This is a genomic window from Pseudomonas sp. S3_C06, from assembly GCF_054667675.1.
The window spans coordinates 2,659,218-2,714,907 of the sequence record NZ_CP162747.1; the positions used below are offsets into that span (position 1 = coordinate 2,659,218).

The window sequence follows — 55,690 nt, forward strand, 5'->3', positions numbered from 1 at the left end:
CGGTGCGGCCACAGGTGCTCAGCTCTTCTTTGATGATGTTCTTGCGCACCAGCCAGCGCAGAATCGCCCGTGCCCGGGGTTCGTGGACCGGCAGGGTGGAGATTTTCGGGACGATGATGCTTTGCGAATTCATGGAAAGTCCTGCGGTGTGGCTTCTGACGCCTTCGCGAGCAGGCTCGCTCCCACATTGGTATGCGCTACCTGTGGGAGCGAGCTTGCTCGCGAAGAGGCCCTTAAAGCCGGCAGCTTAATCCCTGACGAAATCCGGTCAAGTGCTGAGGTAACGCCCGATCAGCGCAAGCCCGCTCGCCAGTACCAGCCACGTCACCAGCCGCACGAACGCCTCGCGTGACAAACGCATGGTCAACCGCCGCCCGATCCACAACCCCAACGCCATGGCCGGCAACAGACACAGGGCCAGCATCAACAAGGGTAGCTCGGCATACACACCGGCGATGGCAAACAGGCTCAAACGCACCACCGTGCTGCAACTGATCAGCGCACTTTGCGTGGCCCTGGCGGCCTCTTTCGGCAAACGGCTGTTGAGATAAATCGCATATAAAAAGCCGCCACTGCCAAACAGCGCCCCGAACAATCCACCCACAGTCCCCATCGGCACTGCCCACGCCGCCGACAACTGCGCTGGCCGCGCTTTCACCCACAGGCTGTAAATCGCATAAGCGCTGATAAACAGCCCCATCAACAGCAGCAACACATCGGATTTGAGGTTGAGCAGAAAAATCACCCCCAATGTGCAGCCGACTGCCATGCACGGCAGCAGCCGTAACAACTCCGGTTTCGCCACATCGCGCCGCGACGGCAGTAGATTGCCGAACGCCGCGACAAAATCCAGCAGCACCAGCAACGGCACAATCTTCGACAGTGGCATGAACAGAATCAGAATCGGCCCCGCCACCAGCGCCGTGCCAAAACCGGCAATGCCGAACACGATGTAAGCCAGCGCGATACCCAAGGCAATTACCGCCCAACCACTGGCGCCCCACGACCACTCACTCAACAACCCCGCCACGCTCATCGATGCGCTTCCTTAATAAGCCTGAGATGACTTTAGCCAGCACGGAGTATTGCGACTAATATCTTCAAAGCCACCGACTCATCTCAAAAAGGCATTGCTTGTGCTTTCGACTCGTCAATTGCGCTATTTCGTGGAAATCGCTGAATGCGGCAGCTTCAGTGCGGCGGCCGAGCGTCTGTTTATCGCGCAATCGGCGCTGAGCCGGCAAATCAAGGACATGGAAACGCGTCTGCAAACGCCGTTGTTCGAACGCACCGCGCGCCAGCCCAGACTGACCGCGGCGGGCGAAGCGTTTCTGCCGCGGGCACGCAATCTGCTCAATGAACTTAGCAAAGCCAGCGCCATGGCCACTGAGGTCGGCAATGGTCAGCTCGGCACCTTGCGCCTCAGCCATTCCAGCACCGTGTCGATCAGCGGCCGTTTGCTCAGTGACATCGGCGCGTATCTGCAGCGACAACCCGGTGTATCGCTGGACATCGGCAAGTTGTCTTCCGAGGCGCAACTGGAAGAATTGGCCGAGGGCCGACTCGATATCGGCCTGCTGCGCCTGCCAGTGTTGCGTCAGCGTGAAGGGATTCAGATTGTGCCGCTGTTCACTGAGCGATTGCTGCTGGCGGTTCCGATGGATCATCGGTTGGCCGCCGCTGAGCGTGTCGACCTGGCACAGTTGAAGGACGAAGCGTTCATCTCGATCCCGCATCCACAACGTGGCGGCCTGAGTTATCTGTGTGCCGATCTGTGCATGCGTCAGGGTTTCTTCCCCAAAGCTGCGCGGGTGATGTCGCGCAAAACCACGCAGTTACAGTTGATTCAGGCCGGGTTCGGCATCGCCCTGCTGCCGGAATCGATGCAGGACATTGCGCCGAGCGGCGTGCGCTTTCTGCCGCTGACCGATCCCGATTGCCAAAGCACCGTCGCCCTCGCCTATCGCCAGAATCCCACACCCCTGATTCACCACTTCATCGAAACCTTCACCCCCCTTGTAGGAGTGAGCCTGCTCGCGATAGCGGTTGAACATTCAACCTATCCTGCGACTGACACACCGCTATCGCGAGCAGGCTCACTCCTACAGGGGACTTGTGGTGATTCAACGGCAAATGCCTTTAAACTGCGCCCCATGATTAAAGATCCCTTTGCAAGACTTGGCCTGGACCGTGAAGTCCTGACCGTCAGCCAGCTCAACGGCCGCGCGCGGGTGTTGCTTGAAGACGTGTTCAGCAACATCTGGGTCGAAGGCGAAATCTCCAACCTCGCCCGCCCGGCGTCCGGCCACATTTATTTCACTCTCAAGGACAGCGGCGCGCAGGTGCGTTGCGCGTTGTTTCGGCAGAACGCCGCGCGGGTTCGTCAGGCATTGAAGGATGGCCTGGCCGTCAAAGTGCGCGGCAAGGTTTCGTTGTTCGAGGGTCGTGGCGATTATCAGTTGATTCTCGACACCGTCGAGCCTGCCGGTGACGGTGCGCTGCGCCTGGCGTTCGATGCGCTGAAAGAAAAACTCAGCGCTGAAGGTCTGTTCAGCGCCGAACGCAAAGTGCCGCTGCCGGCACATCCGCAACGCATCGGCATCATCAGTTCGCCGACCGGCGCGGTGATTCGCGACATCATCAGCGTGTTCCGCCGCCGTGCGCCGCAAGTGCAACTGACGTTGATTCCGACCGCCGTGCAGGGCCGTGAAGCCACCGCGCAAATCGTCCGTGCCCTGAAAATGGCCGATGCGCGTGGTTTCGATGCGCTGATCCTCGCCCGTGGCGGCGGCTCGCTGGAGGACCTCTGGTGCTTCAACGAAGAAGCCGTGGCCCGTGCCGTTGATGCCTGCGTGACGCCAATCGTCAGCGCCGTCGGCCATGAAACCGATGTATCGATCAGCGACTTTGTTGCCGACGTCCGTGCGCCAACGCCGTCCGCTGCCGCCGAACTACTCGCACCCGATTCCAGCCATCTGATCCGCCAGGTCGAAAGCCTGCATCGGCGTTTGGTGATGCGCATGCGTGACCGCTTGATGCGTGATCGCCTGCGTCTGGAAGGCATGGCCCGTCGCCTGCGCCATCCCGGCGAACGGCTGCGCCAGCAGGCTCAGCGTCTGGACGATCTGGACATGCGCATGCGCCGGGCGTTCGAACGTCACCTCAATACTCGCCGCGAACGCTTGATCCGCCTGGAGACGCGCCTCGCCGGCCAGCATCCGGGACGGCAATTGGCGATGTTGCGCCAGCGTCTCGACAGCCTTGCCGAACGCCTGCCCCGCGCCATGCGTGAAGGCCTGAAAAACCGTCGTCTGCAACTGCACAGCCAGATGCAGACGCTGCACGTGGTCAGCCCGTTGGCAACGCTCGGTCGTGGCTACAGCATTCTGCTCGATGAGCGTGGCCACGCAATCCGCAACGCCGCCCAGACCCACACCGGCCAGCGTCTGAAAGCCAAACTCGGCGAAGGCGAACTGCAAGTGCGCGTCGAGGACAATCACCTGACGCCTGTCACCCTCTCTTTACTGGACTGATCCATGCCGCGTTTTCTGGCTCCACTGTTTCTGCTGTGCCTGACCTTCAACGCCCACGCCGACAGTTACATCACCCGGCTGCTGAACAAACCGGTGCCGGGCGGCGTGGCGGTGGTTGATCTGGGCGCGGCCGCGCAGGCGCCGAAAGCCACGTATCAGGGCAAACCAGTGCTGGTGGTAAAAGAACAGAACAACTGGCTGGCGATTGTCGGTGTGCCGCTGACCGTGAAGCCAGGCGCGCAACAGATCAGCAGTGGCGGGCGCAACTTGCCGTTCACCGTGGGCAACAAGAAGTACCCGGAACAGCGCATTACTCTGAAGAACAAGCAGCAGGTCAATCCGGATCAGTCGAACCTCAAGCGCATCGAGGGTGAACTGGCTGAGCAGATCAAGGCCTACCGCAGCTTCAGCCCGAACACGCCGAGCAATCTGCTGCTGGACAAACCGGTAAACGGGCCGCTGTCGAGCAAGTTTGGCGTGCGTCGATTCTTTAATGGTGAGGAACGCAATCCCCACGCGGGCCTCGACTTTGCAGTGCCGGCGGGTACGCCGATCAAGACCCCGGCGGCGGGCAAGGTGATCCTCACCGGCAACTACTTCTTCAACGGCAACACGGTGTTTGTCGACCATGGACAGGGCTTTATCAGCATGTTCTGCCATATGTCGAAGATTGATGTGAAAGTCGGCGATCAACTGGCGCGGGGCGCGGTGGTCGGCAAGGTTGGCATGACCGGCCGCGCGACCGGACCGCATATGCACTGGAATGTCAGCCTGAATGATGCGCGGGTGGATCCGGCGATTTTCATTGGCGCATTTCAGCCTTGAATATGTATTGAGGCGATCGGCCTCTTCGCGAGCAGGCTCGCTCCCACACTGGATCTTATTCACAACACAGATCCCCTGTGGGAGCGAGCCTGCTCGCGAAGGCGGCCTGTCCAACCCACAAATACCACTGACACTTAACCAACATCAATTGCGCCCCAATCTAACCTCACGCAAACTTCAGAAAGATCCGCTGACTTACTCGCAATAAAATCCCGCAAAAACCCGCTTTCCGAGTATTCCTCTCAATTTTTTCCGACTGCTTGCCATCCTCTCCCCTCGCGGTTAGGGTTGAAGGCATGAAAACCTCTCACACCCTCATTCAGCTTCGCCAGCACCGCAGCCTGTGCCTCGTCAGCGCACGACTGCCAGGCTGAATCGCGGCACCTCGTCCCACGCTTTTCCCAGAACATTCGTAACACCGGCAGGCCGCCTCTTTTCGGCCCAGACAATAAGGAATTTCCCGATGAGCATGCTCAAAGATCCGTCTTCGAAATACCGCGCGTTTCCCGTCATCAACCTGCCGGATCGCACCTGGCCGTCGAAAACCATCGACACCGCGCCGATCTGGTGCAGCTCCGACCTGCGTGACGGCAACCAGTCGCTGATCGAACCGATGGACGCGGTAAAGAAGCTGCGCTTCTGGAAAACCCTCGTGCAGGTCGGTGTGAAAGAAATCGAAGCGTCGTTCCCGGCGGCTTCGCAAACCGACTTCGACTTCGTGCGTACCCTCATCGAAGAAGGCCACATTCCGGATGACACCACCATTCAGGTGCTGACCCAGGGCCGTGAAGACCTGATCGAGCGCACCTTCGAATCCCTCCGTGGCGCGAAGAAAGCCATCGTTCACTTGTACAACGCTACCTCGCCTTCTTTCCGTCGCATCGTCTTCAACCAGGACAAGGACGGCATCAAGGCCATCGCTGTGAACGCGGCCAAGCTGTTCGTCAAATACGCCGCAATGCAGCCGGACACCGAGTGGACTTTCGAATACTCGCCGGAAACCTTCAGCGCCACCGAGCTGGAGTTCGCCAAGGAAGTCTGTGATGCGGTGATTGAGGTCTGGAACCCGACGCCTGAGCACAAGATGATCCTCAACCTGCCGGCTACCGTTGAGTGCGCGACTCCGAACATCTACGCCGACCAGATCGAGTGGTTCGGCCGCAATATCAACCGTCGTGACAGCGTGATCATCAGCCTGCACACCCACAACGACCGTGGCACTGGCGTTGCGGCTACCGAACTGGGCCTGATGGCAGGTGCGGACCGCGTCGAAGGCTGCCTGTTCGGCAACGGCGAGCGTACCGGTAACGTCGACCTCGTCACCGTCGCACTGAACATGTACACCCAGGGTCTCGACCCGCAACTGGACTTCTCCGACATCGACGGCGTGCGCAAAGTGGTTGAGGAGTGCAACCAGATTCAGGTTCACCCACGTCACCCGTACGTTGGCGACCTGGTGCACACCGCGTTCTCCGGCTCGCACCAGGATGCAATCCGCAAGGGCTTCTCCCAGCAGAAACCCGATGCACTGTGGGAAGTGCCGTACTTGCCGATCGACCCGGCCGACATTGGCCGCAGCTACGAGGCGGTGATTCGCGTCAACAGCCAGTCGGGCAAGGGCGGCATCGCTTACTTGCTGGAGCAGGAATACGGCATCAGCCTGCCACGTCGCATGCAGATCGAATTCAGCCAGGTGGTGCAGCGTGAAACCGACCGTCTCGGCCTGGAAATGACTGCCAAGCAAATCCACTCGTTGTTGATCAGCGAATACCTGCAAGCCAACACCCCGTACGCGCTGGTCAGCCATCGCCTGCAGGAAGAAAACGGCAACAGCAACGTCGAAGTGGAAGTGGCGAGCAAAGGTCAGGGCGAAACCAACCTGCACTGGCGCGGCAAGGGCAACGGTGCGCTGGAAGCACTGGTCGCCGGCCTGCCAGTTCCGGTGGAGATCATGGACTACAACGAACACGCGATCGGCGCGGGCACCAACGCCAAAGCGGCGGCGTACATCGAGCTGCGTGTGAATGGCGAGCGTGCCGTGCACGGCGTGGGTATCGATGAAAACATCACCACGGCCAGCTTCAAGGCCCTGTTCAGCGCGCTGAACCGCTCGCTGAGCCAGCCTGAGGCGAAAGCGGCGTAAGCCATCGCTGAAATGCAAAAGGCCCCGGCGTTTGAACTCCGGGGCCTTTTTTGCCTGCGATCGTTCCCACGCTCTGCGTGGGAATGCCTCAAGGGACGCTCTGCGTCCAGTGACGCGGAGCGTCACGGGCTGCATTCCCACGCAGAGCGTGGGAACGATCAGTTACCTCAGGTGAACTCGAATGTGTCGGCATCCAGATTCGCCGGGAAACGCTCGCGATACGCCGCCAGTGGCGCCGCCTCAAGCACGACCTTGAACACCCCGTCGGCCTCCCCCGCCGCCAGCAACGTTTCACCCTGGAAATCCAGCACCTGACTGTCTCCGGTATACGCGAAACCCTTGCCGTCGGTACCAACGCGATTCACCGCCGCCACATAGCAAAGGTTCTCGATCGCCCGAGCAGGCAACAGTCGGTTCCAGTGCAACCGTCGCGCACCCGGCCAATTCGCCGTGTACAGCAGCAGATCCGTATCTTGCGCATCGCGGCTCCACACCGGAAAACGCAGGTCGTAACAAATCAGCGGGCGGATCCGCCAGCCCTTGAGTTCGAACTGCACCTGGCGTTCGCCGGGAGTGTAGTGGTTGTGCTCACCGGCCATGCGGAACAGGTGGCGCTTGTCGTAGTGCAGCACTTCGCCGTCCGGCCGTGCCCATAGCAAGCGATTGCGATGGCTGCCGTCAGCCGCCTGAATGATCACACTGCCGGTGATCACTGCATCGAGCTTCGCCGCCTGAACCCGTAGCCATTTGTGCGTCGGACCGTTCTCGGCTTCGGCGAGGGTTTCCGATTCCATGGAAAAACCGGTGGTGAACATCTCCGGCAGGATGATCAGATCAGCGCCCTGCGCCTGCTCCAGCAACTGCTCGAAATGCTCGAAATTGGCCTGACGGTCATGCCAGGCCAGGCTGGTCTGGATCAGCGCCAGGTTCAGATCGGGTAACGCACTCAGATCACGCATAGTTTTGCCGCCGCTTCGCGCAGCGTCTCCTCGCGTTTGGCAAAGCACAGGCGCACCAGGCGCTGGCCTTCGGGTGGGCTTTGATAGAAGACCGACACTGGAATACTCGCCACGCCGTGTTCGCGGGTCATCCACATGGCCATCTCGACGTCATTCAGGTCGGGGCGGATCTGCGAGTAATCCACCAACTGAAAATAAGTGCCGGCGACACGGCTGAAAGTGAAGCGCGACGGCGCCAGCAGATCGCAGAACAGATCGCGTTTGGCCTGATAGAAAGCAGGCAGCTCTTCGACGTGTTCGGGATGCTCGGCCATGTAATCGGCCAGCGCGTATTGCAGCGGTGTGACGCCGCAGAAACTGACGTACTGGTGCACCTTGCGCAACTCGGCCGTCAGCGCTGGCGGCGCGACGACGTAGCCGGTTTTCCAACCAGTGACGTGATAGGTCTTGCCGAACGAGCTGACCACGAACGCGCGCTGATACAGTTCTTCATGGGCGAGCACGCTGACGTGCGGCACGCCGTCAAACACCAGGTGTTCATAGACTTCGTCGCTGATCAGGTAGATGTCGCGATCACGGATCAGCGCCGCCAGTTGATCCAGCTCCGCACGGCTGATCAGTGCACCGCTCGGGTTATGCGGGGTATTGATGACGATCATTTTCGTGCGCGGGCTCAGGGCCGCAGCGAGCTGGTCGAAATCGATGGAGAAGTCGTCCGGGTTCAACTGCACATGCACGCAACAACCGCCCGCCAACTCCGTGGCCGGCTCGTAGCTGTCGTAGCACGGATCGAACACGATGACTTCGTCGCCGCTGTGGATAACCGCTTGAATCGCACAGAAGATCGCCTGGGTCGCGCCCGGCGTCACGGTCACTTCGTTGTCGGCATTGACCTGCACGCCATAGCTGCGAGCGATTTTCGCCGCAATCTGCTCGCGCAGCGCCGGCAGCCCGGTCATCGGCGAATACTGGTTGTGGCCACTGGCAATGTGCCGACCGACCGCATCGCGCAACGACTGCGGGCCGTCAAAATCAGGAAAACCCTGGGACAGGTTGATCGCGCCGGTTTGCGCGGCGAGCTGAGACATCTGCGTGAAAATAGTGATGCCGACATTCGGCAGCTTACTGGTGATCATCGGGGGTTCCCTGCTCAACACCCGGCTCTGACGACGGCGCGGGAGAGCCCGAGGATAGCCCATCCGCCGCCCATAAAAAAAGGGCGCCGGATGGCACCCTTCTCTCATGTTGATCGTTCCCACGCTCTGCGTGGGCATGCAGCCTTGGACGCTCTGCGTCCACCGCTTATGTGACGCAGAGCGTCACGGGATACATTCCCACGCGGAGCATGGGAACGATCAGCGAGCCGCGACCTTATTTCTTGTCGCGGCGCTTCTTGTCGGCTTTCTTGTGGTGCGACATCAAGCGACGCTTCTTGTTGACCTGGCGGTCGGTCAGCGTGGTCTTGTTGCCTTCGTACGGGTTCTCGCCGCCCTTGAACTCGATGCGGATCGGCGTACCGACCAGCTTCAGCACACGACGGTAAGTGTTCTCCAGATAGCGCACATACGACTTCGGCACTTTCTCGATCTGGTTACCGTGGATCACGATGATCGGCGGGTTCGCACCACCCAAGTGGGCATAACGCAGCTTGATCCGGCGGTTGTTGACCATCGGTGGCGCGTGCTCGCCAACGGCGTCTTCGAGAATCTGGGTCAGACGGTTGGTCGGCCAGCGGGTGACCGCCGACTTGAACGAGTTCTGCACGGAAGCGTAGAGGTTGCCCACGCCAGTGCCGTGCAGTGCCGAGATGAAGTGGATGTCGGCGTAATCAACGAAGAACAGACGACGTTGCAGCTCGACTTTGACGTAGTCGCGCTCGCTCGGCGTCATGCCATCCCACTTGTTGATCGCGATGACCAGCGCACGACCCGACTCGATGGCAAAACCGAGCAGGTTGAGGTCGTGATCGACCACGCCTTCGCGCGCATCCATCACGAAGATCACTACGTTGGCGTCTTTGATCGCCTGCAGGGTTTTGACCACGGAGAATTTTTCAACTTCTTCGTGGATCTTGCCGCGCTTGCGCACACCAGCGGTGTCGATCAGCGTGTACTTCTCTTCATTGCGTTCGAACGGAATGTAGATACTGTCGCGCGTGGTGCCGGGTTGGTCATAGACGATAACCCGGTCTTCACCAAGCATGCGGTTGACCAGCGTCGATTTGCCGACGTTCGGACGGCCGATGATGGCGATCTTGATCCCGTCTTTTTCGCTTGGGCCAGGAATGCGCTTGGCTTCCTCGCCTTCGGCAACGATCTCTTCTTCGCCTTCTTCCGGCTCTTCTGCGTCTTTGGGGAAATCACCCAAGGCGATTTCCAGCATCTGCGTGATGCCACGGCCGTGAGCACCGGCGATCGGGATCGCGTGGCCCATGCCCAACGGAGCGAACTCAGCGCGGGCCATTTCCGGGTCGATGTTGTCGACCTTGTTGGCGACCACGTAGGAACGCTTGTTACGTTTGCGCAGGTGTTCGGCGATCATCTGGTCGGCGGCGGTGAAACCGGCCTTGGCATCTACCAGGAACAGCACAACATCCGCTTCTTCAATGGCCAGCAGCGACTGCTCGGCCATTTTTTCGTCCATACCGTGCTCGTCACCGGAGATACCACCGGTGTCGACCAGAATGTAGGAACGCCCTTGCCACTTGGCCTCACCGTACTGGCGATCACGGGTCAGACCGGACAAGTCGCCGACGATGGCGTCACGAGTCCTGGTCAGGCGGTTGAACAAGGTGGACTTGCCGACGTTCGGTCGGCCCACCAGGGCGATTACGGGAACCATGCGGCTCTCCACTTCGTTATTTCAGAAAATACAAAAGCCGCTGCGAGGCAGCGGCTGGTGCTCGGGGCAACACTGTGGGTGTTCTCTGTGGGAGCGAGTCTGCTCGCGAAAAACGCCAAGGCACCGCGTTTATTCAGGCCGTCTGCGTAATCGTTGACGCCCATCGCGAGCAGGCTCGCTCCCACATTCATACTCACAAGTGAAGCTGCCTGGGGGTGTTAACCCCAAGCATAGTTGTTACTTGATGGTCAGGGCTTCCAGTTTGCCGCTGTTGCCATATACATAAATCGTGTCACCCACCACCAGCGGACGGGCACGCAGGCCGTCGCTGTCGATGCGCTCACGGCCGACGAAACGACCGTCAACCTGACTCAGCAGGTGCAGATAACCTTCCAGGTCACCCACTGCAACATAGCTGGAGAACACTTCCGGAGCCGACAGTTGACGGCGAGCCAGCGAATCGTTGCTCCACAATGCTGTGGTGGAACGCTCGTCGACGCCTTCAACGGTGCCCGAAGACAGGCTCACGTAAACGCTGCCGAAACCCTGAGCGATACCGGCGTAGCTCGACGCATCGCGCTGCCAGAGTTGACGACCGCTTTCCAGGTCCAGTGCCGCAACGCGACCCTGGTAGCTGGCAACGTACAGGGTGCCGCCGGACAGCAGCAGACCGCCGTCGATGTCGACCACGCGCTCCAGTTCCGAACGACCTTGTGGAATCGCAATGCGTTGTTCCCACACCGGCACGCCGTTGGAAATGTCCAGAGCAACCACTTTACCGGTCGACAGACCAGCCACCGCGAGGCGGTTGGTCACCAACGGGGCACTGGTGCCACGCAGGGTCAGTACGGCCGGGGTGCTGTCATACACCCAGCGCTGGGTACCGGTGGAGGCATCCAGGCCGATCAGACGATCGTCCTGAGTCTGCACCACTACGACGTCACCGTTGTTAGCCGGCGGCGCGAGGACTTCGCTGTTTACGCGAGCACGCCACTTCTCTTCACCGTTGCTGGTGTCCAGAGCGACGACTTCGCCACGCAGGGTGCCGATCAGAACCAGACCGTAACCCACGCCAACGGCGCCGGAGACAGGCAGGTCAAGATCCTGCTTCCATTTCACGTCGCCATTGCCGCGATCCATGGCCATCACCACGCCGGTCACATCAGCGGCGTAGATGGTGTCACCGTCGATCGCCGGCACCAGCATGTTGTAGGTTTCGCCCTGACCGTCACCGATCGAACGACTCCACTGCTTGTGCAGAACCACTTCTTCTTTGAAGTCGGTCAGTTCAGCCGGTGGCAATTCTTTCTTGCTGTTGCTGCTGCAACCCGCGGCCAGAAGGGCCAGAGCCAGCAATGCTGCATGCTTCCAACGGATCACGTCACGCATCCCCTTTGGCCAGGTCGTCGAGCTTGATTTGAAGGCCACCGACCGCCGCTTCATCCGACAGTGCCGCCTTGGCTTTTTGATACGCCTTGTTCGCGTCATCGGTACGGCCCAGCTGCACCAGCAGGTCGCCCTTGAGTTCTTCGCGAGTGGCAAGGAACGCTTTGTCGGCATCGCCGTCGAGCAGTTTCAGGCCGTCTTCAGCCTTGTTCTGCGCGCCAAGCACCTGCGCCAGACGCTGACGGGCGATTTCGCCCAGCGCCGGGTTGGCCGGTTTGTCGACGATGGCTTTCAGCTCGGTCGCGGCGTCATCCAGCTTGCCGCTGTCGACCGCCACTTTGGCCACGAACAGGCTGCCGTACTGCGCGTATGCAGAACCGCCGAATTCGCTGTTGAGCTTGCCGGCCAGGTCCGCAACGCGGGCCGCATCAGGCTTGCCGTCAGGCGTCAGCGTGGTTTCCAGCAATTGCTGATAGAGCACCGAGGCGCCTTGCGACTGGTTGCTCTGATACTTGTGATAAGCCTGCCAGCCGAACACGATGACCAGCGCCAACAGGCCGCCGGTGACCAGAGGTTTGCCGTTGCGTGTCCACCAGTCCTTCAAATCCGCCAACTGTTCGTCTTCGGTACTCGACACCCCAATACTCCTTAATCGCTAAATCGGCTGTTTGGACAGCTTCAACCCTGCACGACGCAGGTGGCCAGGTGAGCGGCGAGCGCATCCCAGGCAATGCTTTGTTGTTCGCCCTGGCCACGCAGGGGTTTGAAACCTACCACTTGCTCGGCCATTTCGTCGTCACCGAGGATCAGTGCGTACAGCGCACCGCTCTTGTCGGCCTTCTTGAACTGGCTTTTGAAGCTGCCGGCGCCGGCATTGACTTGCAGACGCAGGTTTGGAAGTTGATCGCGAACCCGTTCAGCCAGAGCCAGACCGGCCAGCTCGGCTTCTTCACCGAAGGCGCAGAGGTAGACATCGACCTGACGGGAGATTTCTTCCGGAATCTGCTCAAGGGTTTCCAGCATCAAAACCAGACGCTCGATGCCCATGGCGAAACCAACGCCAGTGGTCGGCTTGCCGCCCATCTGCTCGACCAGACCGTCGTAACGGCCACCGGCGCAGACAGTGCCTTGGGCGCCGAGCTTGTCGGTGACCCATTCGAAAACGGTTTTGCTGTAGTAATCGAGGCCGCGAACCAGTTTCGGGTTGAGCACGTACGGAATGCCGACGGCATCCAGACGCGCTTTCAAACCTTCGAAGTGCGCACGCGACTCGTCATCGAGGTAGTCGGCCATTTTCGGCGCATCAACCAGCACCGCTTGAGTGTCGGCATTTTTCGTGTCGAGCACGCGCAGCGGGTTGGTTTTCAGGCGACGCTGGCTGTCTTCGTCGAGCTTGTCGTGGTGCGCCGAGAGGTACTCGACCAGCGCTTCACGATAACGCCCACGGGACTCGCTGGTACCCAGACTGTTGAGCTCGAGCTTGACCGCATCACGGATACCCAACTCGCCCCACAGGCGCCAGGTCATGGTTATCAGCTCGGCGTCGATGTCCGGACCGTCGAGGTTGAACACTTCCAGACCGATCTGGTGGAACTGGCGATAACGGCCTTTCTGCGGACGCTCGTGGCGGAACATCGGGCCGATGTACCAGAGTTTCTGTACCTGGCCACCGCCGGTGATGCCGTGCTCAAGCACAGCACGCACGCACGCCGCGGTGCCTTCCGGACGCAAGGTCAGGGAGTCGCCGTTGCGGTCTTCAAAGGTGTACATCTCTTTTTCGACGATGTCGGTCACTTCACCGATCGAGCGTTTGAACAGCTCGGTGAACTCGACGATCGGCATACGGATCTGCTTGTAACCGTAGTTATCCAGCAGACGCGCAACGGTGCCCTCGAAATAACGCCACAGCGGGGTCTGTTCGGGCAGGATGTCGTTCATGCCACGAATGGCTTGCAGAGACTTGCTCACTTTAAATCCTTAAATTCGTTCGGCGCTTCAGTCAGGCTCAGCCGCGCGCAATAACCGCAGCGTCAGCTTCGACCTTTTCGGCCGCTTTCTGGCGGATCAGCTTTTCCAGCTCGTCCACCAGATTGTCATTCGTCAGTTTCTGCGACGGCTTGCCGTCGATGTAAATCAGGTTTGGCGTGCCGCCGGTCAAGCCGATATGGGCTTCCTTGGCTTCGCCGGGGCCGTTGACCACACAACCGATTACCGCGACATCCAGCGGCACCAGCAGGTCTTCAAGGCGCCCTTCCAGCTCGTTCATGGTTTTCACCACATCGAAGTTCTGCCGCGAGCAGCTCGGGCAGGCGATGAAGTTGATGCCACGGGAACGCAGATGCAAAGACTTGAGAATGTCGTAACCGACCTTCACTTCCTCGACCGGATCGGCCGCCAGCGAGATGCGGATAGTATCGCCAATCCCCTCGGCGAGCAGCATACCTAGGCCCACGGCGGATTTCACTGTGCCCGAGCGCAATCCACCGGCTTCGGTGATGCCCAGGTGCAGTGGCTGGACGATTTCTTTCGCCAGCAAGCGGTAGGCTTCGACGGCCATGAACACGTCGGAGGCTTTCACGCTGACCTTGAAGTCCTGGAAGTTCAGGCGTTCGAGATGCTCAACGTGACGCAGAGCGGACTCAACCAGCGCGGCTGGCGTCGGCTCGCCATATTTCTTCTGCAGGTCTTTTTCCAGGGAACCGGCGTTGACGCCGATGCGGATCGGAATGCCGCGATCACGTGCCGCATCGACCACCGCACGAACACGATCTTCGCGACCGATGTTGCCCGGGTTGATGCGCAGGCAGTCCACACCCAATTCGGCTACGCGCAGGGCGATCTTGTAGTCGAAGTGGATGTCGGCAACCAACGGCACTTTGACCAGTTGCTTGATCTTGCCAAACGCCTCGGCGGCGTCCATGTCCGGTACCGAAACGCGAACGATGTCGACGCCGGCGGCTTCCAGACGATTGATTTGCGCAACAGTGGCGGCAACGTCATTGGTGTCGCTGTTGGTCATGCTCTGCACCGCGATCGGCGCATCGCCGCCCACCGGTACGTTGCCGACCCAGATCTTGCGCGAAACGCGACGTTTGATTGGAGATTCGCCGTGCATGACTTATTGACCCAACTTCAGGCGAGCAGTCTCGCCACTGGTGAACGGAGCGATATCGACCGGCTGGCCGTTGTAGCTGACCTGTGCGGCACGGGCAACGCCCAGACGTACGTTAAGCGGCGGCTTGCCGGAAACGGTGACGCTATCGCCTTTATGCTTCAGACCACTGAAAATCACTTTGCCACGGCCATCGGTCACTTGTGCCCAGCAATCGGCGCTGAACTGCAGTTGGACCTGACCGTCGCCAGCGACCGGAGCGGCCACTTCTGCGGTTGGTGCTGGTGTAGCAGGAACCACTGGAGCGGTAACGGTTGGCGCTGGGGTAGCAGGAACGGTTGGCGCAGGAGTGGCCGGATTGGCGACAACCGGGGCTGGCGTATGAACCGGGGCGGACGGCGTTACAGCCGGAGCAACCGGTGCAGTTGGAGCGGTTGCCGGGGAGGCCACTTCGGCGCCAGTCGATTCAGCGGTAGTTTCAGACTGAGGCAATGCCAGTGCAGTCGAACTGTCGGCCTGATTTTCCTCGACAGCCTGATCTTCCGGCTCATCGATCGGATGAATCTGGGTGGTGCCGTCAGCACCTTCGACTTCAACGTGCTCAGGCGCCAGAGAAGCCAGATCCTTGGTACGCAGCGAGGTCTGATCCTGCCACCAGACGAAACCGCCGCCGATGACCGCGATCAGCAACAGCAGGCTGACAATACGCAGAATGGTATGGGAAACCCGCACCGGCTCTTCGATACGACCGAGGGCATGAACGTTGCTGCCCTGGGAATCGGTGCCGGTGGACTGGTCGAATTGCTGAACCAGAACGGTCTGGTCCATGCCGAGCAACTTGGCATAGGCGCGAATGTAACCGCGAGCGAAAGTATGCCCCGGCAGCTTGTCGAAAGCGCCGGCTTCAAGATTGCTCAGGGAGGTCACGGTGAGGTTGAGCTTGAGGGCCACTTCGGCCAGCGACCAGCCATTGCTTTCGCGGGCCTGGCGCAGGGTCTCACCGGGGTTAACGCGATTCGCTGCTACAACTTCGGGATGCGCCGCTTTCATCATTGCTCCGACAGGTATTGCTGATATTCCGGCGTACCGGGATAGAGTCGTTTTAATTGCAGGCCATAACTGGCGGCCTTGTCGCGATCTTCAAACACTTTTGCCAGCCGAACGCCGAGCAATAGACTACGTGCATTTTGTTCGGTCAGCAGGCTGAAACGGTCGTAATAGTCACGCGCGGGCACATAATGCCTGTCTTCGAAGGACAACTCAGCCATTTCCAGCAATGCGCGCGGTTGTTGGCGATTCAAGCGCAGTGCCTTTTCCAGCTGTTGCTGTGCCAGATCCCGCTGACCGAGCTTTGCTGCCGTCATGCCGAGGTTCTCGAACACACGCGAGCGCTCAGGATACAGGGTATCGGCCGCAGCCTGTTCAAAACGCTCGTAGGCTTCTTTATAACGCTGTTGTTCGTAGAGAAAACTGCCGTAGTTGTTGAGGATACGGGCATCGGCGGGACGGGAGGACAAAGCCTTGCGGAAGTGTTCGTCGGCCAGTTCCGGTTCCATTTCGGACTGAAACACCAAGCCGAGGGCCGCGTTGGCGTCAGGGTCGGAACCGTCGATTTCCAGCGCCTTCTTCAGCGGCACCTTGGCCCGCTCGGTCATGCCTTGCTGCAAGTACCCCAGCCCCAGCTGCACGTAGGCAGCCCGCGCTTCATCGCGGCCCTTGCTGGTCTTCATCGGGTTGTAGTCACCCGACAGGACACAACCAGCACACAGGCTGGCCAACAGCAACAGCAGCGCAAAGCGCAGGGACATAGAGATCCTCTCTTAATTTGTGTTCGCGGCGTTCTGTGCCAGATCGCTGTCGGCGCTCAACTCGCGCACGGCGATGTAACGTTCGCTGCGACGGGTGCGATCCAGCACCTGCCCTACCAATTGACCACATGCAGCGTCGATGTCTTCACCACGGGTGGTGCGGACAGTGACGTTGAAACCGGCCTGATGCAACTGATCCTGGAAACGACGGATCGCGTTGTTGCTCGGACGCTCGTACCCGGAGTGCGGGAACGGGTTGAACGGAATCAGGTTGATCTTGCACGGAATGTTCTTCAGCAGCTCGATCATCTCAACGGCGTGCTCAACCTTGTCATTGATGTCCTTGAGCAAGGTGTACTCGATGGTCAGCACACGTTTCTCGCCAAGGGCGGACATGTAGCGCTGGCACGACTCGAGCAGCATCTTAAGCGGATATTTCTTGTTGATCGGCACCAATTGGTTACGCAATGCGTCATTCGGTGCGTGCAGGGACAACGCCAGGGACACGTCGATGTGCTTGGCCAGCTCATCGATCATCGGCACCACACCCGACGTGGACAGGGTCACGCGGCGCTTGGAGATCCCGTAGCCGAGGTCATCCATCATCAGATGCATGGCGGCAACGACGTTGTCGAAGTTCAGCAGCGGCTCACCCATGCCCATCATCACCACGTTGGTGATGGCACGGTCGACGGTTGCCGGGACACTGCCGAAAGATTTGTTGGCAATCCACACCTGACCGATCACTTCGGCGGCGGTGAGGTTGCTATTGAAGCCTTGCTTGCCGGTGGAGCAGAAACTGCAATCCAGGGCACAGCCTGCCTGGGACGAAACGCACAGAGTGCCGCGTTTGCCCTGGGGAATGTATACGGTCTCGACGCAGCTGCCGGACGCCACGCGCACCACCCACTTACGGGTGCCGTCGCTGGAGATGTCCTCGCTGACCACTTCCGGACCACGGACCTCAGCAATAGCCTTGAGCTTGTCGCGCAAGGCCTTGCTGACGTTCGTCATGGCGTCGAAATCATCGACACCAAAGTGGTGAATCCATTTCATTACCTGACCGGCACGGAAACGCTTCTCCCCGATTGAGTCGAAGAATTTTTCCATTTCCTGTTGAGTCAGACCCAGCAGGTTGGTTTTTACAGTCGATGTAGTCATGGATTCACCTTCACTCTTAAGCCAATGCTTAGCGAGTGGTTACTTCAGTAGCTGCGAAGAAGTACGAGATTTCACGAGCAGCTGCGGCTTCGGAGTCCGAACCGTGAACAGCGTTGGCGTCGATGGAATCAGCGAAGTCAGCGCGGATGGTGCCGGCAGCAGCTTCTTTAGGGTTGGTAGCGCCCATCAGCTCACGGTTCAGAGCGATAGCGTTTTCGCCTTCCAGAACCTGAACAACAACAGGACCGGAGATCATGAAAGCAACCAGGTCGCCGAAGAAACCACGAGCGCTGTGCTCAGCGTAGAAGCCTTCAGCTTCAGCTTTGGACAGTTGCTTCAGTTTCGAAGCTACAACGCGCAGGCCGGCTTTTTCGAAACGAGTGGTGATTTCGCCGATGACGTTTTTTGCAACAGCGTCAGGCTTGATGATGGAGAAAGTGCGTTGAACAGCCATGGTGTAACTCCAGAAACGGTAATTTGCGAAAAATTAAACCCGCGAATTATACGCGGGTTCTTGGGTATTGCCTAACCTGCGAGACGATCAGTCCAATTCTTTGGCCCAGAGCTCCTGAACCGCTTCCAGCACCTTCTCGCCGACACGGCCAGAAGTGCTATCGAAGTCAGGCAGATCCAGGATCATCTGCTGCAGACGGACAAAACCTACAGAGTACGGATCGACGCCGGCGTGGGCCTCGGCCAGTTCTTCTGCAATACGTTGAACATCATTCCAACCGTAGCTCATGACAGTCTTACCAGTCAGTGCGGCGCTTCGGCCGCATGGTTAAGCGAATATTTCGGAATCTCGACGGTGATGTCTTCTTCACCAACGATAGCCTGACAGGCCAGACGCGATTGCGCTTCCAGACCCCAGGCACGATCGAGGAAATCTTCTTCCAGCTCGTCGGCCTCTTCCATCGAGTCGAAACCCTCACGGATGATGCAGTGGCAGGTAGTGCAAGCGCAGACGCCGCCGCAGGCGCTTTCCATCTCGATGTGGTGTTCGTGGGCCAGTTCGAGAATCGATGTGCCGGGCGCAGCCTCTACAACCATGCCTTCAGGGCAGAACTTCTCGTGGGGCAGAAAAATGACCTGCGGCATCAGATATCCTCGATTTCATTCAGATTGCGCCCCGACAGAGCGGCTTTCACCGTCAAATCCATGCGGCGGGCAGCAAAAGCATCGGTCACTTGCGACAGACGCTTGGTCTGCTGCTCGATGGCGTAACCATCGGTACCTTTCATCAGTTCAGCCAGTTCCTGCAGCTGCAGATCGATGACCATGCGCTCTTCGGCGTCGAGCAAACGCTCGCCATCAACCTCCAGAGCACCCTGCACCGCTTCGATCAGGCGTTGGGCATCGACTTGCTGCTCACGCAGAACACGGGCGACCTTGTCGTCATTAGCGTGCTGGAACGAATCCTTGAGCATCTTGGCGATTTCGCCGTCGGTCAGACCGTAAGACGGCTTGACCTGAATGCTCGCCTCAACGCCCGAACCCAACTCACGGGCAGACACGCTGAGCAGACCGTCGGCATCGACCTGGAAGGTCACGCGAATTTTCGCTGCGCCGGCCACCATCGCTGGAATGCCACGCAATTCGAAGCGCGCCAGCGAGCGGCAGTCACTGATCAGCTCGCGCTCACCCTGCAGAACGTGGATCGCCATGGCCGACTGGCCGTCTTTGTACGTAGTGAAATCTTGTGCGCGAGCGACGGGGATGGTGGTGTTGCGCGGAATCACCTTCTCCATCAAGCCGCCCATGGTTTCCAGCCCCAGGGACAGTGGAATCACATCAAGCAGCAGCAGTTCGCCGCCATCGCGCTTGTTGCCAGCCAGCGTATCCGCCTGGATCGCAGCACCGATGGCCACCACTTGATCCGGGTCGATTTCAGTCAGAGGCTGACGACCGAAGGCTTCAGCAACAGCTTCGCGAACACGCGGCACGCGAGTCGAACCGCCAACCATGACCACGGCGTGCACGTCTTCCAGCTCAATACCGGAATCGCGAACGGCGCGACGGCAGGCTTTCAGGCTGCGCGCGACCATTGGCTCGATCAACGCATCGAAGGCTTCGCGCGTCAGCGGCGCTTTCCAGTCGCCATAGACCACTTCAACGCTGGCCGCATCGGTCAGGGCTTCCTTGGCCGCGCAAGCGGTTTGCAGCAGATTGCGTTGTGCGCCCGGATCGAGATCGGCGGACAGGCCGGCGCTCTCGATGATCCAGCCGGCAATCGCGTGATCGAAATCATCGCCGCCCAGCGCGCTGTCGCCGCCAGTGGCCAGCACTTCAAAAACACCGCCAGTCAGACGCAGAATCGAAATATCGAAAGTACCGCCGCCGAGGTCATAAATTGCGACCAGGCCTTCGGCATGTTGATCCAGACCGTACGCCACAGCGGCCGCAGTCGGCTCGTTGAGCAGACGCAGCACGTTCAGACCGGCGAGTTTGGCCGCATCTTTGGTGGCTTGACGCTGAGCATCATCGAAGTAAGCCGGAACGGTGATCACCGCGCCAACCAGCTCGCCACCCAAGGTCGCTTCAGCGCGCTGACGCAGCACCTTGAGGATATCGGCGGAGACTTCGACCGGGCTTTTCGGGCCTTGCACGGTGTCGATGAACGGCATGTGCGATTCGCCACCGACAAAGCGGTACGGCAACTGGTCGCCCAATTGCTTGACGTCGGACAGACCACGACCCATCAAGCGCTTGACCGACAGCACAGTATTCAAAGGATCGGACGCGGCGGCCAGCTTCGCCGACTCGCCGACTTCGACGTGATCGGCGTGGTAACGCACAGCGGACGGCAGGATGACCTGCCCGTTTGCGTCGGCCAACGGTTCGGAAAGACCACTGCGCAACGCAGCGACCAGCGAATTGGTAGTGCCCAAGTCAATCCCCACAGCCAGACGACGCTGGTGCGGTTGAGGACTTTGGCCGGGTTCGGCGATCTGCAGTAGGGCCATCGTGATCAGGACTTATCTGTATATCAGGCGTGCGACCGGAGCGGCACTGGGTTAATCGTCGAGGCGCTCTTCTAACTGGCGCACTTCGTAGGTGAGCTTGTCGAGGAACTGCATGCGCCGCATCAGGCGTTCGGCCTGCTCGCGTTGCGCCGCATCATCCCAACAGGCTGCGAAGCTTTCATTGAGTTCTTCCTGAGCCACTTTCAAGCGCCGCTTGAACACCGCGACACCGTCGAGGTCGGCACTGTCCTGGAGGTCTTCGAGCTCTTCGCGCCATTGCATCTGCTGCAGAAGAAACTCGGGATCATGGACCGTGACTTCCATCGGCACTTCATGCCCGCTGATGGTCAGCAGGTAGCGTGCGCGCTGGGCCGGACTCTTGAGCGTCTGATAGGCGTCGTTGAGCCGCGCAGACTGCTCGAGTGCCGACCGCTGCTCACGCTCGGAAGCGTCGGCAAAGCGGTCAGGATGAACGCCGCGCGCCAACTCACGATAGCGCGTGGCCAGCTGCTCGAGATCCAGACGGAAACCCGGTTGCAGCTCGAATAAAGCGAAATGACAAGGAATACCCACGACAAGCCTCAGATGTTGAAGCTTTCGCCGCAGCCACATTCACCGCGTACATTGGGGTTGTTGAACTTGAAGCCTTCGTTCAACCCTTCCTTGACGAAATCGAGCTCGGTGCCGTCCAGATAGGCGAGGCTTTTCGGGTCGATGATCACTTTTTCGCCGTGACTCTCGAACACCTGATCCTCTGCAACCACCTCGTCGACAAACTCCAGCACGTAGGCAAGGCCGGAACAGCCTGTGGTGCGAACACCCAGACGAATCCCTTCACCTTTGCCGCGCCCGTCGAGGGAGCGCCGCACGTGTCGAGCAGCCGCTTCTGTCATGCTGATAGCCATCGGTGACTCCTTACTCGTCGCCAAATCCAGAAAGTCAGATCAAGCCTTTCTTCTGCTTGTAATCGCGAACAGCCGCTTTGATAGCGTCTTCAGCCAGTACCGAGCAGTGAATCTTCACTGGCGGCAGGGCCAGTTCTTCGGCCAGCTGAGTGTTCTTGATGGTTTCTGCTTCGTCCAGGGTCTTGCCCTTCATCCACTCGGTGGCGAGGGAGCTGGAAGCGATAGCCGAACCGCAGCCGTAGGTCTTGAACTTGGCATCTTCGATGATGCCGGCGTCGTTGACCTTGATTTGCAGACGCATCACGTCGCCGCACGCCGGAGCGCCGACCATGCCGGTGCCGACATCAGGATCTTCCGCGTTCATCTTGCCGACGTTGCGCGGGTTTTCGTAGTGGTCGATGACCTTTTCGCTGTAAGCCATGATTCTCAATCCTCACTCATCAGGGCCGCTCTTGAGACCCTGCAACTGCGCTGCGTAAACCGCCGCGTCGCTACAGGATCTGTATCTGGCGGCTTCTATATTTAGTGTGCCGCCCACTCGATTTTCGAGATATCGACGCCGTCTTTGTACATGTCCCACAGCGGCGACAGAGCGCGCAGCTTGGTAACGGCCTCGCAGACTTTCTGCGCGGCGTAGTCGATTTCTTCTTCGGTGGTGAAACGGCCGAAGGTGAAGCGGATCGAGCTGTGTGCCAGTTCGTCGTTGCGGCCCAGGGCGCGCAGTACGTACGAAGGCTCCAGCGACGCCGAGGTGCACGCCGAACCGGACGATACCGCCAGATCCTTGAGCGCCATGATCAGCGACTCGCCTTCAACGTAGTTGAAGCTCAGGTTCAGGTTGTGCGGAACGCGGGCGGTCAGGCTGCCGTTGACGTACAGCTCTTCCAGGTGCTCGACCTGCTTGTAGAAACGGTCGCTCAAGGCTTTGATACGGAGGTTTTCAGCAGCCATGTCTTCTTTGGCCACACGGAACGCTTCACCCATACCGACGATCTGGTGGGTCGCCAAGGTGCCGGAACGCATGCCACGCTCGTGACCGCCGCCGTGCATGGTCGCTTCGATGCGCACACGCGGCTTGCGGCTGACGTACAGCGCGCCGATGCCTTTAGGGCCATAGGTTTTGTGAGCGGAGAACGACATCATGTCGACTTTCAGCTTCTGCAGATCGATGTCGACCTTGCCAGTGGACTGAGCGGCGTCGACGTGGAACAGAATGCCCTTGGCGCGGAGCATTTCGCCAATAGCGGCGATGTCGTTGACGGTGCCGATTTCGTTGTTCACGTGCATCACGGAGACCAGGATAGTGTCTTCGCGCAGTGCAGCTTCAATCATGGACGGAGTGATGAGACCGTCTTCGGTGGGCTCGAGGTAGGTGACCTCGAAACCTTCACGCTCCAGTTGGCGCATGGTGTCGAGGACAGCCTTGTGCTCGATCTTGGAGGTGATCAGGTGCTTGCCCTTGGAGCCGTAGAAATGCGCCGCACCCTTGATTGCCAGGTTGTCGGACTCGGTGGCACCGGAGGTCCAGACGATTTCGCGCGGATCGGCGTTGACCAGATCGGCCACCTGACGACGGGCGTTTTCGACGGACTCTTCAGCTTTCCAGCCGAACACGTGGGAACGGGACGCCGGGTTACCGAAGTTTCCGTCGACCAGCAGGCATTCACTCATCTTTTGCGCAACACGCGGATCAACCGGGGTGGTCGCAGAGTAATCAAGGTAAATCGGCAATTTCATGGACTATCTCCTAAATCAGGGCTGGCGTGCCGCTAGCTCTCTGGCTGTCATTCGACGGCGGACGCTTCAATCTTGTCCAGGCGTGGCGCCTTGCTGTTGCAACGGCGCTGGTCCTGACGCTGGGCTACTTCTTGCACCTCACGGCGAGTCACAAGATCAGCCAAGCTGATACCACTTAGAAATTCGTGAATCTGCAGGCTCAAGTCGCACCACAGATGGTGGGTCAGGCACGTGTCGCCGGAATGGCAATCGCCCTGGCCCTGGCATTTGGTGGCATCAACCGATTCGTTTACCGCATCGATCACCTGAGCGACCTGGATGCCCTGCATGTCGCGGGACAACTGGTAGCCACCACCCGGGCCGCGAACACTGGAAACCAGGTTGCTGCGGCGCAGCTTGGCGAACAGCTGTTCGAGGTAGGACAGGGAGATGCCTTGGCGCTCGGAGATATCGGCCAGGGACACGGGCCCGTGCTGCGCGTGCAACGCCAGGTCAAGCATGGCGGTCACGGCGTATCGGCCTTTTGTAGTCAGTCGCATGGACAGTTACCACGGAGTTCAGAATGGGGCGAGTATGCAATTCCCGAGTATTTAAGTCAACTTTAAGACCTAGTACTTTAGTCAGGATTACCCGCAAAAGAGCGCGCGCATCATAGCAAAGGCTGGCGGCATGCAGCCAGCGGTACCGCGTTATCGTTCTTCGCGAGCAGGCTCGCTCCCACAAGGGATATGCATTCCAATGTGAGAGCGAGCCTGCTCTCGAAGGCAGCGCTGCGGTTTAGCTGGCCTTGGACTCGTCTTTGCCTTTGACGCAGGCGAAGTCTTCTTCACGCAGTTCAGGCAGATCTTTCGCACAGTAATTACTGCCCAGATCCTTCAGCGCGCCGCACATCCCTTCCAGCCGTCCGTCCACCGCTTGCAGGTGATCGAGCAACTGACCGATGGCGCGCGCCACCGGGTCGGGCATGTCTTCGCTGACGCCATAGGCATCAAAACCGATTTTCTCGGCCATGGCCTTGCGCTTGGCGTCCTGCTCTTCGTCAGACTTGACGATGATTCGTCCAGGAATACCGACAACAGTGGCGCCCGGCGGCACTTCTTTGGTCACCACAGCATTGGAGCCGACTTTGGCACCCGCGCCGACCGTGAACGGACCGAGCACCTTGGCGCCCGCGCCCACGACCACACCATCGCCCAACGTCGGGTGACGTTTGCCTTTGTTCCAGCTGGTACCACCCAGAGTCACACCCTGATAGATGGTCACGTCATCGCCAATCTCGGCAGTCTCACCGATGACAATGCCCATGCCGTGGTCGATAAAGAAACGACGACCGACCTTGGCGCCCGGATGAATCTCGATCCCGGTCAACCAGCGGCCGAAGTTCGACACCAGCCGCGCCAGCCATTTCAGCTCGTTGCGCCAGAGCATGCCGGCCAATCGATGAATCCAGATCGCATGCATACCGGGGTAGCAAGTCAGGACTTCAAAAGCGTTACGCGCCGCCGGGTCTCGATGGAATACGCTCTGGATATCTTCACGCAAACGCTCAAACATCATTTAGTCCTTCCGCTTAAGAAGCTCACCACGGGCCGCTTTCTGGGTTTCCGTGAGGATGCCACGCAAAATATTCATTTCCGCCCGGCTGACCGAGCTGCGTCCGTACAACCGGCGCAGGCGCGCCATCAAGTGCCGCGGTTTTTCCGGATCGAGGAATTCGATGGCGACCAGCGTCCGCTCCAGATGCTCATAAAAGCGCTCCAGCTCATCCATGGTCGCCAGCTCGGCGCTTTTCACCGAAGCCACTTCCTCTTTCTCGATCTTGCTCGGCTGACCTTGTGCAGCCAGCCAGGCCATGCGCACTTCGTAGCTCAACACCTGCACCGCCGCACCCAGGTTCAGCGAGCTGAACTCAGGGTCGGAGGGGATATGCACGTGAAAATGACATCGCTGCAGCTCTTCGTTGGTCAGACCGGAATCCTCACGACCGAATACCAGAGCGATTTCGGCGCCCTGCCCGGCTTCTTCAACCACTTTGGTGCCGCACTCGCGCGGATCCAGCAGCGGCCAAGGGATTCGACGGTCACGGGCGCTGGTGCCAAGCACCAGATTGCAGCCGACCAAGGCGTCTTCCAACGTGGCGACGACTTGCGCATTTTCAAGGATGTCACCGGCACCGGAAGCACGAGCATCGGCTTCGTGGTGCGGGAAGACTCGCGGTTCGACCAGCACCAATCGCGACAGACCCATGTTTTTCATGGCGCGCGCGGCCCCGCCGATGTTGCCGGGGTGGCTGGTATTGACCAGGACGACACGAATGTTCTGCAGCAAGGGAGGCGCTCTCGGACACAGGAAAGGGGTGCAAATCTTACAGAACAGCCTACCGTTAAGCTATGAAAGCGAACAGCGTCCTTCACCTGAAGAAAAGTTCTGATAGAATGCGCGGCTTTCTTTAACAACCTTAGGTGACACATCCATGCAGCCCATGCTGAATATCGCGCTGCGCGCCGCCCGCAGCGCCAGTGAACTGATCTTCCGCTCCATCGAGCGCCTGGATACCATCAAGGTCGACGAAAAAGACGCCAAGGATTATGTATCCGAGGTCGATCGCGCCGCCGAACAGAAAATCATCGATGCTCTGCGCAAGGCCTACCCGAATCACTCGATCCAGGGTGAAGAAACCGGCCTGCACGCTGGCACCGGCATCGAAGGCGAAGAGTACCTGTGGATCATCGATCCACTGGACGGCACCACCAACTTCCTGCGCGGCATTCCTCACTTCGCTGTCAGCATTGCCTGTAAGTACCGTGGCCGCCTGGAACACGCAGTGGTTCTGGACCCGGTTCGCCAGGAAGAATTCACCGCCAGCCGTGGTCGCGGCGCTCAACTGAACGGTCGTCGTCTGCGCGTCAGCGGTCGCACCAGCCTTGACGGCGCCCTGCTGGGTACCGGCTTCCCGTTCCGTGATGACCAGATGGACAATCTCGACAACTACCTGGGCATGTTCCGCGCCCTGGTTGGCCAGACTGCCGGTATCCGCCGCGCCGGTTCCGCCAGCCTGGACCTGGCTTATGTGGCTGCCGGTCGTTTCGATGCGTTCTGGGAATCGGGCCTGTCCGAGTGGGACATGGCTGCGGGCGCCCTGCTGATTCAAGAAGCTGGCGGCCTGGTGAGCGACTTCACCGGCGGCCACGATTTCCTTGAAAAAGGCCACATCGTTGCCGGCAACACCAAATGCTTCAAAGCAGTTCTGACGGCGATCCAGCCGCACCTGCCGGCTTCGCTGAAGCGCTAAGCTTCCGGCGAAACGAGAAAAGCACCCTTCGGGGTGCTTTTTTTTATGTCTGGAATTTGTCACCCGCCACACCACGAGACCAATGTAGGAGTGAGCCTGCTCGCGATAGCGGTGTATCAGCCACCACCTGCATCGAATGATAAATAGCTATCGCGAGCAGGCTCACTCCTACAGGGGATTTGTTGCGTGGCTTAAATGGCGGACACAAAAAAGCACCCCGCAGGGTGCTTCTTTGTAAAACAGCCGGTAATTACTGAGCCGGCTCATTCTGCGACAGAATCAGCTTGCCTTCCTTGTCGACCGGAATCTGGTTGCCCGGATCGCGATCCATCCGCACCTTGCCTTCCTTGCCATCGAGCGAGTAACGCACGTCGTAACCGACGACCTTGTCGCTGATGTCATTGACCGTGTTGCAGCGGGTTTGCGTGGTGGTGTAGGTGTCACGCTCTTGCATGCCTTCCTGCACCTTGTTACCCGCATAACCACCACCGACCGCACCGGCTACCGTGGCAATCTTCTTGCCGGTGCCGCCGCCAATCTGATTACCCAGCAAACCACCTGCCAATGCACCGACGACGGTACCGGCAATCTGGTGTTGATCTTTTACCGGTGCCTGACGAGTCACTGTCACGTCCTTGCACACTTCACGTGGAGTCTTGATCTGTGTTTTAACCGGTTCAACGGCCAATACTTGCGCATACTCAGGGCCGCTTTTAACCAGGCTGTAGGTGGCAACAGCACCCCCGGCAGTCACACCGACAGCACCCAATACCGCACCAACCAGCAACGACTTGTTCACATGAACCTCCTGACCATCACATGCGGGACGCGCCCGCGCTTCTCCCAGCCTTGGAGCATAAAAAAAGGCGCGAGTTCAACTCGCGCCTTTCTTGGGCTGACAGCCGGGAAAACGATGGCCGTTATGGACGGTCGTCGACTTCCTTCTCGGTGTTGGCCGGAGGAATCAGATCCTCAGTAGTCAGGTTCAGCCAGATCAGCACCACGTTAGCGATGTAGATCGACGAGTAAGTACCCGCCAGAACACCGATAAACAGCGCGATCGAGAAGCCGAACAGGTTGTCACCGCCGAAGAACAGCAGCGCAGCGATCGCCAGCAAAGTCGAGATCGACGTCGCCATGGTGCGCAGCAGGGTCTGCGTGGTCGAGATGTTGATGTTCTCGATCAGTGTTGCCTTGCGCAGGACGCGGAAGTTCTCACGAACCCGGTCGAATACCACGATGGTGTCGTTCAGCGAGTAACCGATGATCGCCAGCACCGCCGCCAGCACGGTCAGATCGAAAGTGATCTGGAAGTACGACAGGATACCGATGGTCACGATCACGTCGTGAATCAGCGAAACGATGGCACCGACCGCGAACTTCCACTGAAAGCGGAAAGCCAGGTAGATCAGGATACCGCCGAGCGCCAGCAGCATGCCGAGGCCGCCCTGGTCGCGCAGTTCTTCACCGACCTGCGGGCCGACGAACTCGACACGCTTGACCGTCGCCGGGTTGTCGCCGCCGACCTTCAGCAGCGCTTCCGCCACCTGATGGCCCAGTTGCGGGTCTTCACCCGGCATGCGCACCAGCAGATCGGTAGTCGCACCGAAGCTCTGCACGATTGCTTCGTGGTAACCCGACGTCGCCAGTTGCTCACGCACCTTGGTAACGTCGGCCGGACGCTCGTAGGTCAGCTCGATGAGCGTACCGCCGGTGAAGTCCAGGCCCCAGTTCATACCCTTGGTCACGACACTGAACATAGCCAGCAACGTGAGAAACACTGTGACGCCGAACGCGAAGTTGCGAACGCCCATGAAGTTGATTGTACGTAACATGGCAGCCCCTTAAATCCACAACTTCTTGAAGTCACGTCCGCCGAAGATCAGGTTGACCATTGCGCGGGTCACCATGATGGCCGTGAACATCGAGGTAAAGATCCCGAGGGACATGGTCACTGCGAAACCTTTGACCGGGCCGGTGCCCATGGCAAAGAGAATCCCGCCGACCAACAACGTAGTCAGGTTGGCATCGAGAATCGCGGTGAATGCCCGGCCGAAGCCTTCGTTGATTGCACGCTGCACGGTCATACCGGCGGCGATCTCTTCACGAATCCGCGAGAAGATCAGCACGTTGGCGTCGACCGCCATACCCATGGTCAATACGATACCGGCGATACCCGGCAAAGTCAGCGTTGCACCCAGCAGCGACATCAGGGCCAGCAGCAGCACCATGTTCACCGCCAAAGCAACGGTGGCGATGATGCCGAAGAAGCGGTAGATGGCGATGATGAACAGCGACACGAACAGCATGCCCCACAGCGACGCATCGATACCTTTGGTGATGTTGTCAGCACCCAGGCTCGGGCCGATGGTGCGCTCTTCAGCGAAGTACATCGGTGCAGCCAGACCACCGGCACGCAGCAGCAGCGCCAGTTCGGACGACTCGCCCTGACCGTTCAGGCCAGTGATGCGGAACTGAGCACCCAGCGGCGACTGAATGGTCGCCAGGCTGATGATCTTCTTCTCTTCTTTGAACGTTTGCACCGCAACGTCTTTCTCGACGCCATCAACCACTTGCTTGGTGTAAGTGGTAACCGGACGCTGTTCGATGAAGATCACCGCCATGCTGCGACCAACGTTCGAACGGGTTGCGCGGCTCATCAACTCGCCACCGTGACCATCCAGACGGATGTTCACTTCAGGCGTGCCGTGCTCGCCGAAACCGGCCTTGGCGTCGGTCACCTGATCACCGGTGATGATCAGACCACGCTCGATCTGTGCTGGCGGACGATTGCCTTCACGGAACTCGAAGGTTTCGGAAGTGGCTTTCGAAGCGCCCGGCTCAGCAGCCAGACGGAACTCAAGGTTGGCCGTCTTGCCGAGAATACGCTTGGCTTCGGCAGTGTCCTGCACGCCCGGCAGCTCAACCACAATGCGGTTGGCGCCCTGACGCTGGACGATCGGTTCGGCAACACCCAGCTCGTTGACGCGGTTACGTACCGTGGTCAAGTTCTGCTTGATGGAGTATTCACGGATTTCCGCCAGCTTGGCCGGGGTCATCGCCAGACGCAGCACCGGTTGACCATTGAGGTCGGCCGGAACAATGTCGAAATCGTTGAAGTTCTTGCGGATCAGTGCACGGGCCTGTTCGCGGGAATCTTCATCACTGAAGCCCAACTGAATGGCACCGCCCAGTTGCGGCAGGCTGCGATAACGCAGTTTCTCTTTGCGCAGCAGGCTCTTGACGTCGCCTTCGTAGACTTTCAGGCGTGCATCGAGGGCTTTGTCCATGTCCACTTCCAGCAGGAAGTGCACACCACCGGACAAGTCCAGACCCAGCTTCATCGGGTGCGCGCCCAGATTGCGCAGCCATTGCGGGGTGGTCTGTGCCAGGTTCAGCGCGACGACGTAGTCATCACCCAACGCCTTGCGCACAACGTCTTTGGCCGGCAGCTGGTCTTCAGCCTTGCTCAGACGGATCAGACCGCCCTTGCCGTTGGCGGCCAGCGTGGCTGCCTTGACGTTGATCCCGGACTCCTTGAGCGCAGTGCTCACACGATCCAGATCAGCCTGATTGACTTGCAGCGCAGTGCTTGCACCGCTGACCTGAATGGCCGGGTCATCGGGGTATAGATTCGGAGCGGAATAAATCAGACCGATCGCCAGCACCGCCAGGATCAGAATGTATTTCCACAGAGGATATTTGTTCAGCATCACGCCGCCCGTTATGAACGCGGGGCGCCTTGCGCGCCCCGTCGATTGAGTAGAAGTTGTTGCTTCAGATCGCTTTCAGCGTGCCTTTTGGCAGCGTGGCGGCGATGGCGCCTTTCTGGAACTTCATTTCCACGGTGTCGGAAACTTCCAGAACCACGAAGTCATCGGCCACTTTGGTGATCTTGCCAGCGATACCGCCGGTGGTAACCACTTCGTCGCCCTTCTGCAGGCTGCTCAGCAGGTTCTTCTGCTCTTTGGCGCGCTTGGCCTGTGGACGCCAGATCATCAGGTAGAAGATGACCAGGAAGCCGACCAGGAAAATCCACTCGAAACCGCCGCCCATTGGGCCGGCAGCAGCCGGTGCAGCCGCGTCAGCCATGGCGTTAGAGATAAAAAAGCTCATTTAGCACTCCAGTTGCAAATGTTGAATCTTGGGGTCAGAAAACTCAGTCCAAAGGCGGAACGGGGAGCCCGCGTTTGGCGTAGAAGGCATCGACAAAGGCGGCCAATGTACCCTGTTGAATAGCCTCGCGCAAACCAGCCATCAGCACCTGATAATGGCGCAAGTTATGGATGGTATTGAGCATGCTTCCCAGCATTTCGCCGCACTTGTCCAGGTGATGCAGATAAGCGCGGGAGAAGTTCTGGCAGGTATAGCAATCGCAGGTCGGATCCAGCGGCGATTCATCATGGCGATGGAACGCGTTACGGATCTTCAGCACGCCGGTATCAATGAACAGATGCCCATTGCGGGCATTACGGGTTGGCATCACGCAATCGAACATGTCCACACCGCGGCGCACACCCTCAACCAGATCTTCCGGTTTGCCAACGCCCATAAGGTAACGAGGTTTGTCAGCCGGCATCATACCCGGCAGATAATCCAGCACTTTGATCATTTCGTGCTTCGGCTCGCCCACCGACAGACCGCCAATGGCCAGGCCATCAAAGCCGATCTTGTCGAGGCCTTCGAGCGAGCGCATGCGCAGATCCTGGTGCATGCCGCCCTGAACGATACCGAACAGCGCCGCAGTGTTTTCACCGTGAGCATTTTTCGAGCGCTGAGCCCAGCGCAGCGACAATTCCATCGATATGCGCGCGACGTCTTCGTCAGCCGGGTACGGCGTGCATTCGTCGAAAATCATCACGATGTCGGAGCCGAGATCGCGCTGCACCTGCATCGACTCTTCCGGACCCATGAACACTTTGGCGCCGTCGACCGGGGAAGCGAAGGTCACGCCCTCCTCCTTGATCTTGCGCATCGCGCCGAGGCTGAACACCTGGAAGCCACCGGAGTCAGTGAGGATCGGGCCTTTCCACTGCATGAAATCGTGCAGGTCGCCGTGTTCCTTGATCACTTGGGTGCCAGGGCGCAGCCACAGGTGGAAGGTGTTGCCCAGAATGATTTCTGCGCCGGTGGCAACGATGTCACGCGGCAACATGCCCTTGACCGTGCCGTAAGTGCCCACCGGCATGAACGCCGGGGTCTCGACGGTGCCACGCGGGAAGGTCAGGCGACCACGCCGGGCCTTGCCATCGGTGGCCAGAAGTTCAAAGGACATGCGACATTCGCGACTCATTCTGTTTCCTCTGGGCCGGTTTCTTTAGGGGCAGTAGGTGCGGGATTACGGGTGATGAACATCGCATCACCGTAGCTGAAAAAGCGGTAACCGTTGTCGACGGCAGCCTTGTAGGCCGCCATGGTCTCGGGATAACCGGCAAAAGCCGAAACCAGCATCAACAGCGTCGATTCCGGCAAATGGAAATTGGTCACCAGGGCGTCGACCACATGGAACGGCCGGCCCGGGAAGATAAAGATATCGGTGTCGCCACTGAACGGCTTGAGCACGCCATCGCGCGCGGCACTTTCCAGCGAACGCACGCTAGTGGTACCGACCGCAATCACCCGACCACCGCGCGCACGGCACGCCGCGACCGCATCGACCACGTCCTGGCCGACTTCCAGCCACTCGGTGTGCATGTGGTGATCTTCAAGCTTCTCGACGCGCACCGGCTGGAACGTCCCCGCGCCCACGTGCAGCGTAACGAAAGTGGTCTCGACGCCCTTGGCCGCAATTGCTTCCATCAGCGACTGATCGAAATGCAGCCCCGCCGTCGGCGCCGCCACCGCTCCGAGTTTCTCGGCGTACACGGTCTGATAACGCTCGCGATCCGAGCCTTCGTCCGGGCGGTCTATATAAGGAGGCAACGGCATGTGCCCGACGCGATCGAGCAGGGGCAACACTTCTTCAGCGAAGCCTAGTTCGAACAACGCATCGTGACGCGCAAGCATTTCGGCTTCGCCACCACCGTCGATCAGGATCTTCGAACCCGGCTTCGGCGACTTGCTGGAACGCACATGGGCCAGCACGCGGTGCGTATCGAGCACCCGCTCAACGAGGATTTCCAGCTTGCCACCGGACGCTTTCTGCCCGAACAGCCGCGCCGGAATCACCCGGGTATTGTTGAACACCATCAAATCGCCCGGGCGCAAATGCTCAAGCAAATCAGTGAATTGACGGTGTGCGAGGGCGCCGCTCGGCCCGTCAAGGGTCAGCAGGCGACTACCGCGACGCTCGGCCAAAGGGTGGCGGGCGATCAGCGAATCAGGGAGCTCGAAAGTAAAGTCAGCAACGCGCATGATGGGGTTCGTCTAGCAGGGCCGGAAAGTCTAGCGGAAATATCGAAAATTCTCTATGTACCTGATTGACCGACGGTAATCTCATCTCTATACTTCGCCGCCATTGAGCCCTGATGGCGGAATTGGTAGACGCGGCGGATTCAAAATCCGTTTTCGAAAGGAGTGGGAGTTCGAGTCTCCCTCGGGGCACCAAAATTAAGAAAGGTCTTGCTTAGCAAGGCCTTTTTTTTCGCGTATAGAAAAGTAAACGTGAAGCTGGTCCCGCGCTTCAGAGCAGAGGATGTGAGCCCATGAGCTGGCAGTGCCAGTGAGCCCGGCATCCCCCTCAGCGCTTTGGATTTGTTTAAAGTTCTGGTACGCGAACATTCACAACCTGCGGGCAATTTCCTTCCAGATATAGCCGTAGTTGTATTTCAGCCAGAGGACCAGCGCTTTATCAAATTGCCTGCGAAACCAACTGTGCTCCCTCTCCGCCAGCCGTTGGTTAATCATGCTATTGAGCGACTCGGGGTCGAACCCCGTCCAGACAGAGGGCACTGCCGCAGCGATATTGGTGAAACACACCGGCGCGACTTCTGAATAGAGGATCTCGTACAGTACCTCTGGATCGATATGCTTTACCTGACTGGCTATGTAATCGTAATCCACAGGGAAATCATTGAATGGATCAGAAAGTGCGGTCCTGACGTCTTTCAGCTCCGGCTCACTCAGAAAATGTCCCAATGCGAAAACTCCTCCAGTTCCTCATCCAATGAGTCAGCGACAGCTCCACCCGCGACACCACCGGCGACCGATCCAACCAAAACCACCGCTATTGCACAAATGGGAGCCCCTGGACCACAGAGCGCGCTAACTCCCAGCCCCGCAAGAATGCCGCCCACGGCACCACTGCCAACGATGATGCCTTGCCGTGCCGTTTCTTTCGGTTTGTTTTCGGCATTGAGGATTTGATAAGTCGCGATGGCGGCAGTCACGAGGACTCCAAGCTTCCCCATGATCAACATTTTTTTGGTGCCTTTCGTGAACTTAACGTCATCCCGACCGGCCGCTTCCAAAATGGTGTAGTGAACCTTTGACTGCTCTGCCGTAGTAAGACTGTTATAAGGTTTTTTGAAGAGTCGCTCCGAGTAGCGATCAAAGAGAGACTGCAAAGTCCTGCCATCGGCTTTCTTCTTTTGAACAATCGCCAGACCTTGTGCAGACGTAAATTTGCGATGTTCCATCATGATCTTGTTTCTCATCTCATGACTGAACTGCACGCCTTCTTGCGCCGTAATTCTCCCGGCCTTCACGTCGTCCAAGGTTTGCTGAGACATACGCTTGATATTTTTCAGATAGCTAGCCCGGACTTTCTCATCCGAGATTGCGTCCAAGGAAAACCTCAGTGCAGCGCCCTCCATTAGCTCTAATGCGCGATCAAGGGGAGAATCCTTCAAGGCGTGCTCACGTTGAACAACGTAGCTTCCAGTAACAATGTATGGCTCGGTCACAGGATGTTCCTTATCCCAGAATTTTGCGCAAAAGGCTGTCAGTGAGAGAGGGGCTATCTGCAGCCGATTCATCTTCGAACTTGAGCATCACGCACGTTTTACCCGAGGGGTTAGTAAATTTGACGGCGTTGTCTTTATCAAATATGCCGGGGAGCGATGAGCCGTCCTCAAAGTGCGCAGTGCACGACAAGCCCTCATAGCTTTCCTCAGCAGGGATCTTGAAGCCGATCCATCTGGCGTGTCCGATTAGAGGTTCCGGCGGAACAAAGGTATAGGGCGTGTGCGTGTCACCAATGATAACTGTCCCCGACCCACCAATGACGACACTGCCATGAGTGCCCCCTGTATCGATGGTGGCGGCGTTCTTGCCATTGATGAACACGGTAGAAGACAAGCCAGAGGACAGCGCGCTACCGCAGGTGCAGGTATCGCCTTGGCGGGCGGCAGCCAAGCCGTCAAAGAACACGTCAGATGAACCTGTGGCGATGGGATTAGTACCGTGCCCTGGTAGCGGACAGCTAGATGGGTCGCTTTTACGTGCAGCCGGCTTAGCCATGATGACCTCCTGTCAAAATTTCTCGCATGCAGTAAAACCTATCACAAACTCCGCTGGCCTTCCTTGACTGGTAATGATCGGTAAAACACGGTCACTGCCTTTTTTCGACCCCGCACGAGACAAGTGAGCAGCGTGCGGCGAAGATGCTGCGTCTGGCCTCAGAAGTACTGGCAACGGCGGCTCGTGGCAAACGTGGAGTGGCAACGATTGCGCAAGCTTTGAAAGATGAAGTGGAAAAGCTCGAAGCAGCCATTGCAGAGAGTCCAGACCTTGAAAGATCTGCGACACCAGCAGCTACGTGCAGCACGGTTCATGTGGGCCGATCGCCTAGACAAGGCGACTCAGGACTTCGCCGCCATCGCAGCACACCTGCACGCGACGGAAAAGGCGATGGGGCGTTCGAGCTCTCTGACTGACTTCTACGTACCACTGCATGTACCGTTCGGACCGATGGCCATCAATGAAGATACGGTCACTGCGAAGGCAGGTGCAATTCCCATTGAGCAACTGATCGCCGCTTGATTGCCCGCGTCGCGACTATCAGTCGTGACGCTCCTCCCCCTAAACCGGAACATCACTCATGGAACACCAAAGGTGTTCCGCGTAACTGGTGCTCCGGTTTATCGCATTTGGTGTTCCACCGCTGAAAGACTTTATCTACTTGGTGTCTAGCGTTTCTGGAACACATGGAACACCGCGTTTCGCTACCTATGGATTTGGCGCTCCCCTCGCACCTTTTCACGGCGTGAACCTTCAGCGCGAACGGACACGACAGATCGCTCGAGATCCACCGATCTACTGTGTCTGACTCCTCCCAGGCGAAGGAGTCGGAGCGGCAGATTTACGGGTCCTCCCTAAGGGGCCCCTACACGGGTTATCAGACTCGCAGCTTTCCTCTAGCTGAAAAAACCACAGAGATGTCCGTCTTTTTTTGCACGGCGCAGAGACCTAACGGTAAGGAGGATCGAACAGTGAAAAACTGTTCACTCGAGGCTCAGTGAAGATTTATCAATCGTTTCGGACGCCTGTCTGACCCGAATTCTCCGACTGAATGCTCAGATCCTGCTCGTGCGTCACTCAAGCACTGCTGTATATTTGTGCTAAGGATCGTGATCCCATCAGGACTGCTGAGTGACATTCGAATGCTTTCTCATCTAGAAGGCGACCTGAAGGGATAGTTTGTAAAATAACAAACCCTATAAACCTTACAGCTTTTAATCATTTAATTTTCAAAACTAATTAATTATAGAAACACAGCAGATTCATGATGGGGAACAAATGGAAGGCTTTGCGGAATACAATACAAAACTTGAGCAAGTCTTCCATCTATGGAAAAGAGACTCTAATTCCGAGTTTTCCAATCACAGTAACGTCACAGCGGCCAAAGTAAGAGAACTGATAGACATAACAACCCTACGCGAATCCGGAGTTTTTTTTACCAGCGACGCTTTGGCGGAGAAAGCGATAAACTCTTTTAACGCACCTATAGATGATCGCGCTCTCGTCGTAGACCCCACATGTGGATCAGGAAGTCTTCTGGTTGCCGCTTCAAGAAAACTTTCTGTAATGCCTTTAGCCAGCCAAACTTTAAAAAAGTGGGGCAAACAGCTATGCGGAATTGACTTATTCCCAGAGTTTGTTTACTGCACCAAGCTGAGACTAGTACTAGAAAGTTTAGTGAGAGGAGCGAAAGCAGATAAAAGTCTATCTGAACTTTTAGATCTACTAACCAACATTCACACTGGCGACTGCCTAGACAACATAGCCATTATCGCTAAGGCCTCGCACCTTGCACTAAATCCTCCTTACAATAACTCGAAGACAGCAGCAAGATATAGCTGGGCCAACGGAAAAATAAACAACGCAGCAATTTACTACTACGAGCTGTCACTTGCTCTAAAGGACGGGTGTTCGATTTCAGCTATTCTACCCGATGTTCTTAGAAGCGGAAGTAGGTTTGAAGCATGGCGTAACGCTGTCGAGCCCGCACTCACCATTTCCAACGTGTCAGTCGAAGGCAGATTCGACAAACAAACCGATATTGATATTTTTATCCTCAATGGACTGGTTGAACGAAGAGGCTCTAACAAAGTTGAATGGCAGACTGCCGAAACATTAGGTATCGATGGTTCTTCTAAAATTCGAGATTTCTTTGAAGTTGCAGTTGGAGCAGTCGTACCGTACAGAGACCCTCATGAAGGAAAACTGTATGCATACATACATCCAAAAACTCTTCCACGGTGGGGAGAAATAAGTAAGATTCCAGAAAGCCGGAAATTTTTAGGGAGAGTTTTCCAACCACCCTTCGTTGCTATTCGAAGAACATCTGGACCTAGAGACAGACATCGAGCCGTACCGACTCTAGTGCTAGGAAAAAGATTAGTCGCAGTCGAAAACCACCTAATCGTATTAACTCCAAGGAATGGAAGTTTAGATAAATGCCGCGAACTTTCAGAACTACTCAAAGAAAACCATGTCAATGAGTTTCTGAACAATAGAATTCGATGCCGTCACTTAACCGTATCGGCAATATCAGAAATACCATGGAGGTCTGAATGAAAGAATTGCTCGATGAGCTGCCTTTTGAGATCGCTGCTCGCTTACCTATTCAGCTAGGACGGCAAAGCATATCGAGCTCTATGGTTGCTATTTCCGAACTCATTAAAAACTCCTATGATGCCGATTCTAAAAACGTACGGCTTACATTCACTAAATCTAAAGAAGGCCTTCCATCTCTAATAATTGAAGATGATGGGGAAGGCATGTCTTACGAGGACGTTAAAGAAAATTGGCTAATTATTGGAACAAGTCATAAGACGCATCAGGATATCTCGGGAAAAGACAGAATTTACACCGGTGCCAAAGGGCTTGGTCGACTTGGCGCAGATAGACTCTGCAGAACGTTAGTTCTGCAGACCAAGCGAGAAAGTGACCAAATCGCACTGGAGCTTCAAATACAATGGGAGGCGTATGAAAATGCAGAAAAGCCTCTTTCACAGATAAAGCACAAGCTGTACAAACACATCAGTCAAATCCAGGACGAACATGGAAAGTTTCCGGACAATGAAAAAAATTCTGGCACGCGAATTATACTGCAGGGATTAAAAGACGATTGGAACTTGAGCCTTTTAACTGACTTAAAAAAAGAGCTATCACTTTTAATCTCTCCATTCGACGACGCTAATGACTTCTCAATTTCAATCAAGTCGGATTTTCCTGAAATAGATGGAAATGTCTCAAGCTCGTCTGCGGTTGAATATGCACGCTGGGTAGTTGATGCAGAGCTTGATGGCGAGATTATTAATGCCATTTTTAAATACTCTGATGGCCGTGAGTTCAAAATCGATTCAGAAGAGTGGAAAAACTGGATTAAGGATCGCCCACCGGTACCAAGCTCTGGCCCTCTAAAGCTAAAAATGTACTTTATTCCATGGGATGCACCTGGCCTAAAGAACGTGGACTTTAGTAAGCGTAATTGGCGGGAGTTCATGAATGCGAACCAAGGGATACGTATCTATAGAGATAGATTCAGAGTACGCCCTTATGGCGAGCCCACAGGTAAAGGTGATTGGCTAGATCTTGGCATCCGTCGCGCACGTAGTCCTGGCGGGGTCAAGCAAGGTGGTTGGAAAGTCGGGCCGCATCAAGTTATTGGTGCAGTATTTATAGGTAGACAGACCAATCCTCTCTTGGAAGATCAAACAAATCGTGAGGGTATCGTTGAGTCAGAAGCATTTTATGACATGCGTGCTTTCTGCGTAAAAATCATTGATCGATTTGAATTGTATGCTCATCAAATAGCCCGAGAAGAAGATGATGGGTCTGATACAGAAGAAAAAAAACTGCTCGCTAAAAAAGCTATCGCCGACACCACAAAAGTAGTTGAGGAACTTAAAGAGTCAATCTCAAAAAATGTACAAAAAAACGTTGATACTTGCGAGCAGAAAAATATCAGTATTAATGAGCCTGAAACTCTAATGGTTAGAATTGCCGAGGTGGAGTCCAGATTGGCAGAGGCCGCAGCCCGATCAAGCGAGCTGGAAATCCATTTAGAGAAAAAGGCTGAGGAGTTAGAGCATGAGAAGGATACGTTAGCTAACCTAGCATCGCTGGGAATTCTTACTGTCTGTTTCGGACATGAAGCAAAAGAATTTACGAACCTTTCATTAGTTAACGCAAAAAACCTAAAGGATAGTTTCGAAAGAGGCATCTTCATGCTAACACCTCCTTATGACGAGGAGTTCTCAAACTGCCTAAAAACGATAATTTCAAGCACAGGCTTTGTAAGAAACTTTGCATCTTTTGCCTTGGGAAACATCAAACCAGACAAAAGAAAGCGCAAAGCTGTTGATATTGGCGACGTGGCATCAGGAGTATTTAAAGCCTTAAGCGCATCATTAGAAAGGCAAAACATTGAGACAAGCGTTACGTGCGAAACCAAAAGAAAAATTGTGGCCTTTGAAATAGACCTAGAGAGCATTTTTGTTAACCTCATATCTAACTCTATATGGGCACTCAAAAAAACCGCAGTAGGCGAACGTTTTATATCCATCAACATTCAAGAAAAAAATGATCACATAACTATTAGTTTTGCTGATAGCGGCTTTGGGTTAGAGTCAGGAACAGAAGAGCAAATCTTCCAACCGATGTATAGCACTCGACTTGACAGGAAAGGCTCGGTTGAGGGCACAGGCATGGGGCTTTCCATTGTCAAAAGTTTTGTAGACAACCATACAGGTGGGAATATTTCCGCAACACCAAAAGGAAGACTTGGCGGAGCAGAATTTACAATCAACATACCATTGACCGCAAACAACAAGGCCTGACTTCATGGAAAAGAATGTTGTGCTCTATATTGATGAGGAGCAAAACGCTCTAGATTCTTATGGCCGAGCACTAAGAAAAAACTTACCTCCAGAACTAGAGATCATTTGCGCACTACCTCAGCCCACGCTTCCTTTAATGCTCAAATTTATCTGCAGCATGCGCCCTCGAGTTGCGTCCATCGTTGTCGATGAGCACCTTGAGGTCGCGGGAACTGCTGACTATATAGGAAGCCAATTAGCAGATGCATATAGACAGCTTGACAGCAAAATCCCCATATACATTCTCAGCAATCATCCAGACGAAATAGATGACAACTTAGAAAGTGTTGAGTACATATTAAGCAAGGATGATTTTGCTGATGGAGGCGCAGCACTGGAAAGTGCCATCAAACGCATGGTCCGCCACATCAATGCTTACGAACAAATTGTAGATGAGCGCGAACAGCGTTTTGTACTTTTATTAAGAAAGTATGTTTTATCTGAAATTTCAATAGAAGAAGCAAAAGAGCTAAACGAGTTGAAATTCTGGCGAGAAGCTCCCGCAGCCATTGAAGAATCGACTATGACTATGGAGCTCAAAAGAAAACTAGACGAACAGGAAGACACATTAAACAACATAGAAAAACTCCTTTCGGGTAAAAAATAAAATGTTCTACCCCATACTCACTCGTCGACCTAATTACTCAAAAAAAACTGACGGCAGCTATTACGCAGATTACCACCATTACTTCACGGAAATAAAAGAAGACTGCCAAGAACGCTGTGTTTATTGTGACGCACTGCTTTCAGAGCACGGGAATGAAGGTTTTCACATCGACCACTTCAGGCCATACGTGCACTTTGCAGAATTAAAGAGCGACCCAAATAATTTAGTTTTAGCCTGTTCTAAATGCAACATATGGAAATCAAAAAACTGGCCAACAAACATGTACTTCCATGTGCATGCATCCCACGACGGCACTATTGGCTTTATTGACCCATTCCTAGAACCATTATCCAATCACTTCAAAGTAGAACAATCAGGAAAGCTTTTAACAACAGGAGCAGTCGCGAAATACATGCTCGAACTTCTACACCTTAACAGAGAATCAAGAATTCAGTTAAGACGTAAGAGAACCATTCTTCATAAAGCGATGCAACTGAATGAAGTTGTCGACCAAAAATTAAAAGAATTAGTTGAATACATGCAGACCGATGACTTTGACAGAGACACCGCACGAAACATGGTCACCTCACTACGCGAAGTGAAAGACTTGTTAACCGATGCTCTAAATATGCTTCACAAAAGAGTTTCGTAAGATTTACGTACGAACAGCGTAGGTTGCCTCAGGTCTCATAAGCCTTTTGCTGCACTACCCTATCTGCAGGAAACGCATCGCCTCCGGCCTAGTCATCAACTTCTACCTGGTATTTCATGAATGGAATCATCATCCCAGAAACGCGCCTTTCGTACCCCTGAAAGTATTCAAGCAGAGAAGAACACGCGGGGGATGCTCAAGCCTTTCTTGGAAAGCAGAGGATTCACTGACGTTACTGACGTTCGTATAGGACACTCACAGTTGCTTTCTGCTAGAAGCCCTGAGGGCAGATTCTTTAATGCACGAGTTCGATTGTGCTGGCGCTGGGAGGACCATCAAGAAAAATATTCTGCAGCGCAGCTACGCGCCCGTTTAAGCCATGGAGACTGGGATAAAACCATTGCCGAAATCGTTGATCGCGAAGCCCCGCGAGGTATTACTCACGCACTTCTGGTGCAACGCTTTGGCAGTAATATTGTATTTGCAGCGTTGATTCCCGTGTCCGCCATGACAGGGATTATCAATGAGCAGAAAAAGGTCAGCGCTGAACTCATAGCGGCAGGGAGGTTAAGGCGTCTCAAGAAAAATCATGCTGTCAATGGAGGCAGTCCCACGATGTGGCTGATGGATAGCCGATTTGAGGAGGCGCACAAAGTCGCCGATGTCCTGTGGAAGTGGGAGGGGGTGGAGGATCTCGCCAAACGACCGCATTTCAAAGATCTCATTGGAGGCATTGACGACACAGTCAGCGATCTGCCGGGACTTGATTTATCGCTCTTAGGCCGTGATGAAGCGTCACGTTTTCAAGCGACGGTGTCTAGGGTAGCTAGAGATCCGAATGTCCGAAAAGCTGTGATCAAGCGTTGCAATGGACGCTGCGAACGCCCAGGATGCGGAGCGAGTCGTCCTTATGCTGGCTTTCTCGATGTACACCACATTTTTGGTGTTGAGGTTAGTGATCGAGTTTTTAATTGCGTTGCTCTTTGCCCAAATTGCCATAGAGATGCACACTTCTCGGTGGATCGGGAAAAGTTGAATAATTCATTGTTGTTGATAGCTCAGCATTACCTTCAAGAGCTATCTGATGCACCATAGGATAGCCAGCGGGGCTAGCGTTATATCCCCCATTGTATCCCTTTACCGATAAACGCTCTGAAGACCACAGATTATATGGTGCAGTCGAGTCTCCCTCGGGCACCAAATTTAAAAAACGTCTTGCTTTGCACGGCCTTTTTTTCGCCCGCAGGAAAGTGCTCGCGAAACGCTGGCGGCACTCCAGTGCGAAAGCTGCGGTCAATATCACAAAGCTACGACTTCCTGAAACGCACCCTCGCATATCACGGATATCAGGCGTCGGAACCGGACGAAGGCTTTGCTTGCTCACCTCTTCCAAACATCCGCTCCGCTATCAGCCGCCCCCGCTCCAGCCCCTCCTCCGTCAACCAGACCGACTTGTTCCTGTTCACAGGGTTACTGATGAAACCCTGCTCATGCAATCGGTTCATGATCTCGAAGTCGAACCCTTTCCAGGCATTGCCGTCGTCGGAGCTAAGTGCCGCCAACAGGGCAAGCACGGCGTCTTCCATCAGTTTGTCGTCGTATTCCATCGTCGTCACTCCATTCGTGTTCAACAGTTAACGTCGAGTGTGTGAAGACTCACCATAATACTCGCCGACCTCCGATGGAAATGCCGCTCAAGCCCATCAAGGTTATTGATGCTTCAGCGTGACCGATCTAGCCTTTGGGCTGCACTTGTTGATCCCGCTCCGTATAATCCCGCCACTCTAAAGGCAGCCCAGCGCATCTTGCACCTAACGGTGGCTGCCTCCAGTCATCAACTCTCACACTGACGGACGTCGCTAAAGGCACCCCATGGAAACGTCACTGGAAACAGTCGCCCTTTTCTCCCTCAAGCTCGCTTACGAGGAAGAAGGCCTTAGCCCGATCCTGCGGGACGATATGGTCATGGGTGATTACCAGAAAGACATTTTCGAACTATTGGTGCGGCGCGGGGATGTCGAGACTATTCAGTTCAAGATGAACGAATGCCTGGGGCTGGCGATGGACGCCTTGGGCGGTGTCGAGAAACCGCTGGGACGTGAGTTGCACAAGTTGTCCGCGGAGTTCAGCGAGGCGCGTTCGCTGGAGCAACTGGATCAGCCGCTCCTCGCGCTCAAGGGTTATTTGAAAGACATCTTGTAATGGGCCGAGCCGTTACAGCAGATGCTTGGAAATGTACTTGGATATCTCCACCATCGACGTCTTCCCGGTGAATTCGAACTTCACTTTCTCCAGTGACGAGAAGTAAATCTCCAGCTCCGAATCCAGATCGAACGTGCCCGAGGTTTCCACGGAGTAGGCGACGATGTTCTTGTACGGCAAGGAAGTGAAATCCTTCTTGCTGCCGGTAATGCCCTGAACGTTGACCGCGATGATGCGTTTGTTGGTAAACACCACGCCATCACGCATGGCCTTGTAAGAGTCGATCACTTCCTCACCGTCCAGCAACAGCGCGCTTACGCGTTCGGCGTATTCATCGTTCTGCTTGAGTTTGAAGAAGCCTTTGTTGTTGAAGTCGATCATCTGTCTATCATCATCTTCAAGAAAACATCCCGGTATTTCTTTGCGTCAACGACGGGCTTTCAGCACGCGGATATCGGTCGGAAACCCATCCGCGCCAACAAGCTTTTTCCAACCCAGATACTGAAACTCGCCCCTCTCATCAATGTAATCGCTCTTCTCCACTGATCGGCCGCCAACGACCGCCACGCGTTTCACTTCGCCACATCCACCATCCGAAGGTCTGACGGTGTAGATCACATACGGCTTCACATATTGCGTGGCGCGGAAGTATTGGCCGCAGATTTCGTCGACGGTGATCAACATGGTTTTCAGGCGTGCTTCGCCGTCGGTGTCTTCGTGCAGTTTCAGGAAAGATATATCACCGACGTCGCTGTAGCCGAGGGCGCGGGCGCGTTGGTATTCGGGGGAGTTCTGGTGGGCGATGCGACCTTGCTCCGCAGCACCTTGCATTTTTGCGGCGAACTCGGCTTTGCCTTGGGCGATCATCGCCTCAACCTGGCCCGCTACGTTTTCGCATTGTGCAAATTCCCGGGAACCGAGGTGATTGGGCGTCAGGTTCGAGCGGTGTTCATTCATGGTTCGCAGGTTGCTTTCCAGCGCGAACATCACGTCGTAGGCGGTGGTGCGGCCGCTCTGCACGTCGGCCATTTTTTCCTGCACGCGCTGGCAGTTGCCGGCGTAGTACTTCCAGCTGTTTTCCGGGTGTTCTTGCCAGGCGGCGACTGCCGGGGTCATTGCAAAGGCGAGCGTAATCGCGCAGAGCAGGCGCAGAGAGTGGGTACTGACGAGCATAGGTAGTCCGTTACTGAGATAGAGCGATGGCGCGACGCTACTATTTTGCTATCTTGCCGTCCACTGCCAGTAACGAGGTCGCCAGCGCCTCGATGGAATCGATTTTCAGAGGGAGAAACACCTTGATGGCCGTGTTGTACTTTTTCGTCTGGGCAGCCATTTGGGCTTGGGTCGTGCAGACCCGTGGTGCCTGGAACCTGATCCTCGCCAACCTGGCGGGTGCTGCCAGCGGCTTTATCGTAGCGATGATTTTTTCGGTGGTCTGTTCAGGCTTGCTCCCGGCGCACGTGTCTCCTTCGCCGGAGAACCTGGCCAGTAGCGTGTTGCAAATAATCACCACGTTCGGCGTGCTGGCGGGTGTCTGGATGTGGCTGGTCAGACGTCCTCGGCCAGAACATCCGTTGGCTCGGCAACTTTTCGCCGGTATCTGTGCGCTGGCTGCTGGTGTGACGACGCTGGCGTTTTTTGCGCTCAATTTTCACTGAGCGCCGCTATCGCCACTGGCATTACACGCCTGTTTTGTTATCTTGCCGCCCATCGTCAGCGTTCACCTTGGGCGTGCGTTGATTTCAGGTTTGGAAGGTTTAAGGAAAGGATCAAATGGAGTTTCTGCGTTTTCTGGCGATTGTTGCGGTTTGGGGGTTCATGTGGCGCTGGGTGGTGCAGAACCGTGGCAGCTGGAATATTTTCTACGGCAACATCGTTGGCGCAGCGGGCGGCTTCATTGTGGCGATGGTGGTGCTGTCGATTACGTTGTCGTTGTTTCCTTCGTCGCATGACTACGAACCGGCGCAGGCTGATAACACGCAAGTCACCGAGCCGACCTCTCTATTGCCTGAAGCCGAGGCAGTCACACCCGCAGCCGATCTGAAGGATGCGCCGGTTTTTGCTGCCATCGAGCCGGACGACAAGCCCTCTCCCGCCGACTCCGCACTGTTGCCGAACTACGCCGGCCGGGCGCCGAAATCAATCGGGCTACAGACCGTGCTGGATCAAAGCGACTATGACGGTCGCATGGCCCTGGCAGCGCTGAATAAGAAATTGCGTGGCGACGCTCAGGCCGACAAGTCGATGATTGCGTATGTCATGTGCAGCCCGTTTGTGACCAGCACGTTGCGCTTTCCCGCCTCGGCGCGGTTTGCTGACAGCAAAGCGCTGGTCAGCCACCGCTTCAAGGATCAGGTCTACACCTTCAACAACACCGTCACCGCGCGCAACATGAACGGCGACGATGTCACCTACCGTTTCGATTGCTCCGTGCAAGAGCAGCCGCGAGTGGACGCGCTACCTGCGCAATGGCGTTTGTTGGCGCTGAAACTGCAAAAAGCCGACTCTTAAGGCTTATTTAAGGGTTCAAGGCGCCGGCTGCGCTATGATCGCCGGCCTGTGCGCCTTGAGCTTTGCCCTCGATGTCTTCGACACCCGCTAACCTGATCCCGCTGCCTCCTGTCCTGGCCGGCCCGCTGCTGCGACGGCTGGAGCCAACGCGCGTGGTCATGTGGCTGGTCGGCACGCGGCCACTGGCGCTGACATTGCGCCTGCAGGGTGTAGGAGACATTCCTCTCGACGCTGAGAAATGCACGGTCATTCCCGTAGGTCGTCAGGCGTTTGTTCATCTCATCGATGTTGCTCTCGACAGCGCCCTGCCGTGCGATACGCGGATCGACTATGACCTGCTGATCGACAATGCAGAGGGCATCGCCGACTGGGCGGCGCATCTGCTGTACGGCGATGCAACCAGTCTGAACTTCGTCCTGCGCTCGCGGATCGATCAACTGCTGCATGGCTCTTGCCGCAAACCGCATCACCCGGCGACGGATGGTTTGCTTTGCGTCGACCAATTGCTGGCGACGGAAACCGATCCGCAACAACGCCCGGCGCTGTTGATGATGAGCGGCGATCAGGTCTACGCCGACGACGTGGCCGGGCCGATGTTGCGGGCGATTCATGCCTTGATCGAACGTCTCGGCCTGTTCGACGAACACCTCGATGGTGCCGTGGTCAGCGACAGCGCCAAACTTTACGAACACCCGGCCAGTTACTACCACCGTGCGGATTTGTTACCGGCACTGGAGAGCAACGAGACATTGCGCGAGCGATTTTTCGGCGGTGCGCGTAAGCCGATTTTCACCAGCAGCAGCGCTGACAATCACTTGGTGACGTTCGCCGAAGTCATGGCGATGTATCTGCTGGTGTGGTCATCGACGGCCTGGTCGCTGATCAATCCGCAAGCGCCCTTACTGACGCCCGAACGCCTCAAGCGCTACACCCTCGAACAGACTCGCATCGATGCCTTCAAGGCTGGATTGGGCAACGTCGCCCGCGCGCTGGCGCATCTGCCGAGCCTGATGATTTTCGACGATCACGACATCACCGACGACTGGAACCTGTCTGCGCAATGGGAGGAAACGGCCTACGGCCATCCGTTCTCCAAACGCATCATCGGCAATGCGCTGATCGCCTATATGTTGTGTCAGGGCTGGGGTAATAATCCCGATGCGTTCAAGGAGGTGCTGGGGAAAACCCTGAGCCTTAGCGCCAGCGGTGATGATCAGTATCTCGACAGCCCAGTGCAGGACGATTTGATCGATGACCTGCTGCGCTTTCAGCAATGGCATTTCGTCCTGCCAACCAGCCCCGCGCTGGTGGTCATCGACACGCGCACACGGCGCTGGCGCAGTGAGATGGCGCTCAAGCAACCGTCGGGCCTGCTCGATTGGGAGGCGCTGAGCGAACTGCAACAGGAGCTGCTTGATCATCCGTCAGCGATCATCGTTTCCCCGGCGCCGATCTTCGGCGTGAAGCTGATTGAAACGGTGCAAAAGGTGTTCAGTTGGTGCGGTTATCCGCTGCTGGTCGACGCGGAAAACTGGATGGCCCATCGCGGTGCCGCGCAGGTGATCCTGAATATTTTCCGCCACTCGCGCACACCCGGTAACTACGTGGTGCTGTCCGGCGATGTGCATTATTCCTTCGTCTACGAAGTGCTTATCCGCCACCGCAAGGCCGGTCCGCGGATCTGGCAGATCACCAGCAGCGGGATCAAGAACGAGTTTCCGAAAAGCCTGCTGGAATGGTTCGACCGCCTCAACCGCTGGCTCTATTCGCCACGCTCACCGCTGAACTGGTTCACCAAACGCCGACGCATGCGCATCGTGCCGTATACGCCGGAACATGCTGAGGCAGGTGAACGCTTATGGAATTCGGCGGGGATCGGTCAGGTGTTTTTCAATGAACAGGGGCAGCCGCGCGAGATCATTCAGCACAATTCGAATGGCAAGGCGAAGACACGGATGCTGGCGCCGGATCTGGCGGATTATCCGGACTAAGGTCTACACCGAACATGTGGGAGCGAGCCTGCTCGCGAAAGCGATCGATCATCCAGCAGAGATGTCGACCGATAGTCCGCCTTCGCGAGCAGGCTCGCTCCCACAGTGCTACTTACAAGCCGTCAATGCGCTATCAGTGCTCGCCCCACACCTCTGACAATCATCTCCACCTCCCGCTCATCAATCGTCAGCGGTGGCAGCAGCCGTATCGTCTTGCCCCGCGTGACGTTGATCAACAGCCCATGATCCCGCGCGGCGATCAGGGTCAGATCACGCACCGGTTGTTTCAGCTCGATACCAATCATCAAGCCCTGACCACGAATCGCCAGCACATTGGGATTGTCCGCCAGCTCTGCGCTCAAACGAGTTAAGAGCCGTTCACCCTGAATCCGGGCGTTTTCCAGCAGGCCCTGCTCTTCGATGATATCCAGCACCGTACAACCGACCCGACACGCCAGTGGATTGCCGCCAAAGGTGCTGCCATGGCTGCCGGGGGTGAACAGATCCGCCGCCCTGCCCCGGGCCAGGCAAGCGCCGATCGGCACGCCATTGCCCAGTCCTTTTGCCAGTGTCATGACGTCCGGGACGATGCCTTCATGTTGAAAGGCGAACCAGCGCCCGGTACGGCCGATGCCGGTCTGGATTTCATCGAGCATCAGTAGCCATGCATGGCGATTACACAGCTCCCGCATGGCTTTCAGGTAACCCGGCGGCGCGAGCTGCACACCGCTTTCGCCCTGGATTGGCTCGACCAGAATCGCGACGATGCGCTCGCCGTGCTTTTGCTGCAGCTGCTCCAGCGCTGCGAGATCACCAAATGGCACTTTGATGAAATCCCCCGGCAACTCATTGAAACCCAGGCGCACTGCCGGGCCATCGCTGGCCGACAAGGTGCCGAGTGTGCGTCCGTGGAACGCGTTGGCCATGACCACCACCAGCGGTTGTTCGATGCCTTTGCGCCAGCCGTACAAACGCGCAAGTTTCAGCGCCGTTTCATTGGCTTCGGCCCCCGAATTATTGAAGAACGCCCGATCCATACCCGACAGCTCGGTCAGCCGTTTCGCCAGTTGCTGCTGCCAGTCGATGCTGTACAGATTCGACGTGTGCAGCAGCAATCCCGCCTGCTCGCTGATCGCCGAAACGATCCGCGGGTGCGAGTGGCCGACATTGGTCACCGCGACACCGGCCACCGCATCCAGATACTCGCGACCGGCCTGATCCCACAGGCGAGTGCCCAGGCCCTTGGTGAAACTCAGGGCCAGTGGTTGGTAGGTGTTCATCAGGGCGGCGGTCATGACTTCAAACTCCAGTGCAGGTCGGTGTGCTGGCAGTATGGTTAGCCACCGAAACTGGATAAACTCGGCAAAACTTCATTCATTTAAAAGCTGAGCTTGATAATGGACCTGTTCCAGTCGATGAGCGTGTACGTCAAAGTCGTCGAAACCGGGAGCATGACAGCGGCCGCGCTGCAGTGTGATATGTCGACGACCATGGTTGGCAATCACCTGCGCGCGCTGGAAAAACGGCTGGGCGTGCAACTGCTGCAACGCACCACTCGACGTCAACGGCTCACCGAATTCGGCAGCGTTTACTATCAGCGTTGTCTGGAAGTGTTGGGATTGGTCGCCGATTCCGAACGCCTCGCCGAGCAGACCCTCGATCAACCCAGGGGCATGCTGCGCCTCACCGCGCCGCTGACGTTCGGCGTCGAACGGCTGGCCCCGGCGCTCAGTGAGTTTTCCCTGCTGTACCCGCAGGTCAAACTCGATGTGGTGCTGACCAACAGCCGTCCCGATCTACTGGAAAGCGGCCTGGATGTGGCGTTTCGGCTGGGCAATTTCGATCAGTCCAACCTGATCGCCCGGCCCTTGATCGACTACACCCTGACCGCGTGCGCCTCGCCGCAATACGTCGCGCGGCGCGGCATGCCGAAAACGCCGGAAGACTTGCAGCATCACGATTGCCTGTCGTTTGCCTATCCCGCCGGTGACGACTGGCAATCGGTGGAAAAGCGTTGGCGCCTCAGCGGCCCCGACGGGGAAATCATGGTCGACGTCAGCGGGCCTATGCTGATCAACAGCTCCGCCGGGCTGCATCAGGCTGCCCGCACCGGCATGGGCATCGTGATGCTGCCGGATGCGCTGGTGGAACAAGACCTGCGTGAAGGCCGACTGGTGAAAGTGATCGCCGATTTCCAGCCACCCAGCCGACCGATGCATCTGCTGTATGCGCCGGATCGCTATCGCTTGCCGAAACTGCGTCGTTTCGTAGAGTTTGTGATGCAGCGGTGGGGGAAATCCTGACGTTACCTGCACCGGCCACCCATGAAGAATCGCTGACAAGGACCCGAACAGCAGATGAACAACACATTCAACGTACGCGATTTACTGCCCGCCGAAACGCAATCGGTGAGGCAGTTTCTCGGGCAGCATGGCTGGGCCCATCGCACCGGCTCAGCTGAACACTTCGCCCAGTTGATCGACAACTCTCAGCGCACCGCCGTCGCCATCCAGGGTGAGCGCATCATCGGCTTCGCTCGCGGGATCAGCGACGGTTTGTCCAACGGTTACCTGTCGATGGTGGTGGTCGATGACCAGCATCGACGTGAGGGGATTGGCCGCGCACTGGTCGAGCACATCATGGGCGACAACCCGGATATCACGTGGGTGCTGCGTGCCGGGCGCGAGGGCGCAGAGGCATTTTTTGCCAGCCTGGGTTTTCAGACCTCGGTGATTGCCATGGAACGGCCGCGCCTGAAATAACGCACTGCGGGAAAAACTCGACCGGCAGACCGTTGCTCCGTGACAACGCCGCCGCGCTCCCCTAAATTAGTCGGCCTGAAAAAGCCCGCGGCTTTCTCATCTCCACTCAAGTTAAAAAGTAGTGAAATTTCAATGTCCGATTTCAACACCGCTGAATCCGTAGTCACCGAATCGTCCAAAGCGGAATACGAAAACTCCATCAATCTTTCACAACACCTGCCACAAGCCAAAATCATCAGCGAGATGGTCCTGGACGCGTTCCAGTCGACCCGCGAAAGCGACCAGATCCGCGAGCTGCGCGCGGCGATCCGTCAGGCTCACGACAGCTTCGATGATGACAAGGCCTACGAGCTGATGGGCGAACTCAAGGCACTGAAAGACGCCGAAGCCGCCGACCTCGCCGCCCTTGAAGACCTCAGCAGCAAGTTCTCGATCGGCCGCATCCTGTCCAGCTTCAAGGACGATCCGGCGTTCCAGGAAATCGTTTACGGCCTCGCGCTGAAAGTGCTGAACCAGACCCACCAGGCGATCAGCAATCCGAGCGGCGGCAAGAGCAAGGCTGCGAAAAAGAAAGAAGTCGAAATCTTCACCATCAGCAAGGACGGCATCAGCGTGACCTTGCCACTGCGCACGCCACGCTCGCGCCTGAACGTTGACCGTGCAGCGCTGGAGTTCCTCGGTTTCACCTTCGTCGGTGAAGGTGAGGAAGCGGAACTGGAAAGCGAAGTCTTCGTCGACAACGCGGGTACCGAGCAAGCGGTAAACCGCAAGAACATCATCACTGCGCTACAACAGCAGACTGCGTTTGATGGGTACAGCATCGCCGCGCAGTAATAGCGCGGCCGCTGTACGAAAAAGCCCCGCACTGAGATTCAGTGCGGGGCTTTTTGTTGTCCGGCTTGGGATTTGTAAGAAGGCGAAAATCCTCGCCCCTCACCCCAGCCCTCTCCCGAGGGAGAGGGAGCCGATCGGGAGATATTCAAGAGATGCACCGAAATGAAAGTACTGCGCCGAATCCACAATCGCCTCGGTCTCTCAGGTCGATGTATAGCGCAAGACACCTCGGTCGGTCCCCTCTCCCTCTGGGAGAGGGCTAGGGTGAGGGCAAGCCGCTAAACCAACCTCAAGCCGAAGGATGCAACGCCACGATCATGTCGACTTCAATCGCCGCGTTCTTCGGCAACTGATACACGCCAACTGTGGTGCGCGTGTGCCGGCCGGCATCGCCGAGCACATGACTGAACACGTCCGAGGCACCGTTGGCCACTTCGCTCAGGTCAACGAAGTCCGGCGTCGACTTCACATACACCGTCACCCGCAGCAATGCCTTGATCTTGTCCAGCGAACCCACCGCATCGACGATCAGCGCCAGGCAACGCATCGCACTGATGCTCGCGGCGGCTTGCGCATCCTTGAGGGTCAGCTCCAGTCCGACGCGACCCGGATACTGAATCTTGCCGTTAGTGCGTGGCACCATGCCGCTGATGTACAGCTCATCATGATGACGGATCAGCGGCGCGTAATTGCCGCCGGCGGTGTTCTCACCATAAATGTCGTAGTTCAGCTCTTGGGCCAAGGCAATAAAACGCTCGTCGCAGGTCATCCTCTCAGTCATTTCGCCCAGCCTTATGATCAGTACAGCAGAACCGCAGGTTAAGACAGATGGGCAACCGCAAATGGCAAGGAGCTATCACTGTCATGGTTGGATCCAAATCTAGGGGGTTTGTTACTGCGCCGCAACCCGCAGTCACGGAAAACAAAAGCCCCACACCTCTTTCGAAGTAATGGGGCTTTAAATTTAAATGACTTTGTCGTTAAACGGCGCTCAGGCGGTCAACCATGTCAGGGAATTTTTCAACCAAACGGATCAACAAAGCAGCTTGAGCATTTGGCTTTGACTTTTCCTGCTCCCAGTTTCTCAGAGTGCTGGGACTCGCCCTGATTCGCTTGGCAAAGACGGCTTGAGACATATGTAACTTTTCTCTCAAAGCCACGATTTCTTGGGCTCCGACTTCCGGGACTGGTTTGTCCTCAAGCACTGTATTGCGCAGGGTAATTTTTCCTTCGCGTTGAGCCGCCATCTCATCAACGCCCTGCATCAACTCTGCAAACAGGTCGCGTTTTTTCATGGGGTACCTCGTGTTTTCAACTCTTTATCTATGGCTTTTTTGAGCGCCTTTTCTTGCTCGGCAGTCAGATTCTCAAGCTCATCTTTGTCGTAAATTGCAAACATCCAGAACTGACCATCATTCATAAGCCAATAATAGATGACCCGCAAGCCGCCTCGTCGGCCCTTGCCACGTCGAGCATCAGCCCAGCGTAGTTTTCTGAATCCACCCGTTCGGGGCATCACATCGCCTGCCAACGGATTGCCCTGCATATAAGCCTGCAGTTCTCGGTACTCATCGTCTGTCAGGTACTGACCAACGCTTGTGGTAAATATCGTTGTTTCAAAGAATACGGTTCGCATGTGCAAACTATAGGCAAATCGCCTACAGACAGACTATCAACAAATCCGGCTCCAGATAAACAAAAAACCCCGCACATCTCTCAATGTGCGGGGTTTTTTCTTCAAGCCTTTGAGCCTTACGGCGCGTACGTCAGCAGCAGCTCTGCGGGCACCTTGAAGTCCAGGGACATCATGACGCTCAACGCAGTGATGGTGAAGATCGAGAACACGAACAGCTTGCGTGCCCAGACCGTGTCATCCACAGCCTTATAGCCGGTCCAGGCCATGTACAACCAGTACATGCCCATGGCCGCGGCGACGGCGAGGTAGCTCATGCCGGCGTAACCGCTGAAGGTCAGCATCAAGGTCGCCACGAGGAACGCCAGGATGTAGAGCAGGATGTGCTTCTTGGCCACTTGAATCCCGCGCTTCACTGGCAGTACCGGAATCGATGCGGCCAGGTAATCGTTGAAGCGGAAGATCGCGATGGCGTAGGAATGCGGCATCTGCCACAGGCTGAACATCACCAGCAACGTCAGCGCGGCCATGTCGAAGCTGTTGGTTACGGCAACGTAACCGATCACTGGCGGCATGGCGCCCGACAGACTGCCCACCAGCGTGCCGTGAACCGACTTGCGCTTGAGGTACAGGCTGTAGAAGCCGACGTAGATAACGAAGCCGATGACCGCGAACAAAGCGGCCAACGGATTGGCCACCTTGTACAACAATGCAACGCCGAGAACACCAAGGATGGTCGCGTAGACCAGGGCCAGTTTCAGGGAGATCAAGCCCTGCACCAGCACCCGGTTCTTGGTGCGTTCCATCTTCAGGTCGATGTCGCGGTCGATGCAGTTGTTGAACACGCAACCGGAGGCGACAACCAGGGATGTACCGATCATGGCAGCCAGAAACACCGCCAGATCCACATGCCCTTTCGAGGCCAGGAAAAACCCGCCTGCCACAGAAAGCACGTTACCGAAAATGATCCCCGGTTTGGTGATTTGGATAAAGTGCTTGAGCGACATCGGGTCTACCTCACTTCGCCATCATGTACGTGTGGATGCTGAACATGATCCACAACGACAGGCCAACCAGCAGCACGATCACGATCGCCGTGAAGACGAATGCAATCACGTTGTTACGCTGAGCAATGGAACGGTCCAGGTGCAGGAAGTAATACAGGTGAACGATCACCTGGATCACTGCGAACAGCAGAACGATTGCCAGCGTGGTGGCCTTCGGCAGGCTCGGGTACATCACCAGACCGAAAGGAATCACGGTCAGGATCACCGACAGGATGAAGCCAATGGCGTACGACTTTGCGCTGCCGTGGCCAGCATCATGGCTGTCATGGGAGTGTGCATTAGCCATTACAGAGTCCCCATCAGGTAAACAACGGTGAATACGCAGATCCACACCACGTCCAGGAAGTGCCAGAACAGGCTCAGGCAGCTCAGACGGGTCTTGTTGGTCGCCGTCAGGCCGTGCTTGTTGACCTGGTACATCATGATGCCCATCCAGATCAGACCCGCCGACACGTGCAGACCGTGGGTACCGACCAGGGTGAAGAACGCGGACAGGAAGCCCGAACGGCTAGGACCGAAGCCCTCGGAGATCAGCAGGTGGAACTCGTTGATCTCCATGGCGATAAAGCCTGCGCCCAGCAGGAAGGTCATGAACAACCAGCCCAGAACCTGCTGCTTTTTACCTTTGTACAACGCCAGCATGGCGAAGCCGTAGGTGATCGAACTGAACAACAGCAGAGCGGTTTCGCCCAGCACGTATGGCAGTTCGAAGATGTCGTGGCCCGACGGGCCACCGGCGACGTTGTTTACCAGTACTGCGTACACCGCGAAGATCGACGCAAACAGAATGCAGTCGGTCATCAGGTAGAGCCAGAAACCGTATACGGTCATCTCGCCCGAGTCGTGGTGATGGTCATCGTGCCCATGGTCACCATGGGCGTGTCCAACATTGGTCACTAAATTCGACATGGTTTAAGCCTGTTCCAACGAGGTTTCAACACGGGTGGCACCGGCCGGGATTTTCCCTGCCGCGACCAGACGCTTGTGCTGCTCGGCTTCGATACGCTCGATCGTTTCAACCGGAACCATATAGCCCTGGTCGTCACGTGCAGCGTGGATCACGAAGTAAACGACGGTGCCTACCAGGCTCGCGATCGCCAGCCACCAGATGTGCCAGATCATTGCGAAACCGAAGACGGTCAACAGTGCGCCCATCACCACGCCAGTGGCGGTGTTGTTCGGCATGTGGATCGGCTCGTACTTGGCCGGACGCTGGTACGCAGTACCGTTTTCCTTGGCTTCAGTGAACGGGTCGATGCAGTCAGCCTTTGGCAGCACGGCAAAGTTGTAGAACGGCGGTGGCGACGAGGTCGACCATTCCAGGGTGTGTGCATTCCACGGGTCACCGTGATCGCAAACGTTCTCTGGCTTGTTACGGTCACGCACGCTCACATAGAGCTGGATCAGCTGGCAGGCAATACCCACAGCGATCATCACCGCACCGAACATGGCAACGTACAGGTACGGTACCCACTCAGGGTTGGTGGTGGCGTTCAGACGA

60 protein-coding genes, 1 tRNA gene and 1 pseudogene (2 of these 62 only partly in view) are annotated in these 55,690 nt (G+C 56.8%); 19 read left to right on the plus strand and 43 right to left on the minus strand.

Annotated features, from left to right (window positions below; translation table 11 throughout):
* Window positions 1-133, minus strand: the 5' portion of a protein-coding gene (locus tag AB4N44_RS11550) for a sugar ABC transporter ATPase (protein WP_460108868.1). The gene continues 416 nt to the left of window position 1, outside the view; only the first 133 of its 549 coding nucleotides appear in the window; it begins with the start codon at window positions 131-133; its stop codon lies off the left edge, out of view.
* A 135-nt stretch (window positions 134-268) separates the two neighbouring features.
* Complete coding sequence (locus tag AB4N44_RS11555; RefSeq protein ID WP_460108866.1) at window positions 269-1,036, minus strand: sulfite exporter TauE/SafE family protein; 768 nt, start codon at window positions 1,034-1,036, stop codon at window positions 269-271.
* A 100-nt stretch (window positions 1,037-1,136) separates the two neighbouring features.
* On the opposite strand from AB4N44_RS11555, the pseudogene AB4N44_RS11560 reads away from it, so the two are divergent.
* The 4 genes and pseudogenes from AB4N44_RS11560 to leuA all read left to right on the plus strand — a co-directional run.
* Window positions 1,137-2,012 (plus strand): annotated as a pseudogene (locus AB4N44_RS11560) (LysR family transcriptional regulator); the annotation flags it as partial.
* Window positions 2,013-2,153: 141 nt separating this feature from the next.
* Entirely contained in the window at window positions 2,154-3,533 is a 1,380-nt protein-coding gene (gene xseA, locus AB4N44_RS11565; protein ID WP_016984362.1) for an exodeoxyribonuclease VII large subunit, read from the plus strand.
* 3 nt (window positions 3,534-3,536) lie between these two features.
* A complete protein-coding gene (locus tag AB4N44_RS11570; protein WP_127929658.1) occupies window positions 3,537-4,358 on the plus strand; it encodes a M23 family metallopeptidase in 822 nt (273 codons plus the stop codon).
* Window positions 4,359-4,821: 463 nt separating this feature from the next.
* On the plus strand, window positions 4,822-6,501 hold the full coding sequence (leuA, locus tag AB4N44_RS11575; RefSeq protein WP_008082522.1) for a 2-isopropylmalate synthase: 1,680 nt from the start codon (window positions 4,822-4,824) through the stop codon (window positions 6,499-6,501).
* A 167-nt stretch (window positions 6,502-6,668) separates the two neighbouring features.
* Here leuA and AB4N44_RS11580 read toward each other — a convergent pair whose 3' ends face one another.
* The 21 genes from AB4N44_RS11580 to trmJ all read right to left on the minus strand — a co-directional run bounded on the left by AB4N44_RS11580 (window position 6,669) and on the right by trmJ (window position 25,701).
* The gene (locus AB4N44_RS11580; RefSeq protein WP_127929660.1) at window positions 6,669-7,460 is read right to left on the minus strand and encodes an amidohydrolase; all 792 of its coding nucleotides are present in this window, start codon (window positions 7,458-7,460) and stop codon (window positions 6,669-6,671) included.
* Window positions 7,448-8,596 carry a pyridoxal phosphate-dependent aminotransferase gene (locus tag AB4N44_RS11585; RefSeq protein ID WP_460108864.1) on the minus strand — a complete coding sequence of 383 codons (1,149 nt, stop codon included), beginning with the start codon at window positions 8,594-8,596 and terminating at the stop codon, window positions 7,448-7,450. Before AB4N44_RS11585 ends, AB4N44_RS11580 begins: the two co-directional genes overlap by 13 nt.
* Before the next feature lie 235 nt (window positions 8,597-8,831).
* On the minus strand, window positions 8,832-10,301 hold the full coding sequence (gene der / locus AB4N44_RS11590) for a ribosome biogenesis GTPase Der (RefSeq protein WP_034156263.1): 1,470 nt from the start codon (window positions 10,299-10,301) through the stop codon (window positions 8,832-8,834).
* Between the two features lie 237 nt (window positions 10,302-10,538).
* A complete protein-coding gene (bamB, locus tag AB4N44_RS11595) occupies window positions 10,539-11,690 on the minus strand; it encodes an outer membrane protein assembly factor BamB (protein ID WP_034156262.1) in 1,152 nt (383 codons plus the stop codon).
* A complete protein-coding gene (locus tag AB4N44_RS11600; protein ID WP_007916865.1) occupies window positions 11,683-12,324 on the minus strand; it encodes a YfgM family protein in 642 nt (213 codons plus the stop codon). The genes bamB and AB4N44_RS11600 overlap by 8 nt, the downstream gene beginning before the upstream one ends.
* A gap of 41 nt (window positions 12,325-12,365) precedes the next feature.
* Window positions 12,366-13,655, minus strand: coding sequence for a histidine--tRNA ligase (gene hisS / locus AB4N44_RS11605; RefSeq protein WP_460108862.1), 1,290 nt, complete (start codon window positions 13,653-13,655; stop codon window positions 12,366-12,368).
* A 37-nt stretch (window positions 13,656-13,692) separates the two neighbouring features.
* Window positions 13,693-14,802: a flavodoxin-dependent (E)-4-hydroxy-3-methylbut-2-enyl-diphosphate synthase gene (ispG, locus tag AB4N44_RS11610; RefSeq protein WP_003227888.1), complete on the minus strand. Its 1,110-nt coding sequence runs from the start codon at window positions 14,800-14,802 to the stop codon at window positions 13,693-13,695.
* 3 nt (window positions 14,803-14,805) lie between these two features.
* The gene (locus AB4N44_RS11615) at window positions 14,806-15,849 is read right to left on the minus strand and encodes a RodZ domain-containing protein (protein ID WP_127929662.1); all 1,044 of its coding nucleotides are present in this window, start codon (window positions 15,847-15,849) and stop codon (window positions 14,806-14,808) included.
* Window positions 15,849-16,607 carry a type IV pilus biogenesis/stability protein PilW gene (gene pilW / locus AB4N44_RS11620; protein WP_007916880.1) on the minus strand — a complete coding sequence of 253 codons (759 nt, stop codon included), beginning with the start codon at window positions 16,605-16,607 and terminating at the stop codon, window positions 15,849-15,851. Before pilW ends, AB4N44_RS11615 begins: the two co-directional genes overlap by 1 nt.
* Window positions 16,608-16,619: 12 nt before the next feature.
* Window positions 16,620-17,768 carry a dual-specificity RNA methyltransferase RlmN gene (gene rlmN / locus AB4N44_RS11625; protein WP_016984373.1) on the minus strand — a complete coding sequence of 383 codons (1,149 nt, stop codon included), beginning with the start codon at window positions 17,766-17,768 and terminating at the stop codon, window positions 16,620-16,622.
* A 28-nt stretch (window positions 17,769-17,796) separates the two neighbouring features.
* Complete coding sequence (gene ndk / locus AB4N44_RS11630) at window positions 17,797-18,222, minus strand: nucleoside-diphosphate kinase (RefSeq protein ID WP_007916882.1); 426 nt, start codon at window positions 18,220-18,222, stop codon at window positions 17,797-17,799.
* Between the two features lie 87 nt (window positions 18,223-18,309).
* Window positions 18,310-18,510, minus strand: coding sequence for a Fe-S cluster assembly protein IscX (iscX, locus tag AB4N44_RS11635; protein WP_077574428.1), 201 nt, complete (start codon window positions 18,508-18,510; stop codon window positions 18,310-18,312).
* Window positions 18,511-18,524: 14 nt separating this feature from the next.
* A complete protein-coding gene (fdx, locus tag AB4N44_RS11640) occupies window positions 18,525-18,866 on the minus strand; it encodes an ISC system 2Fe-2S type ferredoxin (protein WP_007916885.1) in 342 nt (113 codons plus the stop codon).
* Complete coding sequence (gene hscA / locus AB4N44_RS11645) at window positions 18,866-20,731, minus strand: Fe-S protein assembly chaperone HscA (protein WP_160041718.1); 1,866 nt, start codon at window positions 20,729-20,731, stop codon at window positions 18,866-18,868. Before hscA ends, fdx begins: the two co-directional genes overlap by 1 nt.
* Window positions 20,732-20,782: 51 nt before the next feature.
* A complete protein-coding gene (gene hscB, locus AB4N44_RS11650) occupies window positions 20,783-21,304 on the minus strand; it encodes a co-chaperone HscB (protein WP_007916889.1) in 522 nt (173 codons plus the stop codon).
* Between the two features lie 8 nt (window positions 21,305-21,312).
* Window positions 21,313-21,636: an iron-sulfur cluster assembly protein IscA gene (gene iscA, locus AB4N44_RS11655; RefSeq protein WP_003227904.1), complete on the minus strand. Its 324-nt coding sequence runs from the start codon at window positions 21,634-21,636 to the stop codon at window positions 21,313-21,315.
* 34 nt (window positions 21,637-21,670) lie between these two features.
* Window positions 21,671-22,057 (minus strand): Fe-S cluster assembly scaffold IscU, encoded by a 387-nt coding sequence (gene iscU, locus AB4N44_RS11660; protein WP_007916892.1) that lies wholly within the window; start codon window positions 22,055-22,057, stop codon window positions 21,671-21,673.
* 101 nt (window positions 22,058-22,158) lie between these two features.
* Entirely contained in the window at window positions 22,159-23,373 is a 1,215-nt protein-coding gene (locus AB4N44_RS11665) for an IscS subfamily cysteine desulfurase (protein ID WP_460108860.1), read from the minus strand.
* A gap of 47 nt (window positions 23,374-23,420) precedes the next feature.
* Window positions 23,421-23,912 carry a Fe-S cluster assembly transcriptional regulator IscR gene (gene iscR / locus AB4N44_RS11670; RefSeq protein WP_003227911.1) on the minus strand — a complete coding sequence of 164 codons (492 nt, stop codon included), beginning with the start codon at window positions 23,910-23,912 and terminating at the stop codon, window positions 23,421-23,423.
* A 238-nt stretch (window positions 23,913-24,150) separates the two neighbouring features.
* Complete coding sequence (cysE, locus tag AB4N44_RS11675) at window positions 24,151-24,927, minus strand: serine O-acetyltransferase (RefSeq protein WP_007916901.1); 777 nt, start codon at window positions 24,925-24,927, stop codon at window positions 24,151-24,153.
* A gap of 3 nt (window positions 24,928-24,930) precedes the next feature.
* Window positions 24,931-25,701 (minus strand): tRNA (cytosine(32)/uridine(32)-2'-O)-methyltransferase TrmJ, encoded by a 771-nt coding sequence (gene trmJ / locus AB4N44_RS11680; RefSeq protein ID WP_160041720.1) that lies wholly within the window; start codon window positions 25,699-25,701, stop codon window positions 24,931-24,933.
* Window positions 25,702-25,846: 145 nt separating this feature from the next.
* On the opposite strand from trmJ, the gene suhB reads away from it, so the two are divergent.
* Window positions 25,847-26,665: a type III secretion system regulator SuhB gene (gene suhB, locus AB4N44_RS11685; RefSeq protein ID WP_016773320.1), complete on the plus strand. Its 819-nt coding sequence runs from the start codon at window positions 25,847-25,849 to the stop codon at window positions 26,663-26,665.
* Window positions 26,666-26,915: 250 nt separating this feature from the next.
* Here the strand turns inward: suhB and AB4N44_RS11690 are convergent, their stop codons facing one another.
* The 6 genes from AB4N44_RS11690 to queA all read right to left on the minus strand — a co-directional run bounded on the left by AB4N44_RS11690 (window position 26,916) and on the right by queA (window position 33,019).
* Complete coding sequence (locus AB4N44_RS11690) at window positions 26,916-27,464, minus strand: glycine zipper 2TM domain-containing protein (RefSeq protein ID WP_007916907.1); 549 nt, start codon at window positions 27,462-27,464, stop codon at window positions 26,916-26,918.
* A gap of 121 nt (window positions 27,465-27,585) precedes the next feature.
* Window positions 27,586-28,500, minus strand: a complete 915-nt coding sequence (gene secF, locus AB4N44_RS11695; RefSeq protein WP_095123431.1) for a protein translocase subunit SecF — start codon at window positions 28,498-28,500, stop codon at window positions 27,586-27,588.
* 9 nt (window positions 28,501-28,509) lie between these two features.
* Window positions 28,510-30,378, minus strand: a complete 1,869-nt coding sequence (secD, locus tag AB4N44_RS11700; RefSeq protein ID WP_007916911.1) for a protein translocase subunit SecD — start codon at window positions 30,376-30,378, stop codon at window positions 28,510-28,512.
* Window positions 30,379-30,442: 64 nt separating this feature from the next.
* On the minus strand, window positions 30,443-30,781 hold the full coding sequence (gene yajC / locus AB4N44_RS11705) for a preprotein translocase subunit YajC (protein WP_007916913.1): 339 nt from the start codon (window positions 30,779-30,781) through the stop codon (window positions 30,443-30,445).
* 43 nt (window positions 30,782-30,824) lie between these two features.
* On the minus strand, window positions 30,825-31,940 hold the full coding sequence (gene tgt, locus AB4N44_RS11710) for a tRNA guanosine(34) transglycosylase Tgt (RefSeq protein ID WP_162130783.1): 1,116 nt from the start codon (window positions 31,938-31,940) through the stop codon (window positions 30,825-30,827).
* 14 nt (window positions 31,941-31,954) lie between these two features.
* A complete protein-coding gene (gene queA / locus AB4N44_RS11715; RefSeq protein ID WP_007916915.1) occupies window positions 31,955-33,019 on the minus strand; it encodes a tRNA preQ1(34) S-adenosylmethionine ribosyltransferase-isomerase QueA in 1,065 nt (354 codons plus the stop codon).
* 107 nt (window positions 33,020-33,126) lie between these two features.
* On the opposite strand from queA, the gene AB4N44_RS11720 reads away from it, so the two are divergent.
* Window positions 33,127-33,211 (plus strand) — tRNA-Leu (locus AB4N44_RS11720).
* Window positions 33,212-33,385: 174 nt separating this feature from the next.
* On the opposite strand, the gene AB4N44_RS11725 is transcribed toward AB4N44_RS11720, so the two are convergent.
* Genes AB4N44_RS11725 through AB4N44_RS11735 form a run of 3 tightly spaced genes read right to left on the minus strand, consistent with a single transcriptional unit; the run spans window position 33,386 to window position 35,065 of the window.
* The gene (locus tag AB4N44_RS11725; protein WP_460108857.1) at window positions 33,386-33,742 is read right to left on the minus strand and encodes a DUF7079 family protein; all 357 of its coding nucleotides are present in this window, start codon (window positions 33,740-33,742) and stop codon (window positions 33,386-33,388) included.
* Window positions 33,727-34,509, minus strand: coding sequence for a hypothetical protein (locus AB4N44_RS11730; protein ID WP_456024413.1), 783 nt, complete (start codon window positions 34,507-34,509; stop codon window positions 33,727-33,729). Before AB4N44_RS11730 ends, AB4N44_RS11725 begins: the two co-directional genes overlap by 16 nt.
* A gap of 10 nt (window positions 34,510-34,519) precedes the next feature.
* A complete protein-coding gene (locus AB4N44_RS11735; RefSeq protein WP_460108855.1) occupies window positions 34,520-35,065 on the minus strand; it encodes a PAAR domain-containing protein in 546 nt (181 codons plus the stop codon).
* 270 nt (window positions 35,066-35,335) lie between these two features.
* Here AB4N44_RS11735 and AB4N44_RS11740 point away from each other — a divergent pair, with 270 nt between their 5' ends.
* From AB4N44_RS11740 to AB4N44_RS11765, 6 genes are all read left to right on the plus strand, one after another.
* Window positions 35,336-35,587 (plus strand): hypothetical protein, encoded by a 252-nt coding sequence (locus tag AB4N44_RS11740; RefSeq protein ID WP_460108853.1) that lies wholly within the window; start codon window positions 35,336-35,338, stop codon window positions 35,585-35,587.
* A gap of 756 nt (window positions 35,588-36,343) precedes the next feature.
* Window positions 36,344-37,624, plus strand: a complete 1,281-nt coding sequence (locus AB4N44_RS11745) for an N-6 DNA methylase (RefSeq protein ID WP_460108851.1) — start codon at window positions 36,344-36,346, stop codon at window positions 37,622-37,624.
* A complete protein-coding gene (locus AB4N44_RS11750; RefSeq protein WP_460108849.1) occupies window positions 37,621-39,891 on the plus strand; it encodes a sensor histidine kinase in 2,271 nt (756 codons plus the stop codon). Before AB4N44_RS11745 ends, AB4N44_RS11750 begins: the two co-directional genes overlap by 4 nt.
* Window positions 39,892-39,895: 4 nt before the next feature.
* The gene (locus tag AB4N44_RS11755) at window positions 39,896-40,537 is read left to right on the plus strand and encodes a hypothetical protein (RefSeq protein WP_460108847.1); all 642 of its coding nucleotides are present in this window, start codon (window positions 39,896-39,898) and stop codon (window positions 40,535-40,537) included.
* A gap of 1 nt (window position 40,538) precedes the next feature.
* Window positions 40,539-41,189 carry an HNH endonuclease gene (locus tag AB4N44_RS11760; protein WP_460158216.1) on the plus strand — a complete coding sequence of 217 codons (651 nt, stop codon included), beginning with the start codon at window positions 40,539-40,541 and terminating at the stop codon, window positions 41,187-41,189.
* Window positions 41,190-41,309: 120 nt separating this feature from the next.
* Entirely contained in the window at window positions 41,310-42,284 is a 975-nt protein-coding gene (locus AB4N44_RS11765) for an HNH endonuclease (RefSeq protein ID WP_460108845.1), read from the plus strand.
* Window positions 42,285-42,535: 251 nt separating this feature from the next.
* Here the strand turns inward: AB4N44_RS11765 and AB4N44_RS11770 are convergent, their stop codons facing one another.
* The gene (locus AB4N44_RS11770; RefSeq protein WP_460108844.1) at window positions 42,536-42,796 is read right to left on the minus strand and encodes a DUF6429 family protein; all 261 of its coding nucleotides are present in this window, start codon (window positions 42,794-42,796) and stop codon (window positions 42,536-42,538) included.
* Between the two features lie 265 nt (window positions 42,797-43,061).
* Between AB4N44_RS11770 and AB4N44_RS11775 the strand changes: the two genes are divergently transcribed.
* Window positions 43,062-43,391 (plus strand): hypothetical protein, encoded by a 330-nt coding sequence (locus tag AB4N44_RS11775; protein ID WP_077574451.1) that lies wholly within the window; start codon window positions 43,062-43,064, stop codon window positions 43,389-43,391.
* 12 nt (window positions 43,392-43,403) lie between these two features.
* Here AB4N44_RS11775 and AB4N44_RS11780 read toward each other — a convergent pair whose 3' ends face one another.
* Window positions 43,404-43,772 carry a PH domain-containing protein gene (locus AB4N44_RS11780; RefSeq protein ID WP_160041730.1) on the minus strand — a complete coding sequence of 123 codons (369 nt, stop codon included), beginning with the start codon at window positions 43,770-43,772 and terminating at the stop codon, window positions 43,404-43,406.
* A gap of 45 nt (window positions 43,773-43,817) precedes the next feature.
* Window positions 43,818-44,564 carry a hypothetical protein gene (locus AB4N44_RS11785; RefSeq protein ID WP_160041732.1) on the minus strand — a complete coding sequence of 249 codons (747 nt, stop codon included), beginning with the start codon at window positions 44,562-44,564 and terminating at the stop codon, window positions 43,818-43,820.
* A gap of 26 nt (window positions 44,565-44,590) precedes the next feature.
* On the opposite strand from AB4N44_RS11785, the gene AB4N44_RS11790 reads away from it, so the two are divergent.
* From AB4N44_RS11790 to AB4N44_RS11800, 3 genes are all read left to right on the plus strand, one after another.
* A complete protein-coding gene (locus tag AB4N44_RS11790) occupies window positions 44,591-45,049 on the plus strand; it encodes a hypothetical protein (protein WP_238786299.1) in 459 nt (152 codons plus the stop codon).
* 115 nt (window positions 45,050-45,164) lie between these two features.
* Complete coding sequence (locus AB4N44_RS11795) at window positions 45,165-45,902, plus strand: hypothetical protein (protein WP_150750456.1); 738 nt, start codon at window positions 45,165-45,167, stop codon at window positions 45,900-45,902.
* Window positions 45,903-45,973: 71 nt separating this feature from the next.
* Window positions 45,974-47,893 (plus strand): alkaline phosphatase D family protein, encoded by a 1,920-nt coding sequence (locus AB4N44_RS11800; protein ID WP_460108842.1) that lies wholly within the window; start codon window positions 45,974-45,976, stop codon window positions 47,891-47,893.
* 122 nt (window positions 47,894-48,015) lie between these two features.
* Here AB4N44_RS11800 and AB4N44_RS11805 read toward each other — a convergent pair whose 3' ends face one another.
* Window positions 48,016-49,188, minus strand: coding sequence for an acetylornithine/succinylornithine family transaminase (locus tag AB4N44_RS11805; RefSeq protein WP_460108841.1), 1,173 nt, complete (start codon window positions 49,186-49,188; stop codon window positions 48,016-48,018).
* Window positions 49,189-49,290: 102 nt separating this feature from the next.
* On the opposite strand from AB4N44_RS11805, the gene AB4N44_RS11810 reads away from it, so the two are divergent.
* From AB4N44_RS11810 to AB4N44_RS11820, 3 genes are all read left to right on the plus strand, one after another.
* Window positions 49,291-50,196, plus strand: a complete 906-nt coding sequence (locus AB4N44_RS11810) for a LysR family transcriptional regulator (protein WP_127929684.1) — start codon at window positions 49,291-49,293, stop codon at window positions 50,194-50,196.
* Window positions 50,197-50,250: 54 nt separating this feature from the next.
* Complete coding sequence (locus AB4N44_RS11815) at window positions 50,251-50,655, plus strand: GNAT family N-acetyltransferase (protein WP_460108839.1); 405 nt, start codon at window positions 50,251-50,253, stop codon at window positions 50,653-50,655.
* A gap of 132 nt (window positions 50,656-50,787) precedes the next feature.
* On the plus strand, window positions 50,788-51,489 hold the full coding sequence (locus tag AB4N44_RS11820) for a hypothetical protein (RefSeq protein ID WP_007949995.1): 702 nt from the start codon (window positions 50,788-50,790) through the stop codon (window positions 51,487-51,489).
* Between the two features lie 289 nt (window positions 51,490-51,778).
* On the opposite strand, the gene AB4N44_RS11825 is transcribed toward AB4N44_RS11820, so the two are convergent.
* The 7 genes from AB4N44_RS11825 to cyoB form a co-directional block, all read right to left on the minus strand.
* The gene (locus AB4N44_RS11825; RefSeq protein ID WP_007916938.1) at window positions 51,779-52,270 is read right to left on the minus strand and encodes a RidA family protein; all 492 of its coding nucleotides are present in this window, start codon (window positions 52,268-52,270) and stop codon (window positions 51,779-51,781) included.
* Window positions 52,271-52,469: 199 nt separating this feature from the next.
* Window positions 52,470-52,784, minus strand: a complete 315-nt coding sequence (locus AB4N44_RS11830) for a helix-turn-helix domain-containing protein (protein ID WP_127929687.1) — start codon at window positions 52,782-52,784, stop codon at window positions 52,470-52,472.
* Entirely contained in the window at window positions 52,781-53,125 is a 345-nt protein-coding gene (locus AB4N44_RS11835; RefSeq protein ID WP_127929688.1) for a toxin, read from the minus strand. The genes AB4N44_RS11830 and AB4N44_RS11835 overlap by 4 nt, the downstream gene beginning before the upstream one ends.
* Window positions 53,126-53,241: 116 nt before the next feature.
* Entirely contained in the window at window positions 53,242-54,129 is an 888-nt protein-coding gene (cyoE, locus tag AB4N44_RS11840) for a heme o synthase (RefSeq protein ID WP_053123579.1), read from the minus strand.
* Window positions 54,130-54,139: 10 nt separating this feature from the next.
* Window positions 54,140-54,475, minus strand: coding sequence for a cytochrome o ubiquinol oxidase subunit IV (cyoD, locus tag AB4N44_RS11845; protein WP_127929689.1), 336 nt, complete (start codon window positions 54,473-54,475; stop codon window positions 54,140-54,142).
* On the minus strand, window positions 54,475-55,098 hold the full coding sequence (gene cyoC / locus AB4N44_RS11850; RefSeq protein WP_003227982.1) for a cytochrome o ubiquinol oxidase subunit III: 624 nt from the start codon (window positions 55,096-55,098) through the stop codon (window positions 54,475-54,477). Before cyoC ends, cyoD begins: the two co-directional genes overlap by 1 nt.
* 3 nt (window positions 55,099-55,101) lie before the next feature.
* On the minus strand, window positions 55,102-55,690 hold the 3' end of the coding sequence (gene cyoB / locus AB4N44_RS11855; RefSeq protein WP_042560959.1) for a cytochrome o ubiquinol oxidase subunit I. Its footprint extends 1,442 nt past the window's final position; 589 of the gene's 2,031 nt are visible here — the last part of the coding sequence; its start codon lies off the right edge, out of view; it ends in the stop codon at window positions 55,102-55,104.

Excerpts from the sequence above, each read along its gene's own strand:
- fdx (WP_007916885.1), bottom strand. The coding sequence starts at position 18,866 with ATGCCGCAGGTCATTTTTCTGCCCCACGAGAAGTTCTGCCCTGAAGGC.
- iscU (WP_007916892.1), bottom strand. The coding sequence starts at position 22,057 with ATGGCTTACAGCGAAAAGGTCATCGACCACTACGAAAACCCGCGCAAC.
- yajC (WP_007916913.1), bottom strand. The coding sequence starts at position 30,781 with ATGAGCTTTTTTATCTCTAACGCCATGGCTGACGCGGCTGCACCGGCT.
- AB4N44_RS11745 (WP_460108851.1), top strand. The coding sequence starts at position 36,344 with ATGGAAGGCTTTGCGGAATACAATACAAAACTTGAGCAAGTCTTCCAT.
- AB4N44_RS11585 (WP_460108864.1), bottom strand. The coding sequence starts at position 8,596 with ATGATCACCAGTAAGCTGCCGAATGTCGGCATCACTATTTTCACGCAG.
- AB4N44_RS11820 (WP_007949995.1), top strand. The coding sequence starts at position 50,788 with ATGTCCGATTTCAACACCGCTGAATCCGTAGTCACCGAATCGTCCAAA.
- hscA (WP_160041718.1), bottom strand. The coding sequence starts at position 20,731 with ATGGCCCTACTGCAGATCGCCGAACCCGGCCAAAGTCCTCAACCGCAC.
- leuA (WP_008082522.1), top strand. The coding sequence starts at position 4,822 with ATGAGCATGCTCAAAGATCCGTCTTCGAAATACCGCGCGTTTCCCGTC.
- der (WP_034156263.1), bottom strand. The coding sequence starts at position 10,301 with ATGGTTCCCGTAATCGCCCTGGTGGGCCGACCGAACGTCGGCAAGTCC.
- AB4N44_RS11760 (WP_460158216.1), top strand. The coding sequence starts at position 40,539 with ATGTTCTACCCCATACTCACTCGTCGACCTAATTACTCAAAAAAAACT.
- pilW (WP_007916880.1), bottom strand. The coding sequence starts at position 16,607 with ATGTCCCTGCGCTTTGCGCTGCTGTTGCTGTTGGCCAGCCTGTGTGCT.
- tgt (WP_162130783.1), bottom strand. The coding sequence starts at position 31,940 with ATGTCCTTTGAACTTCTGGCCACCGATGGCAAGGCCCGGCGTGGTCGC.
- cyoC (WP_003227982.1), bottom strand. The coding sequence starts at position 55,098 with ATGTCGAATTTAGTGACCAATGTTGGACACGCCCATGGTGACCATGGG.
- cysE (WP_007916901.1), bottom strand. The coding sequence starts at position 24,927 with ATGTTTGAGCGTTTGCGTGAAGATATCCAGAGCGTATTCCATCGAGAC.
- AB4N44_RS11805 (WP_460108841.1), bottom strand. The coding sequence starts at position 49,188 with ATGACCGCCGCCCTGATGAACACCTACCAACCACTGGCCCTGAGTTTC.
- AB4N44_RS11830 (WP_127929687.1), bottom strand. The coding sequence starts at position 52,784 with ATGAAAAAACGCGACCTGTTTGCAGAGTTGATGCAGGGCGTTGATGAG.
- iscA (WP_003227904.1), bottom strand. The coding sequence starts at position 21,636 with ATGGCTATCAGCATGACAGAAGCGGCTGCTCGACACGTGCGGCGCTCC.
- cyoE (WP_053123579.1), bottom strand. The coding sequence starts at position 54,129 with ATGTCGCTCAAGCACTTTATCCAAATCACCAAACCGGGGATCATTTTC.
- AB4N44_RS11555 (WP_460108866.1), bottom strand. The coding sequence starts at position 1,036 with ATGAGCGTGGCGGGGTTGTTGAGTGAGTGGTCGTGGGGCGCCAGTGGT.
- cyoD (WP_127929689.1), bottom strand. The coding sequence starts at position 54,475 with ATGGCTAATGCACACTCCCATGACAGCCATGATGCTGGCCACGGCAGC.
- AB4N44_RS11615 (WP_127929662.1), bottom strand. The coding sequence starts at position 15,849 with ATGAAAGCGGCGCATCCCGAAGTTGTAGCAGCGAATCGCGTTAACCCC.
- AB4N44_RS11800 (WP_460108842.1), top strand. The coding sequence starts at position 45,974 with ATGTCTTCGACACCCGCTAACCTGATCCCGCTGCCTCCTGTCCTGGCC.
- queA (WP_007916915.1), bottom strand. The coding sequence starts at position 33,019 with ATGCGCGTTGCTGACTTTACTTTCGAGCTCCCTGATTCGCTGATCGCC.
- xseA (WP_016984362.1), top strand. The coding sequence starts at position 2,154 with ATGATTAAAGATCCCTTTGCAAGACTTGGCCTGGACCGTGAAGTCCTG.
- bamB (WP_034156262.1), bottom strand. The coding sequence starts at position 11,690 with ATGCGTGACGTGATCCGTTGGAAGCATGCAGCATTGCTGGCTCTGGCC.
- AB4N44_RS11770 (WP_460108844.1), bottom strand. The coding sequence starts at position 42,796 with ATGGAATACGACGACAAACTGATGGAAGACGCCGTGCTTGCCCTGTTG.
- AB4N44_RS11775 (WP_077574451.1), top strand. The coding sequence starts at position 43,062 with ATGGAAACGTCACTGGAAACAGTCGCCCTTTTCTCCCTCAAGCTCGCT.
- AB4N44_RS11570 (WP_127929658.1), top strand. The coding sequence starts at position 3,537 with ATGCCGCGTTTTCTGGCTCCACTGTTTCTGCTGTGCCTGACCTTCAAC.
- iscR (WP_003227911.1), bottom strand. The coding sequence starts at position 23,912 with ATGCGACTGACTACAAAAGGCCGATACGCCGTGACCGCCATGCTTGAC.
- AB4N44_RS11825 (WP_007916938.1), bottom strand. The coding sequence starts at position 52,270 with ATGACTGAGAGGATGACCTGCGACGAGCGTTTTATTGCCTTGGCCCAA.
- AB4N44_RS11790 (WP_238786299.1), top strand. The coding sequence starts at position 44,591 with ATGGCGCGACGCTACTATTTTGCTATCTTGCCGTCCACTGCCAGTAAC.
- AB4N44_RS11665 (WP_460108860.1), bottom strand. The coding sequence starts at position 23,373 with ATGAAATTGCCGATTTACCTTGATTACTCTGCGACCACCCCGGTTGAT.
- AB4N44_RS11795 (WP_150750456.1), top strand. The coding sequence starts at position 45,165 with ATGGAGTTTCTGCGTTTTCTGGCGATTGTTGCGGTTTGGGGGTTCATG.
- AB4N44_RS11735 (WP_460108855.1), bottom strand. The coding sequence starts at position 35,065 with ATGGCTAAGCCGGCTGCACGTAAAAGCGACCCATCTAGCTGTCCGCTA.
- AB4N44_RS11780 (WP_160041730.1), bottom strand. The coding sequence starts at position 43,772 with ATGATCGACTTCAACAACAAAGGCTTCTTCAAACTCAAGCAGAACGAT.
- secF (WP_095123431.1), bottom strand. The coding sequence starts at position 28,500 with ATGTTACGTACAATCAACTTCATGGGCGTTCGCAACTTCGCGTTCGGC.
- iscX (WP_077574428.1), bottom strand. The coding sequence starts at position 18,510 with ATGAGCTACGGTTGGAATGATGTTCAACGTATTGCAGAAGAACTGGCC.
- ndk (WP_007916882.1), bottom strand. The coding sequence starts at position 18,222 with ATGGCTGTTCAACGCACTTTCTCCATCATCAAGCCTGACGCTGTTGCA.
- AB4N44_RS11810 (WP_127929684.1), top strand. The coding sequence starts at position 49,291 with ATGGACCTGTTCCAGTCGATGAGCGTGTACGTCAAAGTCGTCGAAACC.
- suhB (WP_016773320.1), top strand. The coding sequence starts at position 25,847 with ATGCAGCCCATGCTGAATATCGCGCTGCGCGCCGCCCGCAGCGCCAGT.
- AB4N44_RS11835 (WP_127929688.1), bottom strand. The coding sequence starts at position 53,125 with ATGCGAACCGTATTCTTTGAAACAACGATATTTACCACAAGCGTTGGT.
- AB4N44_RS11765 (WP_460108845.1), top strand. The coding sequence starts at position 41,310 with ATGGAATCATCATCCCAGAAACGCGCCTTTCGTACCCCTGAAAGTATT.
- ispG (WP_003227888.1), bottom strand. The coding sequence starts at position 14,802 with ATGCACGGCGAATCTCCAATCAAACGTCGCGTTTCGCGCAAGATCTGG.
- AB4N44_RS11755 (WP_460108847.1), top strand. The coding sequence starts at position 39,896 with ATGGAAAAGAATGTTGTGCTCTATATTGATGAGGAGCAAAACGCTCTA.
- secD (WP_007916911.1), bottom strand. The coding sequence starts at position 30,378 with ATGCTGAACAAATATCCTCTGTGGAAATACATTCTGATCCTGGCGGTG.
- rlmN (WP_016984373.1), bottom strand. The coding sequence starts at position 17,768 with ATGACTACATCGACTGTAAAAACCAACCTGCTGGGTCTGACTCAACAG.
- AB4N44_RS11815 (WP_460108839.1), top strand. The coding sequence starts at position 50,251 with ATGAACAACACATTCAACGTACGCGATTTACTGCCCGCCGAAACGCAA.
- AB4N44_RS11580 (WP_127929660.1), bottom strand. The coding sequence starts at position 7,460 with ATGCGTGATCTGAGTGCGTTACCCGATCTGAACCTGGCGCTGATCCAG.
- AB4N44_RS11785 (WP_160041732.1), bottom strand. The coding sequence starts at position 44,564 with ATGCTCGTCAGTACCCACTCTCTGCGCCTGCTCTGCGCGATTACGCTC.
- AB4N44_RS11750 (WP_460108849.1), top strand. The coding sequence starts at position 37,621 with ATGAAAGAATTGCTCGATGAGCTGCCTTTTGAGATCGCTGCTCGCTTA.